Consider the following 57,671-nt stretch of genomic DNA (forward strand, 5'->3'; position numbering starts at 1 on the left):
GTTTCTGGCTTTCACCATCATCCTCGCGCTGGCCAAGGACTGGCAGACCGTGGTCGAGTACGCCCCCGTGGTAGGCCTGGCGGCCCTGTTGTTCAACGTGCTGAGCCTGGCCGTAGGCTACTGGGTGCCCCGGCTGTTGAAGATTCCCAAGCGCCAGGCCATCGCCATCGGCATGGAAATCGGCATCCACAACGGTACCTTGGCGATCGCGCTGGCCTTGAGCCCTTCGTTGCTGAACAACGCCACTATGGCGGTGCCGGCGGCGCTTTACAGCCTGATCATGTTCTTCACGGCGGCAGGGTTTGGCTGGTGGGTGAGCCGCGGGCACGTGGCAGAAACCGTTGAGGCTGAGGGCAACGCGGTCAACTGACCGCAGTGACGGTCAAGGCCGCTCGCGTCGGTCGCGCAACTGGCGCTTGAGCACTGCAAGGGGCGGAGCGTAGAAAAAGCCGAACGACACGCTGCCTTGCCGGCCTTTGACCGCATGGTGAAGGCGGTGGGCGCGATGCAGACGCTTGAGGTAGCGGCTGACTGGCCGCGGTTTTTTCGGCCAGTGGCGATGAAAGAAGCCATCGTGGGCCAGCACATACAACAGGCCGTACCCCGCCACGCCCCCACCCACCCACTGCAAGGGGGCGTACCCGGCTTTACCCAGCGCCACCAGGCCGGCGGCGATCAGCCCCAGCGCAAGCAGGTAAATGTCATTGGTCTCGAGCATGCCCAGGTGTGGCTCATGGTGCGAGCGGTGCAGCCACCAGCCCCAGCCATGCATGATGTACTTGTGCGCCAGTGTGCCGACACCCTCCATGGCCACCAGTGTGCCGAGCAGCACGGCGAGATTGAACAGCATGTAACGGATCCGGGTGATCGCAAGGGAAGGCGCAAGGTTACCGACTACCCGCCTATTTTTCCATGCAGGCGTGACGGGCTGTAGGCACTTTCCTGATGAAGCCCTTGTCATGTTTTTACCCTTGACCTCGCCTATCTCGGGGCGTAAGGTCCGCGACGCAATTTCGCATCCCCAAACAGGAGTCCTGCATTGGACAGTAGCCCCAGTCGCTTGCGACAGGCCCACTTGGCGAGCTAGTCCGGCAGTGCCCTGCCACTGTCTCGCCGTCATGGCTTGATGGTGGATTTCTTCAGCCCCCGTGGCTGCAGCCTTCCTCTTTTATTCCCTTCTGTGGTCCTGCGCATTTTCTGGTTATTCAACCACGCCAACACCAGGTGGCGTTCATGCGGGCGTGTGCCCGTGGAAGAGGTTTGCTATGGATTGGAAAGTCTTTCTGCTGCGCGTCAGCATCGCCCTGCTGCTGGGTGCCCTGATCGGCGCCGAGCGTCAACTGCGTCAACGCCTCACGGGCTTGCGTACCAATGCGCTGGTCAGTACCGGCGCTTGCCTGTTCGTACTGATGACCCAGGCCGTACCGGGCATGGCCCCTAACGATGCCTCGCGCGTGGCCGCTTATGTGGTGTCGGGGATCGGCTTTCTCGGGGGCGGCGTGATCATGCGCGACGGTTTCAACGTGCGCGGCCTGAACACTGCCGCCACGCTGTGGTGCACGGCCGCCGTTGGCGTATTGTGCAGCCTTGGGCTGCTGCTGGAAGCGACACTGGGCAGCCTGGCCGTGTTGTGCGCCAACATCCTGCTGCGCGACATCGCCCAGCGCCTGGACCGCCAGGACATTGTCCCGGCCACTGAAGTGGAGCAGCGTTTCGAAGTGCGGGTTGTGTGCCGTGCCGAGGATGAAATCCAGGTTCGCAGCCTGATGCTGCACAGCCTCGGCGACCCGGAGCTGCGCCTGCAATCGCTGCATAGCGAGGACTTGCCCAACCCGGCGCGCCTCGAAGTACGCGCCGAACTGCTGGGCAACCCGCAGGCACCGGCGCAGCTGGAACGGCTGGTCAGCCGGGTGAGCCTGGAAAAAGGTGTAAGCTCGGTGCGCTGGCAGTTGCAGCCGCAAGAGGTGGCGGCAGACTGACGCCCACCCATCCCACGGTTTGCAGGACCCGACTGTGCATATACGTCCTACCCTCACCCGCGATATCCCCTGGCTGGCCGAGGTCGAGCGTTCAGCCGCCCAGGCTTTCGCCCAACTGCCGGCGCTGGCGTGGCTGGCACAAGGCGAAGTACTGGACAGCACAGCGCATCAAGGATTCGTCGATGCAGGCGCAAGCTGGCTGGCGGAGGGTGACGCCGGGCAGATCCTAGGCTTTGTGTGCGCACGGCGGGAGCATCAGGCATTGCACATTCATGAAATTTCCGTGCGCCGGGAGGCTCAAGGGCAAGGGATCGGGCGCCTGCTGCTGAATCAACTGGTCGATGCGGCGCAAGCCGCCGGCGTTCGGGAACTGACCTTGACCACCTTTGTCGACGTGCCCTGGAATGCACCTTTTTATGCACGCTATGGGTTTGAAACTATTGATGAAGGCCTGCTGTGCTCGCGGCTGGGTAACATCCTGGCCAACGAGCGTGCCCACGGGTTTGTCGGGCGTTGTGCAATGCGCATGAGCATCGGCTGAACAGCACCTGCCTTGCTCGCCCTTGATAGGCGATCATGGGTCTACACCCGCCGCGGTACTGTTCGCCACGCAGTAACCGTCCCGCCCCTGCCGCTTGGCCTGGTACAACGCGCTATCTGCCGCCGCCATCAGTCGCTCGGGCGTCATGGTTTGCCGAGCTGGGTCGCCGATCGCGATTCCGGCACTGAACGACACCCGCCCCAATGGGCTGCCGCCATGCTCGATCACATGGCGACGCAGCATATGCTGTACTTCCTGCACGACAAGCTCGGCACCCGGCGCATCGGTGTCGGGCATTAATAGCGTGAACTCCTCGCCACCAAAGCGCACCGCCAGGTCAGCCGGGCGCTTCAGCGCCTGTTGCAGCAGCTCGGCGAAACGCCGCAGGCACTGGTCGCCGGCAAGGTGCCCGTAACGGTCGTTGTAAGCCTTGAAGTAGTCGAGGTCGAGCATCACCAGCGCTACTGGGTAACCTTGCCGTCGAGCCCGCCGCACCTCGGGCTCGAACACCGCATCCAGCCGGCGGCGGTTGCCAAGGCCGGTCAGGCTGTCGGTCAAGGCCAGGGATTTCAGCGTCTGGTGCGCCTGGTGCAGTGCGCGCTCTATCACAATGCGTTCGCGCAGTTGGCGCAACACTACCCCGCCGAACGCTGCCAACCCCACCAACAACAGCAACAATACGGCCACTGATTTGATCGCGTCGTGACGCCAGGGCGCGACAATGGATTCCCGCGACAGGCCAGCCTCTACCACCAACGGGTAACTCGACAGCGCCCGGTAGGCATATAGGCGAGGTGTGCCATCGACTACCGCCACTGCCTCGACCAGCCCTTCATCGGCATAGGGCAAGTGGTTGCGAAACACTTCGCTTTTCGCCAAGGTCCGCCCAACCACCCTCGAAACGAACGGGCGACGGACCAGAATCGTGCCGTCACGCTTGGCCAGTACCAGCGCGCCACGCTCGTCGATCTTGAAATCGCCGTAATAGCGCACGAACCAGTCCACTTTGATCGTGCCCAACAGCACCCCGGCAAAATGCCCGTCGGGGTATTCCAGGCGTCGCGAGATAGGAATGATCAAGTCGCCGGTCGAGCGGCTGCGCACCACCGAGCCGATGCGTACCTGCCGGTCGCGATGATTGCGGTGGTAAACGAAATAGTCGCGGTCAGCATTGTTGAGGTTGGGCGGTAGGGTCGCCTGGTCGGTAACCAGCCAGCGGCCATCCGCGCCGTACACGAACAGCCCGTGCAGCTGCGGCATGAGCGCTTTTTGTCGCGCGAGCAACGCCTGCAGGCGCGGGCGGTTCATATGCTCGAAACCATCACCCTCCAGGCGCTCGGCCAAGGACGCGCTGACGACATCCACTTGGCGAATGGCGTCCTCGGCGTGTTGCGCCGTCGCCCGAGCCAGGTTGGTCACCATGTTTTCGGCATTGCTGAACGCGTGACGGTAATCACGCCAGATACGCCAGCCTTCCACCATCACGAAGGCCAGCATCACCACCACCATGAATGCCAGGACCTGGCGGAACAATGCCACGGCGCGGCCCTCGCCCGCTACCGCGAGGTGCCCATCGTCATCCTGTTTCCTGGCTGCGCACATCCTATTCCCTTGTCGTCTCGCGTTCGCCGCTTATAACTATAGTTCAGCGCCGCTTACGCGAAGCCAGCTCGATCCACACCGGTGCATGGTCGCTGGCCTTGGGTTCGTTGCGTACCCAGGCATCCACGCCTGCGGTCTTGAGGTAAGGCGCAAGCTCAGGGTTGAGCAACACATGATCGATACGCAACCCGGCGTTACGCTGCCAGTGATTGCGAAAATAGTCCCAGAAGGTATAAACCCGCTCGTCAGGGTGCAGGTGGCGCAGCGCATCTGTCCAGCCCTGGGTGAGCAAACGCTGGTAGCAATCGCGGGTCTCAGGTTGCAGCAGCGCGTCCTTGAGCCAGGAGCGCGGGTTATAGATGTCGAAATCGGTGGGGACGACGTTGAAATCGCCGGCCAACACGGCCGGGTGCCCGCTCTTTTGCAAACTGGCCGCATGGTCGATCAGGCATTGGAACCAGCGCAGTTTGTAGTCGAACTTAGGCCCGGGTTGCGGGTTGCCGTTGGGCAGGTAGAGGCAGCCGATGATCAGCCCCTGCACGGCTGCCTCCAGGTAGCGGCTCTGGGCGTCATCCTCCATGCCGGGTAGGCCGCGGCGCACTTCGAGTGGCTCACTGTCACGCGCGAGAATGGCAACGCCGTTCCACGAAGGCTGCCCTTGGTACAAACATCCGTAGCCCACTGCTTCAAGCGCTTCACGCGGAAACTGCTGGTCGGGCGCTTTCAGCTCTTGCAGGCAGGCAATGTCAGGCTTCTCTCGCTCTAGCCAGGCGATCAATGCCGGCAATCGGCTGCGAATGCCGTTGATATTGAAGGTGGCGATCTTCAGCGCTTTCATGCGTCAGGGTCGTCGACATGCGCCTGTACTGCATCTTCGAGCGCGTTGATGTGCGCCTGGTCGGCCAAGGCCTTCAGCTGCAACCAGTCATCCCAGTCGATGGCGCCGTCATCACGCAGGGCTTCGGCCGTGCGCACCAGTCCATGGTGATAGGCATCTGGCGATTCGCGGCGGTAACTGATGTCGTCGTACTGCGCGTACCAGGCCTCAAGCTCGGGAATGCTGCGTTCGATGCTCATGTACGTGGCTCCTCGCTACCCGCTTTGAATGTGTGAGCGCAGGTCTTGGCCAACGTTCAACCACGCTGAGAAAGCAGAGGACAGAAAGGCGGTGCTGAGCAACTACCGTGGAGAAATAGCTGTGGAAAAGCGTCGATAATGTGACTACTACGGACTTCTGCGCTCAGCGCTACTATCGCTCCTCACGGGTGTGCCACAGTCGCAGCAGACACTTCAACACCATCAGCGCGGTACTGACAACGGTTTATCGGTGCTGAGGCTGTCAGCCCAGGCCTGAACAGCTTGGTGGTCAAATGCTCGACCCGCGTCAACATCAGCCAAGGCTTCTCGGGTTAGGCGACTACGCTCTTCTTCTTGGAATATCCAGGCGGACAGCGCCTGCTTGACGATCCAATTTTTGGAGCGATCAAGACGCTCTGCCATTAAATCGACTTTTTGGGCGAGTTGCTCAGGGACGTGAGCCGTGACAGTGCGGGTTTTAGCAGTGTTTGCCATGATAGGGCTGCTCCTGATCGTTACACGACTCACGTTGATAATAATGAGTTGTGCCCGACAAAGCACTGTCAGGTGCTCAACTGCGCTCGACAAGCGCTCAATGCCTCATCGCGCTCTAGCAGCTCATCCTCCAGACGCTGCACTTTGCGTACCTGTTCGGCATACAGCTCGCGCTTGTCTTCCAGGTTTTGCGTTTGCACATCCAACTGCCGCCGCATTTCCTCGGTCGCCCCTTGGGCTTGAGCCAAAATCGTTCGCAGGCCCTGAATCTGCGCGTCCCGCTGTTCAAGCAGTTCGTCACGTGCCTTGCGTTCGCTGGTGGCCTGGCGATGCTCGCCGAGCAAACGCTCGTTATCACGGTGCAGGCGGGTCAGTTCGTCCTGCTTGACCATCATGCCCTGCTGCAGTTGCCTTACTTCTACTTGCAGCTGTTGCAGTTGCGCCTCGTGGCGGCGCTGGTCCTGCTCGCGCTGTTCGCGGCTGGCGCTGCGGTAGTGTTCCAGGGCATCGCGGGCGTGGCGGTGTTTGTCTTCGAGTGACCTCACCTGCTCTTCCTTGTCGTTCAGGCGCAATTGCAGCTCGCCCAATGACTGGTTGAGGCTGGCACTGCGCAGTTGCTCAGCCTGCAAGGTGCTTTGCGTGGACAGCAGTTTCTCCGATTCGGCAACCAGTGCCGCGTCCTGGATCTTTTGCTGTTGATGCGCCGCAGCCAGCGCTTCTTGGGCCAGCTGCAATTGTGCTTCGAGCTGTTCGCGTTGCTGGGTGAAAACGCTTTCGGCCGCTTCGATGCGTATATCCGCCTCTTCCTGCAGCTGTGTTGCCAACTGCCCGACAAACCGCCCAAGCGTATCGCTCAACCCAGGGGCGCCCGCCGTGGCCACGGTTTGCTGGCCATTGAGCTCCTTCAAGTAGCGATGAATCGTGCTTTTCGAGCCGGTGTTGCCCAGCTCGATACGTACCGCATCGATGCTGGGGTTCTCCCCGCGGGCGATCAGCGCCTGACGCGCTTGCTGCACTACCACCTTGTTGATACCGCCCCGGGCCATGCGTGCTCCTACGATTTTGTACTGGAATACGTAATATGTAATTACGTACTAATTTTGACCGGTCAACACCTCTAATTCAAGTGCTATCTAACATGGAATAATCACGGCTTATCGCATGTGAATGGCTAAATAAGCGGTTTTTGACTGGGAAACGCGTACACGAAGCGCAGAAAGCAAAACGCCCCGCCTGGCAAAAGCCAGCGGGGCGTTGCGTTTGCAGCGTGCAGCGGTGTCAGGCCAGGCGTTCGACCTGCGCCGGCGTGCGCCGCATCAGCACCTTGCCGTTGCGCACCGACACCAGCGCATGCCCCTGGCTGCGCACCATCTCGTAGTCATCCGGCGCCGACAGCAGCAGCAGGTTCGCCGGCCGCCCCACCTCGATGCCATAACGCTCCCCCAGGTTGAGCGTGCGGGCGCTGTTGTCGGTGATCAGGTCCAGGCAGCGTTGCAAGTCTTCATAGCCGAGCATGTGGCAGATGTGCAGCCCGGCCTCAAGAATGCGCAAGATGTTGCCATTGCCCAACGGGTACCACGGGTCGACGATCGAGTCCTGGCCAAAGCACACGTTCATGCCCGCCCGGTCAATCTCCGCCACGCGGGTCACGCCGCGGCGCTTGGGGTAGCTGTCGAAGCGCCCTTGCAGGTGAATGCTCTCGGTCGGGCACGAGACGAAGTTGATGCCCGACAACTTGAGCAAACGGAACAGCTTGTAGCAGTAGGCGTTGTCGTAGGAGCCCATGGCCACGGTGTGGCTGGCCGTGACCCGGGCACCCATGTCGCGCACCCGCGCTTCTTCGGCCAGCACTTCGAGAAAGCGCGACTGCGGGTCGTCGGTTTCGTCGCAGTGCACGTCCACCAGGCAGCCGGTTCGCTCGGCCAGGTCCATCAGGAACTTGACCGACGACACGCCCTGGTCGCGGGTGTTTTCGAAATGCGGAATACCGCCGACCACGTCGGCGCCGATGGCCACGGCTTCGGTCATCAGCGCCCGCCCGTTGGCATACGACTCGATGCCCTCCTGCGGGAAGGCGACGATCTGCAGGTCGACCAAATGGCGCACCTCCTCACGCACTTCGACCATGGCCTTGAGGGCAGTGAGCTTGGGGTCGGTGACGTCGACATGGGTGCGCACATGCTGGATGCCGTGGTCCACCAGCATGTTGATGGTCTTCTTGGCGCGGCCCTTGATGTCTTCGTGGGTGGTGATTTCCTTGCGCTCGGCCCAGCGTTCGATGCCTTCGAACAACGTGCCGCTCATGTTCCACTTCGGCTCGCCGGCCGTCAGGGTGGCATCCAGGTGAATGTGCGGCTCGACAAAGGGAGCAACCACCAGGTTCTGTTTGGCATCCAGGTCATCAGCGCCGCCTGGTGCCACCGGGTCGGCCTGTGGCGTGATGCTGGCGATGCGGTCACCGTTCAGTTCGATGCGAAACAGGCCAGCCTTGCCTCGCAGTTTTGCGTTGATGATGTTCATGGCGTTACTCCTTGCCTTGGGCTTCGGTCATGCGCCACACCAGCATGGCGACCGAAGCATTCATACGGAAAAGCGGGTCGTCCAGCGACTGCCCACTCAGGTGTTCGATGCGTTGAATGCGTTGATTGATGGTATTGCGGTGCAGCCCCAGGCGTTGCGCGGCCTTCAGGCCGTTGCCGTTTTCCTTGAGCAGGGCATCGAGGGTATGCACCAGTGTATTCGGGTGCTTGCGGCCGGGCGCGATCAGCGGCCCTAGTGTCTGGGCGACGAAGTCGTCGATCAATGACCGATCGACGATCCCTTGCAACAGGCGCAGCACGCCCAGCTCGCTGAAATCGCAATAGCCATTGGCGGGACGCAGGTTTTGCGCCACTTCCAGGGCCTGGCGGGCCTCGTTGAGCGCGCGGCGGTAGTGCGCGCAATCTTCCGCGAGGCTCGACAGCCCCATATAGAGGCCCAGCTCTCCTGCCACGCCCGCCAATTGCCGGTGCAGCGCGGCCAGCGTAGCAGGCAAGCCCGGTGCATCGGGCAGCAACAGTACGAACAGGTCGCCCGGCAAGTGGGCCGTCACGCTGCCCGGCCGGCTGCGGCACCAGGCCTCGAGCTGGTCTTCAAGGGCTTGGCGAATGCCTTGCCACAAGCGCTCGCCTTGGGCCAGCCCATGGCGCTCGAATACGCCATCGACGCCCGACAAACGCAGCGCCAGCAGGCGTCGCGGCTCGTCCAGCGCCAGGGCCAGGTGCGTTGCCCGTTGCCGGGCGATGGCCAGGCTTGGGTAGTCGCCGGTCAACAGTTGCCCAAGGATGTCGTTGCGCGAGCGCCGCACCTGGGTCATCTGCACCAGGGCCGTGCCGATCAGGTGGGTGACCACGACCATTTTCAGCGCATAGGGCTGCTCGATCAACGGCAAGCCCAGTTGCTCGGCGCGGGCAACCACCGCTGGCGGGATAGCCTGGATGAAAGTGCCGCCAGTGAGGATCACCAAGCCGGCAATACCCACGGCCTCGCCGTCTTCCACCAGGCTCAGCAGGTTGGCCTCGCCACGCGGGTGGTTGATGCCGGTGACGAACACCAGTTCGCCGCCCATCACCCACTCGGCGATGCCCTCGTTCTCTGCGACGTAAGGCCAGCGCACCCGACGCTGCAGGTTGCGTGCGCCTGCGCGCACGGTCATGTCCTGCAAGCCAGGCAGGTGCAGAATGTCTTCCAGTGCCAGGCTCACGGCTCGACACCGGCCTCGCCCACCACCCGGCGTCGGCCGCTCAGTTCAAGCAAGAGGATGTAGCACAGCGCCGAGGCAGCAATACCCACCAACGGCGCAACCCAGGGCGAGGCATACGCCAGTACCGCGCCGACGGCATAGGCACAAAGCCCCCTCAGGTTGTAACGCGGCAGGGTGGCTGTGGCCAATGCGGGATACTGGCCACGGTGGCGATACCAGAAATCGGCCATGATCACCCCACCTACTGGCGGGATGACCGAACCCAACAGCACCAGGAACGGGATCAGCAATTCGTACATGCCGCCAATCGCCAGCACAATGCCCACCGCTGCCGCCACTAACGTTGCGGTCCGCCGGCGCTCGCTGCGCAGCAGGTGGCAGGCAGCTGCCGACACGTTGTAGATGGTCGGGCCCTGGATGGTCCAAAGGTTCAGGCAGAGCATCACCACCGCCGCGAACGACAGGCCCTGCAGCATCATCACCTCGACGATGTCGGCCTGCTGATACACCATCGCGCACCAGGCACCGGCAACCACCATCAGGCCGTTGCCCAGCAGAAACGCAACGATGCTGGCAACCACCGCCACCCGCCCGCTGCGTGCCAGGCGTGTCCAGTTGGTGGCCTGGGTGGCGCCACTGGCGAAGGTGCCGAAGACCATGGTCACGGCCGCCGAAAAAGTCATGGTCTCGTGTGGTACCACCGCGGCAAGGCCAGCAAAGCCACCGGCATCGTGAGTGGCGATGTACATCGACACCAGCAACAGCACGAACATCAAGGGCACTGATACCCGCGACAACAGGTCCAGCCCTTTGAAGCCGATAATGGCCGTAATACTGAAGCCCAGGCCGAACAGCACCATCAGCGGCACAGTGAAACCGCCCGCCAGACCCAACAATTTGACCAGCACGATCGCTACGGTCGCGGTGCCCCAGGCGTACCAGCCCAGTTCAGCGAACCCCAGCAAGAAGTCGGAAAGTCGGCTGCCCGCTTCACCGAAACAGAAGCGGCCCATCAACACGGTATTCAGCCCACTGCGTGACGCGATGAACGCGAGGGTTGCGGCGTATAACGCCAACAGCGTGTTGCCGACCGTGGCAACCCATAGCATGTCGACGAAGTTGAAGGCCATGCCCAATTTGCCACCGGCGAACATCGTGCCAGTGAAGAACGTGAAGCTGAACAGCACCATCGCTATCGGTAGCAGGCCCTTGCGGGACGACTGCGGGGCTTCGCAAAGCGGGAATTCGGTTGGTGAGCTCATTGCACGGGGCTCCGGGTGGAAGACGGGAGCAGTAAGAGCAATATGCGGGCCGGTTTGACAAGGGATGGAAACCGAAGCACATCGGGCGAACAGCACAGACAATACTGTGCACCTTGCACATTTAAGCATCGAATGAGGCGAGATGATGTGTGCCAGCTGCCTTGATTTGAGGCATTTACGCACCAAAGGTGAACAGCGCTGAGTAGTTTTCACCCATGCTTAAGCCAGGGCTTTTGCCCGCAAGGCCCCAGCGTCACGGGCAAGCACAGGCCTTAAATGCATTATTCAAATATCAGCGCTAATTTTTATTCGTAAAAATAATAATAAAAATAGATCAAAACAGTATTTCTTCCCGCCCCTACCCCCTTGCTACAGTCCCCTCAGACCCGACCCCTCGCATGGTGGAGGCCCCGATTCATCCACCTGCGAGCCCTGCCCTTGAAACGGCGGACATGGCAGAACGGATGATCGGCAAACGATCATTTCCTCCGTGAGGTACTGCCATGAGCCAACCTGCTGCGCGCCACAGTGTCGCCCGCCTGCCCAACCGTGAAAATCGCCTGCAAATCACCGCTCCGCCCACGTTAAGCGACCCGTTCGCCGAGCGCCTGCACCGCAAGCAGCGCCTTGCAGCGTCCTATCGGCTGTTCGCCGAATTGGGCTTTGAAGTAGGCTTGGCCGGCCATTTCACGGCACGCGACCCGATCGAGACCGACCACTACTGGATCAACCCCTTGGGTGTGCCGTTTTCGCACATCCGCACCCGTGACCTGCTGCGGGTCAACGGCGAAGGCCAGGTGGTCGAAGGTGACGGCCTGCTTAATACCAGCGCCCTTGAGCTGCATTACGCGTTGCAACGCGCCCGGCCTGACGTGGTGGGTATCGCGCACCTGCATGGCTTCCATGGGCGGGCCTGGTCAGCGCTGGGGCGCTTGTTCCAGCCAATCACTGCAGAGTCGTCTGCCTTCGCCGGTGAGCAGGTACTGTTCGACCGCCATGCCCTGCGCACGCCCGAAGGCGGCCTGCTGCAAGACCGCGACCAAGTGGCACAAGCCTTCGTCGAAACCTTCGCCGACAACAACCTGCTGGTCTGGCAGAACCACGGCCTGTGGACCACGGGCCACACTGTGGAAAGCGCCGCCTGGCGCTTCATCCTCGCCGACGACAGCGCCCGCGCCCACCTGCTGGCTTACGCTGCCGGCCAACCGCGTATCCCGGACCTGGACGAAGCCCCCGTCAACCCTGCCCAGCGCGAGCTGTTCGGTTGGCTGAACTTCCTGCCGCTGTGGGACCGCATCGTCCAGCAACAACCCGACCTGTTGGACTGAGGCGCACCCTATGGCAATCAGCATCAGCCGCCGCACCTTCCTACGCCACAGCGCCATTGCCGGGCTGGCCGTAGGCTTGGCCCCCGCCCTGGCACGCGCCAATGAAGCCTTGCGGGTTTGGCGCTACAAGGGCCAGGCCGCGAGTTTTCTCGCCGACGCGGGGCAAGCGCATACACCCTACCCGCTGCACTGGGTAGATGTGCCCGGGGGCGCCATGGTGCTGGAAGCCTTTGCCAGCAACAGCCTCGACTACGCCTTCATGAGCCCGGTGTTGCCGCTGTTCGCCAGCGTGGCCGGTAACCCGCTGGTGTTGATCGCCAGCTACCAGGGCGAGCAGAACCGCAGCAGTGTGATCGTCAAACGCGGCAGCGGCATCGCCTCCATCGCTGACCTCAAGGGCAAGCGCGTGAGCTTCGTCCGCGCCACCGACACCCACTACCTGATACTCAACCTGCTGCGCGACAACGGCCTGACCCTTGCCGATATCCAGGCCAGGCCCATGCCTGCCCGGGATGCGCTGGTGGCATTTCAAAACGGCCACCTGGACGCCATCGTCGCCGGCGGTATCGGTGCCCTGCAAGCGCAGACGGCCATGGATGGCGTGGCGCTGGCCGACGCCAGCCCCTATCACTGCGGCAACTACCTGATTGCAACCACCGCCCAGGCGTTGCAGCAGCCGGGCAAACAGGCCGCCATCCGCGACTTTTTGCAGCGCGAAAAAGCCACTTGGGACTGGGTCGAGCACAACCCCCATGAATGGGCTGCACGTAACCAAGCCCTTACCGGGATTTCCAGCGACCTCTATTTGCAACAGTTCGCGCAACGTCAGCAGCCCTGTCGGCTATTGCCCGTCAGCCAGGCAGACATCGTTGCCCAGCAACACATCGCCGACCTGTTCCACGACAGTGGGCTGATCCGCCAGGCACTGGATGTGCGGGGCTTCTGGGACGACCGCTTCACCCCCTTGCTCAGCGGCTAGAGACCCGCCGCGGCACACCGTACCGGCGCGCGCCGGACGATTCACAGGCACCTCAGCCACGGGAGCAACGGACCTCCTGCGGGCCAGGTTGCGCCTGCACTGCGTGAAACACCTTATGAGAGCCCGTTCGATCGCACATCCAGGGCCTGATCTGCCAATCGAACCCAAGGAACAGTCATGAAGTCTGTGTTTACCCCTTTAACGCTGGCACCCGCCGTATTCGCTGGCTACCTGCTCACCCCCCTGGCCATGGCAGCGGAGGATGATGCCGCCCTCGACACGGTGATCGTCACCGGCTCGCGGGGCAGCGAAGTGCGTACCGTCACCAGCAGCCCGGCACCGATCGACGTCATCGACAGCAAGCAACTGGAGCAAACCGGCGAGTCCAGCCTGCGCGGTGCCCTGCAGAAAACCCTGCCATCGTTTTCCCAGCGCCCTTCCGGCTCGTCCAATGACAGCATCGCCCGGCCCTATAGCTTGCGCGGGCTTAACGGCTCCAACGTACTGGTGCTGGTCAACGGCAAGCGCCGCCACAACAGCGCAGTGATCAACCTCGACTCCACCGCCGCCTACGGGACCAACCCGGTGGACCTGGACATGATCCCCATCAGTGCCATCGACCACGTCGAAGTACTGCGCGACGGCGCCTCGGCGCAGTACGGCTCCGACGCCATCGCCGGGGTGATCAACATCATCCTCAAGCAGCGCGACAACGGCGGATCGGCCAGCACCCAGTACGGCCAATACTATGAGGACGGCGACGGCGGTAACCTGCGCCAAACCCTCAACCAGGGCCTGGCCCTGGGCGACAACGGCGGCTTCATCAACTATGCGTTGGACGCCAAGTCGGTCCAGACCGCCACCCGCTCACGCGCCGCCACCGGCAACCTGTATTTCGCCGGCGACCCCCGCAACGACACCGCCGACCGCGAAGTGCAAAAAAACGGCCTGCCCAAGATCAAGGCCATCAACCTGTCGTATAACGCCGAACTGCCGGTGAGCGACGCGCTGACCCTGTATTCCTTCTCGACCTTCAGCAAGCGTGATGCCCGCGGCGGGCAAAACTACCGCCGGCCCAATTCCACCAACATCATCCCCGAGATCTACCCGGACGGCACCGCCCCCTTCTACACCCTGGAAGAAACCGACTACCAGGCAGCCGCCGGTGGCAAGGGTGAGTTCGCCGAATGGCACTGGGACCTGAGCTCCACCTTCGGCCGCGACAAAGGCCAAGCCGGTGCCGACGAAACCCTCAACGCCTCGCTCGGCCCGACCAGCCCGACCCGCTTCGACACCTATACCAATACCTTCGACCAGTGGACCAACAACCTCGACCTGACCCGCGCCTTCGAGGTTGGCCTGGCTAAGCCCTTGCAGGTTTCCTGGGGCCTGGAACACCGCCACGAACGGTACAAGACCGAGTCCGACGACCCGCTCTCGTACATCAACGGCGGCTACTTCTACCCCAGCGGCCCATTGGCAGGCCAACCGGCAGCGGTGGGCGCCCAAGGCGCCATTACCCTGACCCCGGAAGATGAAGGCCAACTCAGCCGCAACAGCTACGCCAGCTACCTCGACCTGGGCCTGAACCCGACGGAAAAACTCTGGCTCGGCGTGGCCGCGCGCTTCGAAAAATACGATGACAGCAGCGGCAATACCCGCAGCGGCAAGTTTTCCGCACGGTACGACTTCACCCCAACCTTTGCCCTGCGCGGCACCCTCAGCAACGGCTTTCGCGCCCCGTCGCTGTCGCAGTCGGTCTACGCCCAGACCGCCAACCAGTACACCACCGTCGACGGTGTGGCGCAGTTCGTCGAAGCCAAGACCGTGCGGGTGGATTCGCCGTTGGCCAAAGCCCTGGGCGCCGAAGACCTCAGCCCGGAAAAGTCACGCAACATCAGCCTCGGCCTGACCTGGCAACCCTTGCCGCAGGCCAGCGTGACCCTGGATGCCTACCAGATCGAAATCCGCGACCGCATTGCCTTGACGGGCTTCCTTTATGGCAATGGCGTCGACCAGCAACTGGTCGCCAACGGCTACAAGCCAGGCTACCGCGTCAAGTACTTCACCAACGCAGCTGACACCACCACCCGTGGCGTCGACCTGGTGGCCGACTACCGCGTCGACTACGGGCGCTTTGGCCGGGTCAAGTACGGCCTGGGGGTCAACTACAACAAAACCATCATCGACGACATCAAGCAGACCCCGGCATCGCTGCGCGCCGCAGGCAACAACCTCGAACTGTTCGACCGCGTCGCCCAGGGTTACCTGACCGTGGCCAACCCCAAGACCAAGCTGATGCTCAGCGCCAACTGGCAGATCGAACGCTTCACCATCAACGCCGGCCTGACCCGCTACGACAAAGTCATCGCCCGCGACGCCAACCCAGATTATGACGTGACCTACGGCGCCAAGTGGCTGACCGACCTGGAAGTCGCCTACGCGCTGACCGACCACTTCGATGTCGCCGTGGGTGCCAACAACCTGTTCGACGTACGTGCCGACAACAATGGCTACCCCGCCGGCGATACCAATGGCTTCCCCAAGTTCGGTGCCATTTCGCCGTTCGACCCTTACGGTGGCTTCTGGTACACGCGCATCGCCTACAACTTCTGACCCCACCCACACAGCGCCCGCCGTGTGTGGCGGGCGCCAGGAGAAGCACCATGAGCCACGGCCCGTTCATACTCGGCGCGTTCATCCCCGGCACCCTCAGCGGCAGCGCCTGGCGCCTGCCGGAGGCACCGCTCGATACCTTCAAGAGCCTGGAGCATTACCAATACATTGCCCGCAAGCTGGAAGCCGGGCGGTTTCACGCGCTTTTTTTCAACGACACCCTCGACGTCAAACTCGACCTGGCCCTGCAGCGTGGCCCCAACAGCGTGCGTTGGGACCCTTTGATCCTTGCCCCGGCGCTGGCCGCCAGCACCCGCCATATCGGCCTGATCGCCACGGCCAGCAGTACTTATAACGAGCCCTACAACATCGCCCGCAAATACGCTGCACTGGACCACCTGAGCGGAGGCCGGGCCGGCTGGAACCTGGTGACGTCGCTGGGCGGCGGCGAAAACTTCAACCGCCAGGAGCACGTCGAACACGATGACCGCTACGCCCGTGCCGAAGAGTTCTACGACGTGGTCAGTGGCCTATGGGACAGCTGGGCCGACGATGCCTTTGTCCAGGACAAGGCCAGTGGCACCTGGCTGGACATCGACAAACTGCATGTGCTCGAACATCAAGGCCAGCACTTCCAGGTGCGCGGGCCGCTCAACGTGGCGCGATCGCCGCAAGGTCATCCGGTGGTCGCCCAGGCCGGCGCTTCTGTAGCTGGCAAGCGGCTGGCGGCGCGGGTTGGCGAATTGATCTTCACCGCCCAGCACACCATCGCCCAAGGCCAGGCGTTCTACCAGGAGACCAAGCAGGCCGCCGCCGGTTTCGGGCGCCGTGCCGATGCACTGAAAGTGTTGCCCGGCGTCTCGCCGGTAGTGGGCAAGACACTGGCTGAAGCCCAGGCCAAGTACGACCGCCAGCAAGAGCTCTTGGAACCCAAGGCTTTCCTCAGTTCCATCTCGCGCTTCGCCAGCCTCGGCTACGACCTCTCGGAGTTGCCCTTCGACGAAGCAGTGCCCCTGCCCCCAGAGACCTTCACCACCAACACCCACCAGAGCCGGCAAAAGCTGGTGTTCGACCTGATCCGCCGTGAGCGGCCGACCGTGCGTCAATTGTTCAACCAACTCACCTCCGGCGGCCATCGCATCCTGATCGGCACCCCGCAGAGCATCGCCGATGACCTGCAGGCCTGGTACGAAGCCGGCGCCGCCGATGGCTTCAACATCATGTTCAGCGGCCTGCACTCAGCCATCGATGACTTCGTAGATGGCGTGGTCCCAGAGCTGCAACGCCGCGGCCTGTTCCAGCGCGAATACGCCGGCACCACCCTGCGGCAAAACCTAGGCCTGCCTTACCGCGCCAACCGCTTCTTTTAAGGAGAGCCCATGTTCCGACCCCTGGCGACACTGAGCCTGGCCATCGCCCTGAGCCTGGCCGGCTGCGATGGTAAAAGCGCGCAGCAGGCCAACCTGGGCGCCCCGGCGCAGCCGCAGCATGGCGGCGTGCTGCGGGTGGCGTTCGACGGCGACCCCAACTGCATCGACCCGCAACAGGCGGGCAACAACACCGCCCTCAACGTTGGCCGGCAATTGGTGGACTCGCTGACCGACCAAGACCCGCAGACCGCCGAGATCGTGCCCTGGCTGGCCGAGCGCTGGGAAGTCAGCGACGACTCGCGCCAGTTCACCTTTCACCTGCGTGAAGGGGTGACCTTCAGCGACGGCAGCGCGCTGGACGCCGCAGCGGTCAAGGCCAACTTCGAGGCCATCGTCGCCCTCGGTGCCCAGGCACAACTGGCCAGTACTTACCTGGCTGGCCTTGAAACCGTCGAAGTCATTGGGCCGCTGAGCGTGCGCATCCGCTTCAAACAGGCCAACGCGCAGTTCCTTCAGGCGACCTCGACCATGAGCCTGGGGCTGCTGGCACCCAGTACCCTGGCACGTAGCGCCGAACAACGCTGCCAGGGCGCCTTGGTGGGCTCCGGGCCATTCAACGTAAAAAGCTTCGAGCACAACCGCCTGGTGCGCATCGAAGCCCGCGCCGATTACGCCTGGCCGTCTTCGCTGGCCGAACACAAGGGCCGCGCCTGGCTGGAGGCTATCGAGTTTCACATCCTGCCCGAGTCCGGTGTGCGCCTGGGCAGCCTGCTGTCCGGGCAAATCGACGTGAACACCAGCGTGCCGGTACAGGACGAAGCGGTGCTGCAGGCCCAGGGCATTGCGTCCATCGCGCGGTCTAACCCAGGCATCGTCTTCAACCTGACGCCCAACGAGTCCCGTCCGCCGCTGGACGATGCCAAGGTGCGTCAGGCACTGAACAAGGCGATCGACCGCAGCCAGTTCAAGGGCGTGATCTCCCGCTACCAGAAACCAGCAAGTTCCGTGCTCGCCAGTAGCACGCCCTACTACCAGGACCTAAGCGCGGTGCTCGCCTACGACCCACAAGGTGCCGGCCAATTGCTGGACAGCGCCGGCTGGCACAAGGGCGCCGACGGTTGGCGGCAGCGTGATGGCAAGCGCTTGAGCTTTGCCCTCGACTACTGGCAGGCCAGCACACCGGTGCTGGAACTGGTACAGCAGCAACTGCGCCAGGCCGGCATCGAGCTGCGCCTGAACAAGTCCACCATCGGCCAAGTCAGCCTGCTGCAGACATCGCTGAACTACGAACTGTGGTTCTTCAACCTGACCCGCGCCGACCCGGACGTGCTGCGCACGGTGTTTCTCGCCAGCGGGCGCAACGTCAACGTGCGAGGCCCGCTGGCACTGGACCAGACCCTGATCGATTCGGCCGCCAGCCTCGATGTGCAAACGCGCGGAGCGTTGATCCACCAGGCCAGCCGCGAGCTACTCGAGCAGGGCCACGTGATCCCGCTGGTCGAGGCCGCTACGGTCACGGCGTTCCGCGATGCGGTGCGCGGCCTGCATTACGAGGCCTCGACCCGCTTGCAGTTCTACGACACCTGGCTGGCACAACCGGGGAGTCACTGACCGATGAACGCCCTGAACCATCACCCCGCGCACCTGTGGCGCCTGGCCCAGTCACTGCTGGTGCTGTGGGCAGCGTTTAGCCTGTCGTTTGCCATCCTTTATGGGTTGCCCGGTGACCCGATAGCGATCCTGCTGGCGCAAAGTGGCGAACCGGGCTCGGCAGACCCGGTCAAGGTCGCTGAACTGCGCGCTCGCTATCACCTCGACGGCAGCCTCTGGCAGCAGTACACCGGTGCCCTGTGGCGGTTGCTGCAGCTAGACCTGGGTACTTCGCTGCAGACCGGCAAGCCCGTCACCGCAGCACTTGCAGCGGCATTGCCGGCCACCCTGGCGTTGGCCTTCACGGCGCTTGGCCTGGCGCTGCCACTGGGCATCTGCCTAGCGCTCGCGGCCCATCGCGTACGCCAGCGACCGTTGCAGAGCGTGCTGCACAATGCCCCTGCCGTGGTGGTGTCGTTGCCGACCTTCTGGGTCGGGCTGGTGCTGCTGCAACTGTTTTCCTTTCAACTGCACTGGTTGCCGGCCATGGGTGGGCAAGGCCTGGCCAGCCTGGTTCTGCCGGCCGTGACTTTGGCCCTGCCGTGCGCGGCGATGATCGCCCAGGTGCTTGGCCGCTCGATCGCCACGGTCAGCCAACAGCCCTTTGTGCAGGCCCTGCGTAGCAAGGGTGTCGGGCCATGGCGGCTGCTAGGCGTGCATATTCTGCACAACGCAGCGATCCCCTTGTTGAGCCTGGCCGGCACCCTGCTGGGCAACCTGCTGGCCGGCGCGGTGGTGACCGAAACCGTGTTCTCCCGTGATGGCATCGGGCGCTTGGCCCAAGGTGCTGTCGCCAGCCAGGATATCGCCGTGGTCCAAGGCGTAGTACTGCTGGCTGCCGCCTTGTACGTGCTGACCAACCTGCTGACCGACCTGGCCTACCCGTTGCTCGACCCCCGTATCCGCCAAGGAAGCCGCCCATGATCCTGCAACCTGCCTACCGCCTGGCACGCCCCGTGCGCTGGCCAAGCCTGCCACTGACGCTGAGCGTGGCCCTGTTTATCGTGGTGCTGGGCTGGGCCTTCTGGCCGAACCTGTTCAGCAGCGCCGACCCGCTGCTGGCTGACCCGAACCAGGCCCTGCAAGCCCCCTCCGCCGACCACTGGTTCGGTACGGACCACCTGGGCCGCGACCTGTATGCGCGTTGTGTGCATGGCGCGGCACTGTCGCTGCAGGCCACCAGCATCGCGGTACTGATCGCCCTGGTCGCCGGCAGCCTGCTGGGGGGCATTGCCGGCTGGTTCGGTGGCGTCGCCGACCGGCTGCTGGCGATGGGGGTGGAAGTCCTGATGGCGATTCCTGCCTTGTTGTTGGCGATGGCCATCGTCACTGCCCTGGGGTTCGGCACGCTGGAGATCGCCCTGGCCGTGGGGCTTTCCTCGGTGGCGATGTTCGCCCGCCTGGCACGTGGCGAAGTCTTGCGCTGGCGCCGCCGCAGCTTTGTCGAAGCGGCGCAGGTGGTCGGGGTTGGCAGTTGGACCAACCTTTGCCACCACGTGCTGCCACATGCCGCGGGGCCGTTGCTGGCCCTGGCCGCACTGGAATTCGCCAGCGCTGTGCTGGCCGTCTCGGCGCTTAGCTTTCTGGGCTTCGGCGCGCCGCCGCCCCAGCCGGAATGGGGCTTGCTGATCGCCGAGGGGCGCAACTACATGGTCGTCGCCTGGTGGTACACCACCTTGCCGGGCCTGGTGGTGGCTGCGGTGGTCCTGGCTACTCAACAACTGGCGCGTAGCCTGCAACAACTTCAAGGAGCAGCGTGATGAGTTCGCCACTGGTTCGTATCCGCCAGTTCCGCGTCGACTACCCCGGCAGCCAACAACCCGCCGTGCAGGCGCTGGACCTGGAGATTGGCGCGGGCGAAATCGTCTGCCTGGTCGGCGAGTCCGGCTCAGGCAAGTCCACCACCGCGGCCGCCCTGGCGGGTCTGCTGCCGGCTACAGCACGGCAAAACGGCCAACTATGGCTGCAGGGCCAGGCACTCGACACCTTCAATGAGCGCGACTGGCAAACCCGTCGTGGCCGGCTGGTCGGTTTCGTGCCACAAGACCCAGGCACGTCGCTGGACCCTGTCAAGACCATCGGCTCGCAGGTGATCGAAGCCATGACCGTGCATGGCGTAGCGCACAGTGAAGCCCATGCCAGGGCGCTGGCCTTGCTACAGCAGGTTGGCCTCAAGGCGCCCGAGCAACTGCTGCGGTGCTACCCCCATCAGTTGTCGGGCGGCATGTGCCAGCGGGTATTGATCGCCATCGCCCTGGCCAATGACCCGCCGCTGCTGATCGCTGACGAGCCCACCAGTGCCCTCGACGTGAGTGTCCAGCGGCAGATCCTCGACCGTTTGCAGCATTTGGTGCGCGCGCGCGGCAGCAGCCTGTTGCTGATCACCCATGACTTGGCGGTGGCGCTGGACCGGGCCGACCGTATTCTGGTCATGCGCCACGGCCAACTGCTCGAAAGCGGCACGCCCGAACACCTGTGGCATACCCCCAGCCACCCCTACACCCGCCAGTTGCTCAATGCCTCACCCTTGGCACGGTTGCAGCAGCGTCGTACCCGCCCGGCCGATCACCCTGCGGCGCCCTTGCTGCAGGTCACTGGGCTGCAGCGGCGCTTCAACCGCCAGGGGCCGGCGGCGGTGGCGGATGTCAGTTTCAGCCTGCCTCGTGGCAGCACTACCAGCCTGGTTGGCGAGTCGGGCTCTGGCAAGTCGACCACGGCGCGCATCATCCTGGCCTTGGAGCAGGCAGATGCAGGCAGCGTGTTGTTTGATGGCGAGCAGGTGCTTGGCGCAGGGCGCAAGCAGTTGCAGGCCTATCGGCGCCGGGTGCAGTTGGTCTACCAGAACCCTTGGGCTGCACTCGACCCGCGGCACAACCTGCTGGACATCATCAGTGAGCCGCTGCGCGCCTTCGCCATCGGCAACCGGCGCGATGATCGCCAGCGGGTGGTCGAGCTGCTGGGGCGTGTCGGGCTACCTGCCGACTTGCTGCAGCGGCGCCCTGGCCAGTTGTCCGGTGGGCAACGGCAACGGGTCGCCATCGCCCGTGCGCTGGCCGCCGAGCCGGAACTGTTGGTACTGGATGAGCCGCTGTCGGCGCTGGACGCACCGGTGCAGGCGCAAGTGCTGGAGCTGTTGCAGACCTTGCAACGCGACCTGGGCCTGACCTACCTGTTCGTGTCCCACGACCTTGCCACGGTACGCGGCATCAGCGACCAGGTGCTGGTGATGAGCCAGGGCAGGCTGGTGGACCAAGGGCCTACCGAGCAGGTATTCGAGCAACCAGCGAGTGAATACACACGCCGCTTGCTGGCGGATATACCAGGGTGGCGAGGCCTGCAGCCGGCCCCACTAGCCCTGCCTTCCCGTCAAGCGCGATCCGGGTAGGAGCAGCCTTGTGCTGCGAAGAGGCCAGTGGCAGCAGCGAAGATTAATGGTGTTTTCACCGGCCTCTTCGCAGCACAAGGCTGCTCCTACCTGGAATTGAGCTGCGCCCCAAACCGCATTCAAGCAGTCCGCCGTCCAGGCATTCCTCCAGCGCGGACGTGGCTTTAGCCACATCGCAGCCAACCCACTAGCCCTGCCTTCCCGTCAAGCGCGATCCGGGTAGGAGCAGCCTTGTGCTGCGAAGAGGCCAGTGGCAGCAGCGAAGATTAACGGTGTCTTCACCGGCCTCTTCGCAGCGCAAGGCTGCTCCTACCTGGGATTGAGCGCCCCCCCAAACCGCATTCAAGCAGTCCGCCGTCCAGGCATTCCTGCAGCGCGGGAGGCTTTTGCTACATCGCAGCCAACCCACTAACCCTGCCTTCCCGCCATGCGCGATCCGGGTAGGAGCAGCCTTGTGCTGCGAAGAGGCCAGTGGTAGCAGCGAAGATTAATGGTGTTTGCACCGGCCTCTTCGCAGCACAAGGCTGCTCCTACCTGGAATTGAGCGGCCCCCCAAATCGCATTCAAGCAGTCCGCCGTCCAGGCATTCCTGCAGCGCGGGAGGCTTTTGCTACATCGCAGCCAACCCACTAGCCCTGCCTTCCCGTCAAGCGCGATCCGGGTAGGAGCAGCCTTGTGCTGCGAAGAGGCCAGTGGCAGCAGCGAAGATTAATGGTGTTTTCGCCGGCCTCTTCGCAGCGCAAGGCTGCTCCTACCTGGAATTGAGCTGCCTCCGAAACCGCATTCAAGCAGTCCGCCGTCCAGGCATTCCTCCAGCGCGGACGTGGCTTTAGCCACATCGCAGCCAACCCACTAGCCCTGCCATCCCGTCAAGCGCGATCCGGGTAGGAGCAGCCTTGTGCTGCGAAGAGGCCAGTGGCAGCAGCGAAGACTAATGGTGTCTTCACCGGCCTCTTCGCAGCGCAAGGCTGCTCCTACCTGGAATTTCCAATGATCAACGAGGACCATTGATCCCTACTTCGCGCCATCCAGCCCCATCTGCCAGAAATCGGCCTCCAGGCTCGACGCCTGGCCAAAGATCCCTGCCAGCTCCACGAACCGTTGCTCGGTCATGCTCCGCGCGGCCAGTTCATCCAGGTGCTTGCGGGCATTGGCCGCCACCTGCTGATACCCTTCCCCGGCATACTCAGCGATCCACTCACGGTAAGGGTGATCGCTCAGGTCACCAATCCGTTCAGCCAACGTCCGGCCAATTTCTGCATAGCCGATCACACAGGGCGCCAACGCCACATGCAGTTCCAGCAAATCGCCGGCGGCGCCGCAGTCGAGCACATAGCGGGTATACGCCACCGTGGCCTGGTGCTCGGGTGCGGCCTGGATATCAGCCTGGGTCAGCCCCCAGCGCGCGCACAGGCGCAGGTGCAGCTCGGTTTCGTCGAGAATCGCCGCCAGGCCCGCCTGGGCGGCGCGGATGTCGGCCGGCAGGCGGCTCTTGTAAGCGGCCAGGGCCCAGGCGCGGGCGAACTGGATCAGGAACAGGTAGTCCTGCACCAAGTACGTCCGGAACGCCGCCTCGCTCAGCGTGCCTTCGCCCATCTGCTGCACGAAATCATGCTCGACATAGCGGTGCCACTCGCCCGTGGTGGCGGCCTTGAGGCGATTGAAAATATCCATGCTCACACCTCCCCCTCGTAAACCGCATCGAAGAAGGCCAGCTCCAAGGCCACGGTACGCAGGTAGAAATCGGTGCTCAGCTCGGCTTCCTGCGGCCCGACGCGGTCCAGTTCGGCCTGCAGGAAGGCGACGAACGCCTGGAACGCCGGGTTGTCGTGCAAGGTGATCCACTCGGCATGCACGAAGTGTTCAGGCAAGGGTTTCGGCGCCTTGAGCGCCCAGTCCAGGTACAACCCTTCGGCGACATTCAATACTGCCAACGCGGCAGCATATGAGCGGGTGGCGGCCGCTTCACGCATGATCGCCTTGAAGCCTGCGGTCGGCGCAGTGTCCGCGGCCTCTACGCGTTGCGCCGGGCTGACGTCCAGCGCCTCGAAGGCGCGCAGGAAATAGGTGTTCTCATCGCTGGAGATCATCCCGGCGAACTGGCCGAAGCGCAGGCGTGCCTCGAAGGTGTCCGCGGTGGCGATCGCAGCGCCAAGCAGGGTCAGGAAGCTGTCGAGAAAGCGGTGGTCCTGCACCAGGTAGCGGACCATGATCGGGTCCGGCAGGCTGCCGTCGCACAGTTGGCTAACGAAGCGGTGCCCGACGGCCGCCGACCAGGTCGGCTCGCTCTGACGGCGCAGGGTTTGCGTGAAGCGTTCGGTCATGATGCTGTCCTCTGCAGGGGGTGACAGCGAGACCGTTGAAGCTGGCATGGACTGGCCTCGCAGTGAGGCCGGCAAAAAGGCAGGTTTCAAGTCCCATCCCTTCGCCGGCATGATCCGGATCAGGTTCGAAGGGTCACCGCGCTGCAACGCTCAGCGGTTTCTCAGCCCTTTGCCGGGCTCCCCTTGGTGGCCCACAGGTATACAGCAGGTAGGAAGGTGCTGTCACGCCCCAAACACTGGGCCTTGGGTGACCCGCTTGTGGGTGCCTGTCCCCAGCCCTGGCACGCCATTATTTAGCGCGACTCAGGTTTTTAAAGGATTTGTTTAACAAAGCATTACCGAAACATCTGTTGGCACAGCCGTTGCTCAGGCCCCTTAACCAGGCAAAACGCCATTGATGGCCCCAAGCCATACAGCCGCGAGCGAGGCACAAGGCAATGAAAACACCTGCCGTGATTCACCCAACCAGGCACACATTCAAACTGTCTGCCGTCACCGTGCTGATGCTCAGCCTTGGGCTGAACCCGGCAATCGCGTCTTCCCTCGATGACGTCGGCCAGCCGCCGCTGACCGACCCCTCGGCCTATACCGACCAGCCGGACGACCCAAACCCGGCGCTGCTCAACCTGTACACCTTGCCGGAAGCCAACGAAGGCTCGTTGGAGCTGACCGATGGCGTCCATGGCGACCGCTCTACCGTGCGCCAGGACAACGTACTGCCGCCCGCGTTGCAAACCTCTGAAAAGTACCCCACCAACGGCAAGCCCAGCCCGTTGTTCGGTGCGCAGCCGTTCACCCAGCAACTGCTGTTGTTCGAAGAATTCGGCCCGGAAAAGCTCGACCCCAGCATCCCGGCACCTGACCTGACCTTCCCCGTACCAACCCTAGGCGCGGCCCCCGCGCAAGACCCCAATGTGGTCGCCCGCAGCGGCCCCAGTGGCTCCGCCCTGGAAGCCTTCCTCAAGCAACCGGGCCTGTACCCCTTCCCTACCCAGTTCTCCAACGTGCTCGACCGCAACCCGTGGAAAGCGCAGATAGAGATGTTCCTCAACCGCCACCCGGTCGGCTCGCCGGCTGAAGGCCGCCCACCAGGAAAGGGCTGGTCCCATCAGCGCTGGAACGAGTTCTACCCTCAGGCTGCGTTCAAGACCGCCCAAGCTGGCGCACGCATCAACCTCGGGCTGCGTGACCGCAAGCAAATGCACAACTATGCGGTCGGTGAGTTCGCGCCAGGCGGGCTGTACTACCAGACCTCGGACATCCCCACCACGTTGGGCACCACCAAGGGCATCGACACCCGCTTCCACCCAAGCTTCCCTCTGCAAAACCACAAATCGCTGTGGACCTTCGACGGCACCTTCCCGCCCAAGCTGCTGATGGTCCGCTATGGCCAGCCGATCTTGATGCGCCATTACAACGCCTTGCCGATCGACCCGTCGGCCAACGGCGGCTTTGGCTTGCACACCATCTCCACCCACGAGCACAACGGCCACTCCCCGGCCGAGAGCGATGGCTTTGCCAACGCCTACTTCTTCCCCGGCCAGTACTACGACTACCGGTGGCCGGTGCAATTGGCCGGTTACGACACCATCAACACCCGGGCCCAAGACCCGCGCGCCGCGTTCCCCTGCGCACCGGGCGAAACGCTGTACGTCAACGACGCCTCACCGGGCCTTAAAACCTGCGAAAACGGCAGCATCAAGATTCGTGGCGACTGGCGCGAAACCATGAGTACCCACTGGTTCCACGACCACATGATGGATTTCACGGCGCAGAACGTCTACAAAGGCAACGCCGTGATGATGAACTACTACAGCGCCCTGGACCGCGGCAACGAGGCCCTGCAGGATGGCGTCAACCTGCGCTTCCCCAGTGGTTCGGCCATGCCGTGGGGCAACCGCGACTACGACGTCAACCTGGTGATTGCCGACAAAGCCTGGGATGCCAATGGCCAATTGTGGTTCAACCCGTTCAATACCGACGGCTTTCTCGGCGACCAGATCCTGGTCAACTGGCAGTACCAGCCCAAGCTGAAAGTACGGGCGCGTAGCTACCGTTTCCGCATCCTCAATGGGTCGGTGTCGCGCTACTTCAAATTTGCCGTGGTGCGTGAAATCGCCGGCAGCAGCGGCGAATTCAAAGGCCCGTCCGGCTCCAACGTGTCGTATGCCCGCGTGCCGTTCCACATGATCGCCAACGACGGCAACATCATGGAACATGCCGTGCCATTCGACGGCACCCTGGACCTCAACGGCGACGGTGACCTCAAGGACAACAACGGCATTCTGCCGCTGCAAGGCATCGCCGAGCGTTACGACATCATCATCAATTTCGCCAAGAACGGCATCAAGGCAGGCGACAAGCTGTACTTCGTCAACCTGATGGAGCACCAGACCGGCAAGGGCCCGAACCAGGCCATTTCCCTGGCCGATGTGCTGTCGGAGAAATACAAGGCGGTCATCAAGCAGACCAGCAAGGGCCCGCAGTGGGACAAAGGCGACCCGGTGGTGGGCAAGTTCATGCAACTGCTGGTGCAGCCTTACAGCGGCCAGGACCTGAGCATGGACCCAGTCGCTTATGAACCGGCCAAGCCGGGCAAGGCCGCAGGCCTGAAGATGATCCCGCTGACCCTCGACCGCAACGCCGTGGCCGACCAGGCCAAGCTCAAGGATGCCCGCCACCGCGAGTTCATCTTTGGCCGCTCCGACGGCACCGACACCACCCCCTGGACCATCAAGACCGATGGCGGCTTCGGCTACAGCATGGACCCACGGCGCATCAACGCAGCGCCGCAACTGGCCAACGAAGCCACCCAAGGCGGCTTTAGCGGCGACGGCACCCTGGAAGTGTGGAAGATCAAGAATGGCGGCAATGGCTGGAGCCACCCGGTGCATGTGCACTTCGAGGAAGGCATCGTGCTCAGCCGCGACGGCAAGGCACCGCCAGAGTGGGAAAAGTGGGCGCGTAAGGACGTCTACCGCATTGGGCCGGATGCCGACTCGTCGGAAGAAGTGGAAATGGCCATCCGCTTCCGCGAGTTTGCCGGTACCTACATGGAGCACTGCCACAACACCCAGCACGAAGACTCGTCGATGCTGCTGCGCTGGGACCTGGAACACCCTGGCCAGTTCCAGGTGATGCCTACCCCGTTGCCGGGTTGGGACGGTGTGGAATACGTCGCTTCTGTAGGCCTGCCGACCTTCCGCACGTCTGGCCACAATGATAACGACGATACCAACAAGCCACCGGTTGCGGTCAACGACAGTGCTGCCACCACGGCCGGCAAGGCGATCACGCTCAATGTGCTGGCCAATGACACCGACCCCGAGCGCAACCTGCCCTTGACCGTCACTGGCCTCAGCCAGCCGGATTCGGGCATGGGTACCACCAGCACCGACGGCACCACGGTGACCTACACCCCACCGGCCACCGTCGCCACACCGTTCACCGCCAGCTTCAACTACTCGGCGCGCGACGCCAAGGGTGCCGAGTCGGTCGCCCCGGCGGCGGTCAGCATCGCGGTGAGCCCGGCATTACCGGTCGACAACATCCAGGTCAGCAGTGCCTCGGTGCAAGTGCGCAGCGGCAACCGCTACACCTGGGAGCTGGCGGGCACCACCTCGGTGGCTACCGGCAATGCCATCAACGTGACGGTGGCCACCACCAGCGGGCCGTTGAACCTGGGTGCTGCCACGCTGACCGCGGCCACCACGGGTGCCCGTTGGCGGTTGTCGGCTACTACCACCGGCAACGGCCCGGCAACACCGGCGACAGCGACCGTGACGTCGACGCTGGGGCAAAGCGTGACAGCGCCAATCAGCATCAAGTAGGCAAAGCAGGTGTAGGAGCAGCCTTGCGCTGCGAAGAGGCCAGTGACAACACAATGCCATTTTCGGTGCTTTCACTGGCCTTTTCGCAGCACAAGGCTGCTCCTACAACGGTTTGTGTAGGATCTTTTACGGAGGAGTACTTCATGACTGGCTCATGGCGTGTTCTGCTCGTGCTGTCGCTGTTCGCTGCCAGCATCCCGTTCTGGCCCGTGCAGCCCCGGCAAGCCCCACCCCAAGAAACCACCACCCCCTGGGGCGCCGACTACTTCCCCAATACCCCCCTGCTGACCCAGGACGGTGAAAAAGTGCACTTCTTCGATGACCTGATCAAAGACAAGGTCGTCGCCATCAACTTCATCTTCACCGGCTGCTCCGACTCCTGCCCGGTGGAAACCGCGCGCCTGCGCCAGGTGCAAAAAATCCTCGGCGACCGGGTCGGCAAGGACATATTCCTCTACTCCATCAGCATCGACCCCTACAACGACACGCCGGCCACCCTCAAACGTTACGCCGAAAAATTCGCCATCGGCCCTGGCTGGACCTTGCTCACCGGCGAGCCTGCCGACATCGAGCAATTGCGCAGAAGCCTGGGCCTGTACATAGAAGGCCTGGAAAACGGCCGCTCCAAAGACCACAACCTGAGCCTGATCATCGGCAACCAGGCCACCGGCCGCTGGATGAAAGCCTCGCCCTTCGAGAGCCCCTACATCCTCGCCGACCGCCTGGGCAACAGCTTGCACAACTGGAAGCAAGCCAGCGCCATGGCCAACGACTATGCCCATGCGCCGGAAGTCCGCTCGCCCAGCAGCGGCGAGCAGATCTTCCGCACCCGCTGCTCTTCCTGCCATACCCTGGGCGACGCCGAGCCAGGCGTGCAACGGGGCATCGGCCCCGACCTGTTAGGCGTGACCCGGCAACGCGATGCCCGCTGGCTGAGCCGCTGGCTGAAAGAGCCAGATCAGATGCTTGCGCAAAAAGACCCGCTGGCGATGCTGCTGTACGAGCAATACAACCGCCTGGCGATGCCCAACATGCGCCTGGGCGATGCCGAGGTCGCTGCGCTGATGACCTACATCGAAGAAGAAACCACACGCTTGCAGACGCCTTTGGCGGACACGGCAAAACCTTAGAGGCACTTAGCCATCAGTCATCGGCCTGTCATCATACTGTCGTATGTTTTCAGCATCACCCAGGGTCGGGATTATCAGTCGTGATTCGCCGTTCGCTCTCTTCCGCCAGCCTTCTGCGCCTGTTGATCCTGATGCTGTGTGCCGCCACCCTGGCATTTCTCTGGGGGCTGCACTTCTCCCAGAAAGCCGCTGCGCGCCAGGATGCAGTGTCGGCCAAGGCGGCCGAGCACCTGAACCTGGCCAGCATCGTCGCGCAAAGCCTGCGCCAATTGGTCGACCGTGCCCAGGCCGTGGGCCGCGTCACCCAAGGCGACCTGAAGGCCCCGCGCCAGGGCAACGCCAACCTGGCCCGGTTGCTGGCCGAAGACCCGTTGTTCAAACGCATGAGCCTGTACGACCGACACGGCCGGCTCGTGTCGGCCAGCCACGCCGACGACGCCGCAACGCTGCCTGAAGACTGGCTGCGGCAGTTGCAATTGCACGTTGCCCGCTACGGCTTCAAACCCTTCATGCCCAGTATCGAGGTGCAAAGCCCGCTTAGCGCCCTGCCCAACTGGCGTCTGCCGTTCATATTGCCGCTGACCGACCTACCCGGCCGCGAAATCGACAACATCCTGGTGGTGCAGCTGGACATCGGTTACCTGGCGGTGCTGTTCCAGCGCATCGACCTGGGCAGCACCGGCCTGATGCGCCTGCTGCAGGACGATGGCCACGAACGCCTGCGCATCGACTCCAGCGGGGTGATCGTGGCCGCCGACAGCCTGGAGCCTGATTTACCGCAGGCCGGGCCTGACGCGGGCGCGTTCACGCAGTATTCACCCGGCGGCCCCTACCAGAGCCTGTACCGGCGCGAGGCCGAGCGAGGCTTTAGCGTGGTGGTCAGCCAACGCTACGAAGAAATCCTGGCGCCGACGGCCTTGGCCTACTCACGGCAGTTCTGGCTGAACCTGAGCATGACCCTGATGATTCTGGCCAGCCTGGTGTGGACGTTGCGCCTGCTGCGCAAACGCCAGGAAGCGTTCAGCGCCCTGGAGCACGCACAGCAGGTCAACCAGCAACTGATAGAGCGGCTTGAGGACGAACACCGGCGCAGCAGCCACGCCGCGGCCACTGACCACCTCAGTGGCCTGCACAACCGCCGCCAGTTCGTCGAAGTCGCTGGGCTTGCGCTGACCCGGCAACGGGGCAAACGCCGGTTGATGGCCATCCTGTTCATCGACATGGACCGTTTCAAGTCGATCAACGACTCACTCGGCCACAAGATCGGCGACCTGCTGCTGCAAGCCGTGGCCGGGCGAATCCAACGGTTGTTGGAGCCGGGCGACGAAGCCTCGCGTTTTGGTGGTGACGAGTTCGTGGTACTGCTGGCCGGTCAGCGCAGCGAAGAACAGATCAACGCCTGGGTACGCGAGTTGGTGCAGAAACTCTCGACCACCTATGCGCTGGATGGCCAGGAGGTCAACACCAGCCCCAGCGTCGGCGTCAGCATCTGCCCTCGCGATGGCCAAGACATCGACAGCCTGATCCGCTGCGCCGATGCCGCGATGTACTCGGCCAAGCAGGCCGGGCGTGCCCAGTACCGCTTCTTCGACCCGTCGCTGAACCTTTCCGATATCCATGCCTTCACCCTCGAGCAAGCCTTCGGCGCGGCGTTGGCCGAGCGCCAGTTCATCCTGCATTACCAACCGCAGATCCGCCTCGATACCCACCAGGTGCTGGGCTACGAGGCACTGGTGCGCTGGGACCACCCGGAATTCGGCCTGCTTTACCCGGACCGCTTCATCGGCCTGGCCGAGCGCAGTGGCTTTATCATCGAGCTTGGCTGGGAAGTGCTGCGCCTGGCTTGTGAGGCGCTCGCCCGTTGGCACGCGCAGGGCCGCGAAGCGCGCCTGGCGGTCAATGTTTCGGCGCTGCAGTTGCGCCAGGCAGGGTTCAGCACGCGGCTACTGAACAAATTGCAAAGGTACGGCATCGCCCCACACCGGTTGGAGCTGGAAATCACTGAAACCACCATCCTTGACCCCGAGGGCACGGCGGTCGAGCACCTGCAGCGCTTGCGCGAAGCGGGCCTGGGCATCAGCCTGGACGATTTCGGGCGCGGCTATGCAGGGTTCGCGCACCTGCACTCGCTGCCGTTGAGCAAGCTGAAAATCGACCGTTCGTTGATTGCGCCGTTGTCCAACAGCCATGACGACAGCCCGATCGTCTCCTCCACCATCATCCTGGCCAAGCGCCTCGGCCTGGAGGTGGTGGCCGAAGGTGTGGAGACCCGTGAGCAAGTGGTGTGCCTGAAGCTCGCCGGTTGCGACATTGCCCAGGGGTATCACTTCAGCCGCCCACTGTCGGCGGCACAACTGCTCGACTACCCACCCTTCAACGGCATCGATGAAAAGGTAGGTGTCTACTAAAGAGGGACGAGTGCCAGGACAGGCAAGCCGATTCGGTTTATCGTGTCACCACTGAATACCGGCTACTGCACCATGACCGACATCGAGCGCTACGTCCGCGCCGCCACCCGTGACAACACGCGGCGCAGCTACCAGGCTGCCATCGACCATTTCGAGACCCAGTGGGGTGGTTTCCTGCCGGCCACCGCCGAGGGCGTGGCCCGTTACCTGGCCGACCACGCCGAGCAGCACGCGGTGAGCACCCTACGTCAACGCCTCGCGGCCCTCAGCCAATGGCACATCAGCCAGGGCTTCCCCGACCCGACCAAGGCGCCGCTGGTGCGCCAGGTACTGCGCGGTATTCGCACCCTGCACCCGACACCGCCAAAACAGGCTGCACCGCTGTTGCTGCAACACCTGCAAACCGCCGTGCAATGCTTCGAGGACGAAGCCCGCCAGGCACGCGAATGCCACGACTTGACCACCCTGCGCCGAGCGCGTCGCGACACGGCGCTGCTGTTGCTGGGGTTTTGGCGAGGGTTTCGGGGGGACGAGCTGGCGCGCCTGCGCGTCGAGCACATCCAGGCTGAAGCCGGTGTCGGCATCACCTTGTTCCTGCCTCGCAGCAAGGGTGACCGCGAAGCGCTTGGCGTGCAGCACCGCACGCCAGCACTCAAGGCGTTGTGCCCGGTCAGCGCGTACCTGCAGTGGATCGAAGTGGCCGGCATCGCCCATGGCCCGGTGTTTCGCAAGCTCGACCGCTGGGGCAACCTCAGCGACGCGGCGCTCAACAGCAACAGCCTGGTTGGGCTGCTCCGGCGCATGCTGGAGCGTGCCGGGGTACCGGCGGCGTTGTACACCGGCCACTCGCTGCGCCGTGGTTTCGCCACGTGGGCCACGGCCAATGGTTGGGAACTGAAGTCGTTGATGAGCTACGTGGGCTGGAAGGACGCCAAGTCAGCACTGCGCTACATCGACTCGGCGCAACGCTTTGGTGAGCTGGCCGTGTTACCGGCCAGCCAGGTGCACAACCTCATTCCTTGAAGGCGTGGCGAGCAATGCCGCCGATTTCCGGGCGAATTGCATAGAGGTCGCCGGCATCCGGGTAGTGCCGCAGCTCTACAGCGTTCATGCCGAACCGCGCGGTGGTGATATACAAGGTGGTCATCCCTTCACCGCCAAAGCAGCAACTGGTCGGGCGCGTCACCGGCATCACCACCTGGTCGGTCAGGTGGCCGTGACGGTCGTAACGCAGCAGGCAACTGCCATTGAACTGGCACACCCACAGCCCGCCTTCGCGGTCTAGCGCAATGCCGTCCGGGCGCCCCAGCTCAGCAGGTGTTTCGGCAAACAGCGTAACCTCGGTCAAGCGGCCTTCGGGCAGGTACTCTGCGCGGTAGATGGCGCGGGCGACCGAGTCGACGAAGAAAACGCTTTTCCCGTCTTCAGACCAGGCCAGCCCGTTAGGCAGCGCCATGCCATCGTGGATCACCTGGTCGCTCAGTTCCGCGTCGAAACGGAACAAGGCGCCGGTCTTGCCACTTGGGGCTTCGTCCATCAGGCCGCTGACGAAACGGCCCTGGGGGTCGCAGGCACCATCGTTGAAACGGTAGGTGGAACGCGGGTGAACCGGCACGGAGTATTGCCGCACCTTGCGCGCGTTCACGTCCAGAATGGCGACACTGGAATCCTCGGTGAAGATCAAGTTGCCCTGGTCGGTCAGGGCCAGGGCGCCAATGCGTGCGGCCGACTCATACAGGCTTTCGACCTCGCCGTCCGGGTTCAGCCGATTGATGCGCCCATCGGTGATATCGACGAAGTACAGCGCGCCGCTGCGCGCGTCCCAAACCGGGCTCTCGCCCAGGTCGGCGCGGGTGTTGGCGACCTTGACCGGTACGTAGTGGCATTCCTTGATGCGGCTCCAGCGTTCGGCCACTTCCTTGAAGTTGCCCGCCTGTACCCGCGCCAGGTCGCGTGGGTAGCTGACGCCGCTGTTCTCGGTGAAACGGGTGGCGGTGAACTGCCCGTTGCTGGCACGCAGGATGTAGCCCGTGTCGCGGCACAGCGAGCTGGCCAGGTACAACAACCCTGGGGTGACCCATTCGGGCTTGAGCTCTTCCGGTGCCTGGGTCACGCCCCACATGCGGGTCTTGGCCACGGGCGAGATGGCATTGACCAGGATGCCGTGCTCCATCCCTTCCATGCTCAAGGCGTTCATGATGCCGACCTGGGCCATCTTGCCGGCTGAGTAGGCGACCAGCCCCGGCTGCGAATAGCGCTGGTACATGGCGCGGTCCGAGGTGGTCAGCACCACACGCGGGGCTGCGGAATGCTTGAGGTACTTCCAGGCATGCTTGGCCAGCCACACCGGGGCGTGCACGCTGATGCCCAGCGCGCGCTGAAGAAAGGCTTCTTCCTGCGCTTCAATGCCCTGGTAATCGACCCAGCCTGCATTGTGAATGAGGATATCCAGTGCGCCAAACTGCTCGATGGCCAGCTCGATCAATTGTTGGCAGGCGCGTTCGTCTTCCAATTGCCCGGCATGGGCGATCGCGTTGTAGCCCTTGGCCTGCAGGGCCGCGAGTGCCTGGGCCAGGGCCGACGGGTCCTCGCCCTGGCCTGCCCGGTCAGTCCCCAGGTCGCTGATGACCACGCGGGCGCCTCGCTCGGCCAGTGCCATGGCGTAAGCCAGGCCCAGCCCTTGGGCAGCACCGGTGATGATCGCGACTTTGTTCTTGAATGGGTCTGTGATTGGCATTGCAGGGCACCTTCGATTCTCCTTTTTTACGATAACAATAAAAAAATCAATGACTTAATATTAAAAGCATGCAACTTTGATATCTCAGGGATATCACCGAGGCTTTGTCACTCGGTGGCCACGCACTATGATGGCCGCCTTGCAGGGGTGGCGCCTGCCAGGCACCCCGGCAAGTCGATGAAGGAACATAGAATGATCGAGACACGTTTGCTCAGGCAGTTCATCGCCGTAGCCGAAGAACTGCACTTCCACAAGGCCGCCATCCGCCTGCACATGGCGCAGCCGCCCCTGAGCCAAGCGATCAACCGCCTTGAAGAAAAGCTCGGCTTCAGCCTGTTTCTGCGCAACAAGCGCGGGGTCAAGCTGACTGCCGCTGGCATGGCCTTTCTGGAAACCGCCTACCGCACGCTCAAAGAGCTGGAGCAAGGCATTGAATACGCGCGCAATGTCTCGGAAGGCATCTGCGGCAAACTGACCATCACGGCCATCTCCATTGCGTATTACGAGTCGCTGCTCACGACCTTGCGCAGGTTCCGCGAGGTCTACCCAAATGTACGCCTGACCATCCGCGAGATGCCCTCAGCCTCGCAGGCCAAGGCCTTGATGGCCGGCGAAGCCGACATCGGTTTCATGCGCAAGCTGCCGATGCCGCCCGATACCATCGAGTCGCGGCTGTTGCTCAACGAGCAGATCATCATGGCCCTGCCCGCCAACCACGCCAGGGCCCATCAGCCGCTGGTCGACCTGCGCGATTTTGCCGAAGAGGACTTCGTCTTCACCCCGCAAGCCCTGGGCAGTGGCTACCACAGCCAGTTGATCGCCCTGTGCGAGTCGGCCGGTTTCTACCCCAAGGTGGTGCAGGAGGCGGCGCAGATCCACACCCTGATCGGCCTGGTCGCCTGTGGCTTCGGCGTGGCCCTGGTGCCGGAGTCGATCGCTTACTCGACGCTGCGTGAGCGCGTGCAATTCCGCCCGATCCGCCCGATCAAGGACCAGCCCACCCCAACCATGGGCCTGTACATGAACTGGAACATCCAGAACGCTTCGCCGGCCCTGGGCAGTTTCATCGCCATGCTCGACCAGGGCGCGCCGAAGCGCTTCAGCGACACCCTGCAGAACCCTCTGATCCTGTAGCCCTACACCGTCAACCGGTACTCACGTAGCCAGGTGTCCAGCGCCAGGGCCGTCTCCAGGTTGTTACGCCGCAGTTGCGAGTTGAAATAGCCCTCGGGCTGGCGCAACTCGGCGGCCAGCCGGCCGTGGTCGATGACCTGGAACACGGGCCGGACTGGCGCCTTCAGCAACTGCCGAATGCGCTCGCGCAGAAAGCGCTCATAGGCCAGGTTCGCCGAGGTCGGGTACGGGGTTTTGCGCCGTTGCAACACCGCAGGCGGTACCCGGTCGGCGCCGGCCTGCTTGAGCAGCCATTTTTCCTCGCCATCCTTGCCCTTGATCGACCACGGCACGTTGTACACGTACTCCACCAGTGAATGATCAGTGAACGGCACCCGCACCTCGAGGCTCGCGGCCATGCTCAGGCGGTCCTTGCGATCGAGCAGAATCGGCAGCCAGCGCTGCAGGTGCATGTGGCAGATTTCGCGCATGCGCCGTTCCTGCGGGCTGTCCCCTGGCAGATGCTCGACGCTGTCCAGGGCCTGGTGATAACAGCTGTCCTGATACTGGGCAAAATCGCAGGCTCGGTTGAACTCAGGGTTGATCAGCTCGGGCTGCAGCAGTTGCATGCGCGACAGCCAAGGGAAGCGCGCTGCGGCCACGGCCTGCGGGTCGCGGAACCAGGCGTAGCCGCCAAACACTTCATCTGCCGCCTCACCGGAGATGGCCACCGTGGAATGCGCGCGGATCGCCTTGAACAACAGGTACAGCGAGGTATCCACGTCACCGAAGGTGGCCGCGCTGTCGTTGGCGCGGTACACCGCCAGGCGGGCCGGGTCCGACACCAACTCCCGGTTGTCGATGAGGATGGTCTGGTGCCGGCTGCCGATGTACTGGGCCGCCGCCAGGGCATAAGGCTGGTCACGTTCGGGGCGAAACGCATCACCCTGAAACTGCTCGGCCTGGCCGACGAAATCCACCGAGAACGAATTCACCGCCCCGCCCTGCTCGGCCGCTAACCGCTGTTGCGCCATGGCGGTCAGCAGGGTCGAGTCCAGGCCACCGGACAGCAGCGAGCAAACCGGCACATCGGCATGCAACTGCTCCCCCATGGCATTGTCGAGCAGCTCGCGGGTGCGTTCGACCGTGGTCGCCACGTCGTCCTGATGCTCGCGGCGTTGCAACTGCCAGTAGCGGCTGATCTTAACCTGCCCCTGGGGCCGCCAGGACAACCGATGCCCCGGCGGCAGTTCGCTGACCCCGCGAAAGGCAGTGCGGGTGGTCCCACGGGACAGGCTCAAGGCATCCACCAGGCCTACCGCGTCCAGGGTGCTGGCAACCTCGGGGTGGGCAAGAATCGCCTTGATCTCGGAGCCGAACAGCAGCCCCTGCTGGTGCCGGGTGTAGTACAGCGGTTTGACCCCCAGGCGATCGCGCACCAACAGGAAGTGACCGTCGCGCCCATCGAACACGGCGAAGGCGAACATGCCATTGAGGTGGTCGCAGCACTGCTCGCCCCACTCCAGGTAGGCGTGCAGCACCACCTCGGTGTCGCTGCGCGTATGAAACACATGCCCGGCCTGGCGCAAGCGTTCGCGCAGGGCATGGTGGTTATAGACCTCGCCGGTGTACACCAGCGCGACGTCTTCACCCGTGGCGAAGCGGTAGGTCATGGGCTGCACGCCACCGCTCAGGTCGATGATGGCCAGGCGCCGATGCCCCAGCAAGGCGTTGCGGTGCTGCCAGCTGCCGCTGGCATCCGGCCCGCGCAAGGCCAGGGTATCGGTCATGGCGCCGAGCACCTGGCGCTGTTGCGCGAGGTCGCGGGTGTAGTCCACCCAGCCTGTAATTCCGCACATGGTTCGCCCCTTACACCTGAAGACGACGGGTAGGCAGCAGGCCGATCAGCGCCTGCACACGTTTGGCGATGTCCAGCAACTGCAGCTCGCTGTCGCGTCGGCCCATGATCTGTATCGCCAGGGGCGCCTTGCCGTCAGCGCTGAGGGCGATCGGCACGGTAATGGCCGGCAGGCCGCTGAAGCTAGCCAGAGGGGTGAAACCGATTTTCTGGGCGTAGTCGTGATCGTCCGGTGACGGAATGGTCGAATCACCTGGTTGTGGGCTGCGCCGGTCGAAGGGCCGGTTCGGGTCCATCGGGAAAATAACGACATCCACCTGGGCGGCCTCGAACCAGGCATCGATACCCGCCCGCACGGCGTCCATGCGGGCATGAATGCGCGAGTAGTCGCTGTCGCTTACCCCTTCACCCACCTTGAGCGCGCTAAGCGTTGACCAATGCAGTTCGCAGTCGAAGCGCCGCGCCCAGGCCGCAGATGCCAGCCAAGCGTCGCGCGCGCACAGCTGCCAGGCATCGCCACGGCAGGCCCACAGGTCGGGCATGGCCACTTCACGCGGGGCCATGCCCAGGTCGGCCAGTGCAATACGGGCCTGGCTCAACATGTCGAGCATTGGTGCGCTGGTCAGTGCGGGGTCGAGCGCGTGTTCAAGCACGCCGACACGGTACTGCTGCTTGAGCGGCTGCTGATCGCCCAGCAACGGCCCCAAGCCCAGCATCGGCAGCAGCAGGGCAAGGTCGTCGGCGCTGCGAGTCACCCAACCCAAGGCGTCCATGCGGGGCGACAGCGGGAATACACCGGCCAGGCTGGCGGCCTTGTGGGTCATGCGCAGGCCGACCATGCCACAGTGGGACGCCGGCCAACGCACCGAGCCCAGCACATCGGTACCCAACGAGATGTCGCACAGGCCTGCAGCCACGGCAACCGCAGACCCGGTGCTGGAACCCGACGGGTCGATGGTCGGGAAATGCGGGTTGCGGCAGCCTGCGCCGAACGCGATGTTCAGCTCGGTGGTCGCCACCTTGCTGGTCAGCGCGATACGCGGGTCGAGGTGGCTCAGCGCCTCGGCGCTGCGTTGCGGGTAGTGACGGTAGCTGCGCAGCCCCAGGCGGGTCGGCAGGCCGGCGACGTCCACGGTGTCCTTCACCCCCAGCCGGATCCACGGCGCTTCGACTGGGCGGGTGCTGGTCAGACAGCGATAGTGGCTGTCGGCGTGATCGCGCCAGGCCTCATACTGTGCAGCCCAATCAGCCGCCAGCGCAGGGCTGCGCTCTAGCAGTTCGAGGCGCTTGCGCAGGCTTAGGCCGAGGTATTCGGGCTGTTCGCGGCCACTGGTCAGCGGCGCACCGCAGTGGTTCAGGTAATGGGCGATGGTGCCCTGGGTATCAGCGTGGCTCATGGGTGTATTCCTTGACAGTTAATGAGGCGGCCCACGGTTGGGGCTTGCCGGTGGTAGACAGCGGCAGGTGTGCGACCCGGCGCACGGCGACCGGTCGCGGGTGGTGCGCAGGCCAGTGCGTGAGCGCTTCGCGCACGGCCTGCTCGGTCAACGTTGGCGAACTGAACAGCACTTCGAACGCTTCGGCGCGCAACCCATCGCGCACCGGCACGCAGGTCAGGTTCGGGCACTGCAGGCGTTGGCCGAGCTCGCAGGCCAGGCGCGCCAGGTCGAGCCGAACCCCGTTGACCTTGATCAGGCTGCTGGCCCGGCCCAGCCATTGAAAGCGTCGCGCGTCCAATGGCAGCACCAGGTCATCGCAACGGTGATGGTGTGCCGGGGTTGCAGCGCCCTGCTCCCGCGCGATACGTGGGCTGCTGACGTCTAGCGGGCCGGCAGCGCCGATCGGGCTCAGCAACTCGACATCGCTCAGCAGCGTCCACGGTTGCTCTGCGGTACTTTGCGCATCCAGCGCGCGATAGGCCATGGCGCCGGTTTCGGTGGCACCCAGCAGCTCGATGAAGCGCACCTGCGGCCCTGCAAAGCGGTGCACGGTGGCCAACGCGTCCGGTGGCAACAGCGATGCGCTGTGCACCACCAGTACCGAACGCCGTGCTGACAGGCGCGCCAGCAGTGCAGGCAAGAGCCGCCAGGTACTGGCAATGGCGAGGATCACACAGGGCCCGTCGCCATCGAGTTGCGGTAACTGCTGCTGTTCCAACGAGCAGGCCTGCAACCGCGCGCTCAGCCATTGCGCACCGACCTCGCCCAGGATCATCCCGTAGCTGTGGCAGCTCGGCGCGAACGACAGGACCTCGGTCGCGTCAGCCGCCCAGCGGCCGAGAATCAGCGCGGCCTCGTCGACCATTTGCGCGTGGCTGCGTAGCCAGTGGCGTGGCGCGCCGGTGGAGCCCGACGTGGTGAACAGATGATCGCCGCTCACGGGGTGGCCTGCAGGGTCAATTGGTCTTCGCGTTTCTGGGCGACGAACTGCTCCATCTTTTCCAGTGTTTCAAACCAGTAGCGAACGTCGTCACTCAGGTAATCCACTTCGATGGCGAAACAGCCTTCAATGGCGGTGATGACTTCGACGGCCATCAGGCTGTCGAAGCGTTCGCCTAGAAAATCGCGGAAGCTGTCGCGCTTATCGATGGCGTTGACCTCGTCGCCGAGTAGTTGCGCCAGTGCCTGACGAATCTGCTGCTCAATAGAAAGGTTGCTCACGCGCCTGGTTTTCCTTGTTGATGGTGGGCATTGATCAATGCCGTTCCCGCGCTGTAGAACACGTGTTCTGGCAGGATCGGATCAAACTGCAGGTAGATGAAAGCGTTCGGGTAGTGACTCACCAGACAACGGTGCAGGCCTTCGGCCAAGACCGCATGGGCTAGCCCGTCGCGCGCCGCCGACAGGGTGATGCGCAGGTAGAACTGCAACGCCACACCGTTGCCATCCGCGGTCGGCAATGGCATGCCGGCGCTGAACACACACCCAGGTTCCAGCACTTTGAAAAACACCATGCAGTGCGCGGTATCGGCGCCCTGCGCTTTCAGCAGGCGGGTGAGCGCCAGGGCCAGGCGCTTGCGCTCGATGGGCTGCAGTGGTGCGCAGGTAACAGTAATGGTTGGCATGCCTGCTCCTCACGACAGCTGCAGGTTGGGCAGGTGCTGACGCCTGCCTTCGGCAAACGCCTGCAACAGGCGCCCCAGGCAATCGGACAGTGCGTCGTGGCCCTCCAGGTACAGCGGCGACCAGGCATGGCCTTGGCCGCTGCGCACTTTGTCGAGAAAGAACTGCAGGTGCGCGCGGTCGACCGGCAACCCCTGCGCGGCGCCGAACGCCACGGCCTGGTAGGTGCTGAGCAAATCAGGGATGCGCTGCCCCAGATTGGCGAAGCCGCCCTGGCGCACCTTGTGCGCAACCAGCAGTTCGTTTGCCTGCTCGCGCACATCCCAGCCCACATGGTGCAGGCAGATCAAGGCTTGCAGGCTGGCACGCAAGGACGCCTGCCCTCGTGGGTAGGCGGCGTGCCCACCTTGCTGAGCGCAACTGGCCACAAAGGCCTCCAGCGCCACAAGGTTGACCCCAGCGTTGTTGCCCAGTTGCTGGAGGATCGCCACCGCAGACGCCGTGGACACCAGGTCCGACCCGCGCCCCTCCCAGAACCCGAAGCCACCATCGGGGTTCTGCAACGAGGCCAGCCAGTGCCCGACCGCCTTGCGCGCCGCTGGCTGGCCGGCGAAGGCGCCCGCCGCCAGGCCCCAATTGGTGCAGCGGACTTCGGCGCCCCGCCCTGGCATGTACATGAGCCCAGGCTCGTTAGGCATCTGGCAGCCTTCGATCCAGTGCAGCGCTGCCGCCCGCTGCGCAGCGCTCAGCTGATCGCCAAGCACGGCAGCCGCCGTGGTCAGCACATCCGCCGCGCTGTCGACCTGCCGATAGGTGTAGCCACCCTGAGGCAGCGCCAAGGTCGCGATGAACCGTGCAATGTCATCTGCCAGGTGGGCCACCGGCTCTCCCAACGCCTTGAGCGAGCCCACCGCGCAAAAAGCGGCCCAGACGTCCTCGCCGTCATAGCCCTGCCAACGCACGAAAGCGCCACTGGGCCGACGCAGTGCGTCGATCCAGGCGACACAACCGTGGCGCGCCAACGGCTGCGCATGCAATGCCGCAAGGCTCGCCGTGGCGCGGTAGGTCGCCCACAGGCACGGCTGCTCGGCAGCCTCGCTGAAGCGAAAGCCGCCGCTTTCCACCTGCTGCGCCTGCAACCAGGCAATCAACCGCGGCAGGTCCCACCGCGGCGCGGGCAGCCCTTGCTGGGCCAGGGCTCGTGCGGCCATTACGCCGTAGAAGCAGGCACGGGTGTCGGCCAAGTTGCGCCGGGCAAAGTCCGCGGACCAACTGAGGCCGCCATTGCTGCACTGCAGCCCTTCCAGCCAGGCGTACAACGCCGGGGCATCGGCCACCTGCCCCTGGCACACCTCGATTAACGTGCGCACGGCATAGTGGGTGGCCCAGACGTCCGCCGTCTGCCCGCTACACATGGCGTAGGCATCACCGTCGAACAGGGTCTGAAGCCAATCGGCAGTTTGGGCGCCATGGTCAATGGCGATACCCAGGTCCTTGAGGGTTTCGGTGCAATAAAAAGTCGCCCAGGCGTCGGATGGCATGCCCTTGCTCCAGGCGAACCCCCCGTCGCGGTTACGCCGGGACTGGATATAGCTGTGCAGGGCCGGCGTATCGACGCTGTCGAGGCGCTCGATCCAGGCCAGGCTGCGGATCGCGGCGTACGTGCACCACAAGTCAGGCTGGCCATTGCCCAGGCCGTGCCCTTGGGTAAGGGGTGACGTGGTCATTGCTTGCCCCCCACGAAGCGCAGGTTGGTCTTTTTCCAGCTTTTTTGCGAGCCACCGCTCTTGTTGATGGCTGACAAGTTGTTGACGAACAGCACACGGCTCCAGCGCAGCCCCATCAGTTGCTCGGAACGTGCCAGCAGCTGCGCTTGCAATGGGCCTTCCTGGGTGTTGTCCCAGTGCACGTCACGTTCAAGGATCAACGCGGCGCTGTCGTTCTGGCGGTCGATTTCGATCACATAGCCGGTGGCGTCGCAGGCGCCGTAGACCACCTCTTCGACGGCGCGAATCTCAAGGTCCACCCCGGCCACCGCGATGCTGTCGCTGTCGCGGCCATTGACCAACAGGCTGGGGCTACTCCGCCCGGCTTGCCACGGCGCGGTAAGGGTGACGCTGTCGCCGGTGTCCAGCCGCAGTAACGGGCGCGCGTACAGGTTCAGCGGGGTGACGACGAGGCGGCCTGTCAGGCCTTCGGCGGGCGTTACCAGCCTGCCGTCCGGCAACAGCAGCTCGAAATAATTCGTGGCCGTGGCCAGGCGCATCTGCTGGCCCGCGCCTACGGCTGCCAGCGTGCCGGTCTCGGTACTGCCATAACTGGCGTCGTGTACCTCGCAGTGCCACCCGCGGGCCAAACGGTCACGAAACGGCTGGGTGTTGACCTCGCCCAGCAGCATGATCGTGCGCACCGACTGGGCAAACGTGTCGAGCAGCTCCCGCTGCTTGAGGTAGCGGGTCAGTTGCACCAGTACGCCGGGGGCGATGAACAGCACCGTGGGCCGGTAGGTGCCGAAGGTCGTGCACACCCGTTCCCAGTCGGTGATGCCGGTGGTAAAGGGATAGAGCCGTACATGCGACACGTCGAGGTATTCGCAGACGTTGGCGATCAGGTCGCCGACCGGCACGATGTCCGATGGCATCAGGTTGGCCACCCGCGCCCCGGGCTGCAGCACCGCTCGCCAGTGACTGGCGACGCTGACGGCATTCCAAATGATGTCGTGTTTCAGGCGCGGGGTTGGGGTTGGCTCGCCGGTGGTGCCCGTGGTGGCGTAGTACTTGGCCGCATCGCCAAGGGCTACGGTGCAAAACGCCAAGGGTTGGCTTTTCAGCGCGGCCTTGGCGGTCAGCGGCAATTGCTGGAACGCTGTGAAGCTGTAGGGGCCAATCCCTGCGTAATGGCTACTGTGTTGCGCACGCGTCCAGACTGCTTGCAACTTGCGTTCATAAAATGCGGCATCGGGCACGCGCCCGACCTGCTGTTGAAGTTCGCCCTCGGCATCCTTCAACACGCCGAAATCCTTATCGCCATGAACTAACATCGACTCGCCCTCTCGAATAAACAGTGCAGAGAATTGGCGAGCGACGGGGGTTAAGTAAAATACTTAATAGTAAGTAGCGGTGAGAGTCGGACGGTATTACTGGGCCGAAATAGAGCCTTTTGCGTGTGTTGCATGTAGCGCTTTTCTGATCAAAATCAGCGATTCGGCCTTTGTTTATGGCGAGATATCAAACAAAGATAATTTCCATATTTGCCAAGTCTCATAACTTCGGCATGGACGTGTAGGCGCGGCCTTAGGGCGCGAAAGGGCTGCAAAGCAGCCCCCACACTAGTTGCACTTACACGGAAATCTCTAACCGCGCTTACACCGCGCAGCGCCACAGCCGGGCGATATCACCGGCGCGCGCCTGCAGCAGCTCGCGGGCGTTGGCGCACGCCTGCTCCAGGCTCATCGGCCCGCTGGCCAACGCAAAGGCCGCGTCGATGCCGTGGCCATACAACTGTTGATACCCCTCCCCCAGCGTGCCCGCCAGCACCACCACCGGTACACCATGGCGCTTGGCGACCCGTGCCACGCCCATTGGCGTCTTGCCACGTAGGGTCTGGGCATCGAAACGCCCCTCGCCGGTCAGCACCAGGTCGGCGCCTTGTACCAGCGCGTCCAGGCCAGCGAGCTCTGCTACCACCTCGACGCCAGGGCGGAACTGCGCGCCCATGAACGCCTTGGCGGCAAAGCCCATGCCGCCTGCAGCGCCGCAGCCCGGGAAGTCACGCACGTCCTCGCCCAGCAATTGCGCGCAGTGATCCGCAAAGTGCCCCAGTGCCTGGTCCAGTGCTTGTACTTGCTGCGGGTTTGCCCCTTTCTGCGGGCCGAAGATCGCCGAAGCGCCATTGGCACCGCAGAGTGGGTTGTCGACGTCGGCAGCAACCTCGACCTGGACCTCGGCCAGCCGAGGGTCGAGGTCGCTGGCATCGATACGTGCCAGCTTTGCCAGGGCCAGCCCCCCTTCTTCCAGTGCTTGCCCCTCGGCATCCAGCAGCCGCAGCCCCAGGGCGCGCAGCATGCCACTGCCGCCGTCATTGGTCGCGCTGCCGCCAATGGCCAAGACAATGCGGCGGGCACCCGCAGCCAAGGCGGCGGCGATCAGTTCGCCCGTACCCCAGGTGCTGCTGCGGCAGGCATCACGCTGCTGGGTGGGCACCAATTGCAGGCCACTGGCCTGGGCCATTTCGATGATCGCCGTGCGGCTCTGCGGCAGCCAACCCCAGCCGGCCTCGACGCTGTGCCCCAACGGCCCACGTACAGCCAGGCGGCGTAATTCGCCCTGGCTGGCGGCCAAGATGGCGTCCATGGTGCCTTCACCGCCGTCGGCCATGGGGCATTCGACCAGCTCGGCATCCGGCCACACCTCGGCCAGGCCAGTGGCAATGGCGCGGGCGACACCGGCAGCATCGAGGCTGTCCTTGAACGAGTCGGGGGCGATGACGATCTTCATGGGGATTCTCCTGTCCAGATGAGCGGCATGCTGACAGTTGCCTGGCAAGGTGGCCTCGGTCAAATGCACAAGACGGCGGAGGCGTTGTTTGGGCAAATGCCTTCGGCCAGCGCTTCACTCAGCTCGCAACAACTGCAACCCCAGGTACAGGCTGAGCATCCCCTCCATCCTCAAGGGGTCGACCTCGCCCAGCTCGGCGATCCGCTCCAGCCGGTAGCGCAGGCTGTTGCGGTGAATGCCCAAGGCGTCGGCACAAGCCTGGCTCTGGCCATCATGGGCACACCAGGCGCGCAAGGTCGCAATCAGCTGACCACTGGCGTCCTTGGCGCGGATGCGTTGCAGCGGTTGCAACAGCTCATCCAGCGCATCGTCATTGCGATGCCGCCACAGCAAGGCCGGTAGCCGGTACCGCTCAAGGCTGAGCAGGCGCTCGGCCGGCAGCACCTCTTGCCCATAAGCCAGCAGGTCGCGCACCCGGCGATAACCACGGCGCAGTTGGTCCAGGCTTTGCGCCACGCACCCCAGGGCCAAGCGCTCAACCTCCCAGCCGTGACGCTCGAGGCGCTCCAGCAACCGCGCTTCGTCCAGCACCAGACCCGCCGGGCGACACCACAGTAGCGATTGCCGTGCGGGGCTGACGCACCAGCTGTCCGGGTAACGGCTCATCAGCCAGGACGACAGGGCTTCTGCAGGCGGCCCTGATTCCAGCTCGAACAGGCAAGGTACCCTTGGCAGTTGCGGCTTCAGGCCGAGCTGACGGGCTTCATCGAGCAGCCGAGGCGAATCGCCGCTGCCGCCTAACAGCAAGGCCAGCAGGTCGTCGCAGCGTTGCCGTCGCCATTGCTGTTCAACCTGCAGGTGGCGCTGGGCCAGGAGCATTTCAGCAGTCATGCGCACCAGTTCGCCATAGGTACGCAGCTGCTGCGGGTCGCCGGTCAAGCCCAACACCCCCATCAGCCGGCCATCGAGCATCAATGGCAGGTTCACCCCGGGCTGCACGCCTTTGAGGCACTTGGCCGCGTCCACGTCGAGCTCGACAATCCGGCCGTTGGCCAGTACCAGTTGCGCGCCTTCGTGGCGGGTGTTGATGCGCTCCGGCTCGCCACTGCCCAGGATCAACCCCTGGCTGTCCATGACATTGACGTTGCACGGCAAAATGGCCATCGCCCGATCAACGATATCCTGCGCCAGGTCATGGTCGAGTTCGAACATTCAAGGGTCCTTAGGGTGGTAGGCTTTGGTCCCGGGCACAGCGCCCCTGGTCAATCGCTGTGCAAAAGCACAAAGACAGGCACGCCGCTGTCCCCGAGACTCGTCAGGGCGAGCGCCGGAACAGGCGACGCGGTGACAACCATAACAACAGAGAACCCGATCATGGCACACAGCCCCGCCCCTGACCAAGGCACGGACACCACCCGCAATGCGCTGTACCGGCGCATCACCTTGCGGCTGATTCCGTTCATTTTCATCTGCTACCTGTTCAACTACCTGGACCGCGTCAACGTCGGCTTTGCCAAGCTGCAGATGCTCGACGCGCTTAAATTCAGCGAAACGGTATACGGCCTTGGCGCCGGTATCTTCTTCATCGGCTACGTCCTCTGCGGCCTGCCGAGCAACCTGGCGCTCAACCGCTTCGGCCCACGGCGCTGGATCGCGCTGATGATGATCGCCTGGGGCAGCCTCTCGACCTGCCTGCTGTTCGTCACCACCCCCACCGAGTTCTACGCCCTGCGCCTGCTCACCGGCGCGGCTGAAGCCGGCTTCTTCCCTGGCGTGGTGCTGTACCTCTCGCGCTGGTTCCCGGCTGCCCGTCGCGGCGGCATCATGGCCTTGTTCATGTCGGCGATCCCGGTGTCGGGGCTGTTGGGCGGGCCGTTTTCCGGCTGGATCCTCGAACATTTCGCCGCCGGCCAGCATGGCCTTGCCGGCTGGCAATGGCTGTTCCTGATCCAGGGCCTGCCCACCGTCGTGCTGGGTTGCCTGGCAATCCGCCTGCTCAGCGACGGCTACCAGAAAGCCGCCTGGCTGAGCCCGGCCGAACGCCAACTGATCGAAGCCGACCTGAAGGCCGATGCCGCGAGTAAACCCGCCACCACCGGTGACGGCGTGCTCGCGGTGTTGACCAACCCGTTGATCTGGACGTTCGGCTTCGTCTACTTCTGCATCCAGAGCGGTGTGTACGCGATCAACTTCTGGCTGCCGTCGATCATCAAGAACATGGGCTTCGACAACCCCTTGTTGATTGGCTGGCTGAGCGCCATTCCGTACCTGCTGGCGGGTGTGTTCATGATCGTCTGCGGGCGTTCGGCAGACCGGCGCAACGAACGTCGCTGGCACTTGGTGGTGCCGATGTTGATGGGCGCCATTGGCCTGTTGATTGCGGTCAACTTCGCCGGCAACCCGACCATCGCCATCCTTGGCCTGTCGATCGCCACCATGGGCGCCCTCACCGGCCTGCCGATGTTCTGGCCAATGCCTACCGCCCTGCTCAGCGCAGGTGCGGCCGTGGCCGGCCTTGCGCTGATCAACTCGGTGGGCCAGATGGCCGGCTTCCTCAGCCCGTACCTGGTGGGTTTCATCAAGGACCAGACCGGCTCGACCGATGCTGCGCTGTATTCGCTGGCGGCATTGATCGTGGTCGGTAGCCTGGTGGCGCTGCGGGTAACGCGCGCAGGGGCGTTGGCCACAGCCAAGGCCAACTAGAACGCCTGTGTAGGAGCAGCCTTGTGCTGCGAAGAGGCCGGTGATAGCAGCGAACACTTGCTGTGTGATCACCGGCCTCTTCGCAGCACAAGGCTGCTCCTACAGGGCAATGCCCCCGATCGTCGGCTCGGGTCAGCAACTCATCACCACAGGCGTCAAATGGTTCCAAAGGCCCCTTTGGAGAACCCCCATGACCCAGCACGCCGTGGCCCGCCTCGATCAGCTCGACCCCAACCGCCCCCTGCGTGTGCAGGCCGGCAGTGAAGAACTCATCCTGATCCGCCAGGGCGACCTGGTGCATGCCTACCAGGCCAACTGCCCGCACGCTGGCGCCCCGCTCGAAGAAGGCGTGATCTGCTCGGGGCTGCTGGTCTGCCCATGGCACAAGGCGGCGTTTGCCGTGGACGAAGGTGCGGTGTGCGAACCGCCGGCACTGGCCGACCTGCGCCGCTACCGTGCGTGGGTCAAAGGTGATGAGGTGTGGGTGGATGACCAACCCCTGGCCAAGGCCGAGCCCCCGCGGCACAGCGATGCCCGTTGTTTCGTGGTAGTCGGTGCCGGCGCCGCCGGCAGTGCCGCCGTCGCTACCTTGCTGCGGCACGGTTTCGCCGGCCGCCTGGTCTGGCTCGACCAGCAACACCAGCCGGCCTACGACCGGACCGCGCTCAGTAAATTCGTCATTGCTGGGCAAATGCCACCTGATGAGGTCCCTGCCTTGCTCGAAGCGGATGACTTGCGCAAAGGCCACCTGATCCGTCAGCACGGCAAGGTCCGCGCACTCAACAGCGAGAAACGCCAGATCATCCTTGCCGACGGGCAGCACATCGACTATGACGCTTGCCTACTGGCAACGGGCGGTAAAGCGCAACGTCCAGCGCTCCCCGGGGCAGACCTGCCGGGTGTATTCACCCTGCGCTCACGTGAGGACGCCGCGCTGTTGCTCGACGCCGCAGAACCCGGGCAGCCGGTGGTGATCGTCGGCGACGGTTTCATCGGCCTGGAGGCCGCCGCTGCACTGCGCAAGTACGGCCTGCAGGTGCACCTGGTCACCCGCCATGAGGTGCCGTTGGCCAAACAATTGGGTGAACGTATCGGGCGCAGCATTCGCGAACTGCACGAACGCAAAGGCGTGGTCTTTCACGGCCCCACCGAAGTCGAACGTTTCGAAGGCCAGGCTAAGGTGGAGGCCGTGTTGCTGGCCAACGGTGAACGGCTGCAGACGCCATTGGTTTTGCTGGGCACCGGGGTCAAACCTGCCACGGCCTATGTGCAAGGGGTGGTGCTGGCCGACGATAAATCGCTGCCGGTCAATGCCGAAATGCGTGCGGCACCCGGGCTGTGGGCCGCCGGAGATATCGCCACCTTCCCCCTGGCTGGCCGGCCCGTGCGCATCGAACACTGGCGCCTGGCCCAGCAACACGGCGTGATCGCTGCGGCCAACATGCTCGGCGAGCAGCGCCGCTACGAAGATGTGCCGTTCTTCTGGACCTACCAGCATGGGCGCACCTACGAAGTCCTGGGGCATGCACGGGACTGGAACCGCATCGAGTACGTCGGCCAGCCAGAGCAAGGCGACTTCGTCGCGCTGCAATGCGTGGATGAGCAAGTCGAGGCCGTCATCGCCAAGGGCTACTCGGATGCCATGGCGCAACTGTCGCAGCGGATGAAGCGGCCGTTGCGGCTGGACGAGGCGCTGAAGCTGATTGGCTGACTTTTCAGGGAAAAAATCAGCTATGGTTTCCCCACCTCTAATAACAAGCATTTCGTGGAGCGCCCATGGCCGCGCACACCCCTTCACCCCGCGCCAGTGAACTGGCCGCCTTCGTCGACTGCCACTTCGCCGAGCGCGGCCTGACGCCAGAACCGGTGATTGCCGAATCCTGGTACCGCAGCATCACCCAGCACCGCCTGGACCCTGAACTGCGCCACGTCGACAACATCCTCAGCGCTGCCGAAATCCGCCAGCACCAGGCCCAACACGAGGCCTACCTGAGCATCGCCAGCCAAGGCGTAAGTGGCCTGGCAAGGCGTGTGGTGGATGCCGGTTTCGTCGTGCTGCTCAGCGACGCCGACGGCATCACCCTTGATGCCCGCCTGCCAGCCGACCACCAGCGTTACACCCGCTCCGGGTTGATCGTCGGCGCGCGCTGGGACGAGTCGATCGCCGGTACCAACGGCATCGGCACTGCACTGGCCTCGCAGCAAGCGCTGACCATCCACCGTCAGGAACACTTCCTGGCAACCAACGCCCGGCTCAGTTGCTCGGTCGCGCCGATCTTCGATGCCCACAACCAACTGCTCGGCTGCCTCAACGCGACCTGCCTCTTTAACGACGGCCCCAAGCAGGCCCAGCACCTGACCTTGCAGTTGGTGACCCTGTACGCCCGGCTGATCGAGAACAGCCATTTCCGCCAGCGCTACCGCGACTGCCTGACCTTGGCCATCAAGCCGCGTGACGATTTCTCCGACCTTGCCGCCGAGCAACTGCTGGCCCTGGATGAAGGCGGCCGGGTGATCGGCGCCAATCGGGCGGCCTTCCTGGCGCATGCCGGCACGCTGTTGGGCGTGGCGATCGAGCAACTGCTGCCCGCCAACATTGACCAATTGCTCGACCTTACGCGCGGCGGTGCCCGTGGCACTCAGTTGCACGGGCATGTGCAAGCGCATCTGCTGGACGTCGGCCTGCGCATACCGGCCGGTTACCGCCAATCCACGCCGTCGCGGCCCCTGCCGGCGCGTGCGGCGTACCCCACGCTTGAGCAATTGGCAGGCGAGGATGCACAGTTGCAACAGGGGGTGAAACGCCTGCGCAAGGTGCTCGACAAGGACATCGCCATTTTGCTGAACGGCGAAACCGGTACCGGCAAGGAGGCCTTCGCCCGTGCCTTGCACCAGGCTAGCCAGCGCCACGCCAAACCCTTCGTCGCGCTCAACTGTGCGGCGATACCCGAGTCGCTGATCGAAAGCGAACTGTTCGGCTACCGCGCTGGCAGCTTTACAGGTGCCAATCGCAAGGGCATGAAAGGCAAGCTGGAGCAGGCCAATGGCGGCACGTTGTTCCTGGATGAGATCGGCGACATGCCAACGCACCTGCAAACGCGCCTGCTGCGGGTGCTTGCCGAACGCGAACTGGTACCACTGGGCGCAGAGGCGCCGGTGACGCTGGATATTCAGGTGATTTCGGCAACGCACCAGGACCTGCAAGCCATGATCGGCGATAAAGGCTTTCGCGAAGACCTTTACTATCGGCTATGCGGCATGCGCATGACGTTGCCAGCATTGCGTGAGCGCAGTGACCGACGTGAATTGATCGAGCGGTTGTTGGCGGGGTTGCCGGGAGGGGCTGGTTTGCGTTTGAGCGATGAGGCCCGGCGTTGCTTGCTGGGGTATGCCTGGCCGGGGAACGTGCGGCAGTTGCTCAATACGTTGCGCCAGGCGGTAGCGCTGGCGGAAGGTGGGGTCATTGAGCTGGCAGATTTGCCGGAGGAGCTACTGGACCGTGCAGTGCCTGCCAGGCCAAAAGTGCTTGAACAGCAGGTTGAAGATGCCGAGGCGCGGCACTTGCTGGAGGTTTTGAAGCGAGAGCGCTGGAACATGAGCCTGGCGGCAGAGGCTGCGGGGATTTCGCGGTCGACGTTGTATCGGAAAATGAAGCGGTACGGGATCGTTCAGCCGAACCAGTTGGGGTGACTGTACCGGCCTCTTCGCGGGCAAGCCCGCTCCCACAGGAAAGTCCACAGGCTTGAAAACTGTGGTGTACCTGTGGGAGCGGGCTTGCCCGCGAAGAGGCCAGAAAAGCCAACCCTTATCCCTGGATGTACACCACCTGCGTACGCGTGTACTCATACAACCCGTGCTTGCCATCCGCCCCGCCGATCCCGGACTTGCGTGCCCCGGCATGGAAGCCCTGCATGGCCTCGAAGTTCTCGCGGTTGATGTAGGTCTCGCCAAAATCGATCTCGCGGCTAGCCTTCAACGCCGCGTTGAGGTCGCGGGTGTACAGCGAAGACGTCAGCCCGTACTCGCTGTCATTGGCCAAGGCAATCGCCTCGTCCAGGTCATCGACCACCTGAATCGGCAGCACCGGCCCAAAAATTTCCTTGCGCATGATCTCCATGTCGGCGGCGCAGCCCGCGAGCACGGTCGGCTGGTAATGGAACCCGGCCCCCAGGTCCGCTACCTGCCCGCCGGTCACCAACTGGGCGCCCTGCCCGACCGCCGTGCGCACCATCTGCGCTACCTTGTCGAGCCCGGCCTGGTTGATCAGTGGCCCCATGTCCAGGTCGGCCTGGCGCGACGGGTCACCGTAACGGGTCGCGGCCATGGCCTGGGCCACCTTGTCGACGAAGGCGTCGGCTACCTTGCGCGCCACATACACCCGCTCGGCGCAGTTGCACACTTGGCCAGTATTGATCACCCGCGAGGCAACAATGGCTTTCGTCGCCAAGTCCAGGTCAGCGTCCGCCAGCACGATCGCCGGGGCCTTGCCGCCCAGTTCAAGGTTGAGCTTGGTGATGTTCGGCGCTGCCGCCGCCATGATCCGGGCCCCCGTGGCGACGCTGCCGGTAAAGCTGACCAGGTCGATACCGGCATGGCTCGACAGCCCATGGCCGACGCTGGCCCCCTTGCCACCGACCACGTTGAACACCCCCGTTGGCAGGTCGGTCTCGGCCACCAGCTTGGCGAATTCATAGCAGTTGATGGGCGTTTCTTCACTGGGTTTGATCACGATGGTATTGCCCGTGAGCAGCGCCGGCGCCATCTTGCGGGCGATGAGGAAGAACGGGAAGTTCCAGGGCAGTATCCCAGCCACCACACCCAGCGGCTTGCGTATCAGGAAAATGTGCTCGTTGGCACGGTCGCTGGTCAGCACCTCGCCTTCAAGGCGCCGCGCCCATTCCGCCATGTAGTCGAGGTAGTCGGCGGTGAAGTTCACCTCGACCTGCGCCAGCCCCGGCACCTTGCCGCCTTCCTGGGTGATGATGCGCGCTAGTCGGTCGGCATTGGCACGCACCTTGCCGGCGATCTGACGCAGGTAGCCGGCGCGTTCGATGGCAGGTTTCGCTGCCCAGCCTTTTTGCGCGTTGCGTGCCGCAGCAATGGCCCGCTCCACCTGATCGACCGGCGACTCCGGCACACGCCCCAGTAACTGCGCGTTGGCCGGGTTGTACACCTCGATCAGCCCCTCGCTGGGTACGAAGGCGTTGTCGATGTAGTTCTGGTAGATCGCTTCAGTCATGGTCATCTCACTCCTGTGACGGGTTGTCGGCCAGTGACGGCTGGGCAGCCGGCTTGGCGCTGAATTGCTGCCAGGCGTTGCCTTCGCTTTTCAGGTCATGGGCACGCTTGATGAGGTACTGGTGCACCTGCTCGACCTGCTCGGGCTTGAGGTTGTCGGCAAACGACGGCATGCCATCCGGCACGCGGCCGCCATAGAGGATGCCGAGGAACATCTGGTGTTTATCAGCACTGAGTTTGCGCAAATCTGGCAGTACACCGCCGCTGACGGCATGGATGCCGTGGCACTGTGAGCAGTTGCCGTCGTACAGGGCCGCACCGGCGGCGACAGTCTTGGCGTCGGCGGTCAAGGGTGGGGGTTCGGGCGCATTGGCGGGCGGCGCAGGCTCACGCAATTTGGCGGTACCGCCAATCTTGTAGGTCAGCACTTGCGAGAACGGCTGTACCCCGGCACGTAACGACAACGCCCCGGCAAACGTCGAGAAGGCCCCGCCCCAGCCGGCCATGAAGGTGACGTACTGCTCGCCATCGACCGAATAGGTGATCGGCGCTGCCATGACGCCACTGGCGGCGGGTGATTCCCACAGCTTCTTGCCGGTGTCGGCGGCATAGGCGATCACACGGCCATCGGCGCTGCCCTCGAACACCAGGTTGCCGGCGGTGCTCAGGGTGCCGCCGTTGAAGATGGTGATGTAGGGCACCTCCCAGGCCGGCGCCTGTTTCACCGGGTCCCAGGCGATCAGCTTGCCGGACCAGGTCTTGGCCATTTCCAGCAGGCCATCGGCACCCTCGGGCATCATGCCGGTGCGTAACCCCAGCTGGTACACGCTTTTGAACGGGTTGCGCTTGGGCGCCTCGGGGATGTGCTCGTAATAGGCCGACATGATATGCGCCGGGATGTACACCAGGCCGGTGTTGGGGTTGTACGACATTGGGTGCCAGTCATGCGCGCCCCAGAATGCCGGCGTCACCAGCTTGCGCTTGCCGTCCTTCCAGTAGGCCGCTGCCTCGTCGTCGAGAATCGGCCGCCCGGTTTTTATGTCGATGCCCTTGGCCCAGTTCACCGGCACGATATTCTTCGCGGACAGCAACTCGCCGGTGGCCCGATCGAGCACATAGAAGAAGCCATTCTTGGGCGCCTGCATCAGCACTTTGCGTTGTTTGCCGTTGATCGGCAGCTCGGCGAGGATCATGTGCTGGGTGGCGGTGAAGTCCCAGGCATCACCGGGGGTGGTCTGGTAGTGCCAGGCGTATTCGCCGGTATCGGCATTGACGGCGACAATCGACGACAGGAACAGGTTGTCGCCTTTGGCCTGGCTACGCCATTTAGGGTCCCACATCGAGCCGTTGCCAACGCCGATGTACAACAGGTTCAGCTCAGGGTCGTAGGCGAATGAATCCCAGGCCGTGCCGCCGCCGCCCCACTCGACGAAGGCATCGCCGTGCCAGGTCTTGCTGGCAATCTCCATGGCCTTGTCTTCAGGCGGCAGCTTGGGGTCACCCGGCACGGTGAAGAAGCGCCAGGCCTGCTTGCCGGTTTCGGCGTCATAGGCGGTCACATAGCCGCGCACACCAAATTCCGCCCCACCATTGCCAATGATGACCTTGCCGTTGACCACCCGCGGCGCACCGGTGATGGTGTAGCTGCGCTTATGGTCGTCGCGGGTGTCCACCGACCACACGCGCTGGCCGGTCTTGGCATCGATCGCCTCCAGGCGACCGTCCAGCACGCCGACGTAGACCTTGCCCTGCCACACGGCCACGCCGCGGTTTACCGCATCACAGCACGCCTCACCGGCGCGATTGCGGTCTGACTGCGGGTCGTATTTCCACAGCAGCTTGCCGTTGCGGGCATCCAAGGCATACACCACGGAAAACGGCCCCGTGGTGTACATCACCCCATCGACCACGATAGGCGTGGCTTCTACACCCCGGTCCAGGTCGAGCTTATAGCTCCAAGCCAGGCCCAATTGATTGACGTTGTCCTGGTTGATGGCCTTGAGCGGGCTGAAGCGTTGTTCATCGTAGGTACGGCCGTGGCTCATCCAGTTGCCAGGTTCCTGGTCGGCCTGGATGATCCGCTTACCATCCACTTCTGCAGCAAAAGCGGTTGCGCAGCACGCCAAGGCAAGGGCCAGGCAGCCCAAGGCGTGCGGAAGGGGCCGGCGGTGCGGGCCTGTTCGGTTCATGGTCGGTTCTCCGTTCTTGTTATGGCGACACCGCATCAGGCGTCGATAACAGACAGAGCAACGGCTGTGCCAGCATCAGCCAGCACCCTCGAAACAGGCATTACAGAGCGGTTGCTAGCCAAACGGTCGGGCAATGGCTGAGGCCTGCACATGCAGCAGCCATGGCACAGCTGATGCAGGCATGGCACAGGTGTGTCAGCCACTGTGGCGGGCTTTCAATGGCGTGCGGTTGTGTGTAAAACAGGCAGACAAGCCCACTGCAAAGGACTCAACCGCATGATCTACCGTCCCCTTGGCCAGAGTGGCCTGCAGGTTTCCGCCCTTACCCTGGGCAGCATGATGTTCGGCGAGCAGACCAGCACCGAGGACTCACTGCGGATCATCGAAAAAGCCTGGGACCAGGGCATCAACTTCATCGACACCGCCGATGTCTACAACAGCGGGCGTTCGGAAGAAATCGTCGGTGAAGCCGTGGCGCGCCATCGCCAGGACTGGATAGTGGCGTCCAAGGTCGGCTTTGGCCCGGCCGACGGCCTGCCCAACCGCAGCGGGCTGTCGCGCAAGCACATCTTCAATGCCATCGACGCGACGCTCACGCGCATGGACCTGGACTACCTCGACGTTTACTACCTGCACCGCGAAGACCACAAGGTACCGCTGGAAGAAACCGTGCAAGCCATCGGCGACCTGCTGCGCCAAGGCAAGATCCGCTATTGGGGCGTGTCCAACTTCCGCGGCTGGCGCATTGCCGAGCTGTGCCACCTGGCCGAGCGACTGGGCGTGGCCAAACCGGTGGTGAGCCAGCCTCTGTACAACATCGTCAACCGCCAGGCAGAGTCCGAACAGCTGACCGCTGCGGCTTACCATGGCCTGGGCGTGGTGCCGTTCAGCCCCTTGGCCCGCGGTGTGCTCAGCGGCAAGTACGCACCCGGCTCGGTGCCAGATGCCAGCAGCCGTGCCGGGCGCCAGGACAAGCGGATCATGGAAGTGGAATGGCGCCAGGAATCATTGGCCATCGCCCGCCAGATCCAGGCGTATGTCGAAGCCAAGGGCGTGGGCATCGTCGAGTTCGCGATTGCCTGGGTACTTAATAACCAATTGGTGAGTTCGGCCATTGTCGGGCCGCGCACCGAAGCACAATGGGACACCTATGCCGGCGCACTGGACGTGAAGATCACGGCGGAGGATGAAGCGTTCATCGATTCGCTGGTAACGCCGGGCCATGCCTCGACGCCAGGGTTCAATGACGTGGCGCACTACGTGAGTGGGCGACTGGCGCGCAGTTGATGGCAGCCGTTTGATTGAAGCCAAGGGGCCGCAAAGCCGCTTGGCGGCTCTACCGCGCTGCGGCAGATACAAAAAAAGCTCCCTATCTTTCGATACGGAGCTTTTCTTTACACGCCACACAATTGCCAGGCTTCACGCCGTTCGATCAAGCACCCAGGTCAACCCGCAAGGTTGCAAGCACCTGTTCGAACGCCGAGCCGGCGGGTGCGTGTCTTACTCAGGTCGCACTTGGGCGGCCTGCATGCCTTTTTGCCCTTTTTCGGCAACAAAGCTAACAGTCTGGCCTTCTTTCAGCGACTTGAAGCCGTCCGATTCAATGGCTTTGAAATGAACGAAGAGGTCGTCGCCACCACCCGCTGGGGTAATGAAGCCGAACCCTTTTTCATCGTTGAACCATTTAACTGTACCGGTTTGTCTGTTGGACATGCTCTGAGCCCTCGATGGCTTATTTGATGCGTTTTACGTGAAATTACAACGAGGGCCTTATCAAACAACCAGCCCCTGCAGTGGCATATTGAGCGCTTTGGCGACGATAAGCTACTAAGAATTCCACCAAGCCGCAAAATAGCTGTGCCCTGTACCCGATTTCCCCCGCAAAATGGGGGCTGCGGCGGTAAACAGAATCTTCGTTTAATCGCCCCTGGGCGGTACTGCAGCCGGCCCCAGGTAGCGCGAAGTCCACTCAGCCAGTGGCAATGGGGGTTGCTGATCGACGATACGCCGCCAGATCAAGCCCAGGTCATGCCCGTTGAACATCGATGCCACCCCTGCCCCTCGCCACGCCGTGGGCGTGTCGGCAATCCAGTGCCCCTGGCTGTCACGGTGGGCCATGTTGAAGCGGAAGGTGTAGTTGCCGGGGATGCCCATGCGCAGGTCGGTCACCACCAGCGCCCCGTCGATTTCGTCATAGCGCAACCAGTCATCGGTGAACCAGCGCAGGCGCTGATGCAGTGGCGCACCGGCAAGCGCAGCGGCCAGCTCAAGGTTGCGTGGCAGGCGTTGCATTTCTGGCGGTTGCTGGTCGAACCCGCTGCTGACGCCTTCGTAGTAGTCGCCGTCCGGCGTCTTGGCCAGCACGCGCCAGATCAGGCTGTTGAAGGCAATCGGCACGGCACGTACGTCGCTGACCGTGATGCCCTGCTGGTCCAACGCGGCCTGAAAGCGTTGCTCCGCCTGCATGCGCCCAGCCAGGCCAAAGCCGAGGTAGGCCGTACTGAAAACCAGTGCCAGGGTCAGCAGCCGCACGGCAGTGCCCGTCACGCCCTTGGTG

46 protein-coding genes, 1 pseudogene and 1 riboswitch (2 of these 48 running past the window's edge) are annotated in these 57,671 nt (G+C 63.6%); of the genes and pseudogenes, 20 read left to right on the forward strand and 27 right to left on the reverse strand.

Going from position 1 to position 57,671, the window contains the following annotated elements:
* A protein-coding gene (locus tag GIB19_RS09960; RefSeq protein ID WP_027593198.1) for a bile acid:sodium symporter family protein crosses the window boundary here: on the forward strand, positions 1-370 show its end. Its footprint begins 530 nt before the window's first position; the window shows 370 of its 900 coding nt (coding positions 531-900); the start codon falls outside the window, past its left edge; the stop codon is at positions 368-370.
* Positions 371-382: 12 nt separating this feature from the next.
* Here GIB19_RS09960 and GIB19_RS09965 read toward each other — a convergent pair whose 3' ends face one another.
* Positions 383-850, reverse strand: coding sequence for a sterol desaturase family protein (locus GIB19_RS09965; RefSeq protein ID WP_027593197.1), 468 nt, complete (start codon positions 848-850; stop codon positions 383-385).
* 415 nt (positions 851-1,265) lie between these two features.
* On the opposite strand from GIB19_RS09965, the gene GIB19_RS09970 reads away from it, so the two are divergent.
* Positions 1,266-1,979, forward strand: a complete 714-nt coding sequence (locus GIB19_RS09970; protein WP_099429372.1) for an MgtC/SapB family protein — start codon at positions 1,266-1,268, stop codon at positions 1,977-1,979.
* A gap of 34 nt (positions 1,980-2,013) precedes the next feature.
* Positions 2,014-2,520 carry a GNAT family N-acetyltransferase gene (locus GIB19_RS09975; protein WP_274885362.1) on the forward strand — a complete coding sequence of 169 codons (507 nt, stop codon included), beginning with the start codon at positions 2,014-2,016 and terminating at the stop codon, positions 2,518-2,520.
* A gap of 33 nt (positions 2,521-2,553) precedes the next feature.
* Here the strand turns inward: GIB19_RS09975 and GIB19_RS09980 are convergent, their stop codons facing one another.
* The 8 genes from GIB19_RS09980 to codB form a co-directional block, all read right to left on the reverse strand.
* Positions 2,554-4,122, reverse strand: coding sequence for a sensor domain-containing diguanylate cyclase (locus GIB19_RS09980; protein WP_274885363.1), 1,569 nt, complete (start codon positions 4,120-4,122; stop codon positions 2,554-2,556).
* Positions 4,123-4,165: 43 nt separating this feature from the next.
* Positions 4,166-4,960: an exodeoxyribonuclease III gene (gene xth / locus GIB19_RS09985; RefSeq protein WP_274885364.1), complete on the reverse strand. Its 795-nt coding sequence runs from the start codon at positions 4,958-4,960 to the stop codon at positions 4,166-4,168.
* Positions 4,957-5,199 (reverse strand): hypothetical protein, encoded by a 243-nt coding sequence (locus tag GIB19_RS09990; protein ID WP_085272823.1) that lies wholly within the window; start codon positions 5,197-5,199, stop codon positions 4,957-4,959. Before GIB19_RS09990 ends, xth begins: the two co-directional genes overlap by 4 nt.
* Positions 5,200-5,421: 222 nt before the next feature.
* Entirely contained in the window at positions 5,422-5,694 is a 273-nt protein-coding gene (locus tag GIB19_RS09995; RefSeq protein ID WP_099429377.1) for a CopG family ribbon-helix-helix protein, read from the reverse strand.
* Between the two features lie 68 nt (positions 5,695-5,762).
* The gene (locus tag GIB19_RS10000) at positions 5,763-6,740 is read right to left on the reverse strand and encodes a DNA-binding protein (protein WP_274885365.1); all 978 of its coding nucleotides are present in this window, start codon (positions 6,738-6,740) and stop codon (positions 5,763-5,765) included.
* A gap of 232 nt (positions 6,741-6,972) precedes the next feature.
* Positions 6,973-8,214: a cytosine deaminase gene (gene codA, locus GIB19_RS10005; RefSeq protein ID WP_027593188.1), complete on the reverse strand. Its 1,242-nt coding sequence runs from the start codon at positions 8,212-8,214 to the stop codon at positions 6,973-6,975.
* A 4-nt stretch (positions 8,215-8,218) separates the two neighbouring features.
* Entirely contained in the window at positions 8,219-9,436 is a 1,218-nt protein-coding gene (locus GIB19_RS10010; protein WP_274885366.1) for a PucR family transcriptional regulator, read from the reverse strand.
* Positions 9,433-10,698, reverse strand: a complete 1,266-nt coding sequence (codB, locus tag GIB19_RS10015) for a cytosine permease (protein WP_274885367.1) — start codon at positions 10,696-10,698, stop codon at positions 9,433-9,435. Before codB ends, GIB19_RS10010 begins: the two co-directional genes overlap by 4 nt.
* Positions 10,699-11,201: 503 nt before the next feature.
* Here codB and GIB19_RS10020 point away from each other — a divergent pair.
* The 8 genes from GIB19_RS10020 (at position 11,202) to GIB19_RS10055 (ending at position 22,026) form a co-directional block, all read left to right on the forward strand.
* Positions 11,202-12,026 (forward strand): class II aldolase/adducin family protein, encoded by an 825-nt coding sequence (locus GIB19_RS10020; RefSeq protein WP_274885368.1) that lies wholly within the window; start codon positions 11,202-11,204, stop codon positions 12,024-12,026.
* A gap of 10 nt (positions 12,027-12,036) precedes the next feature.
* Complete coding sequence (locus GIB19_RS10025) at positions 12,037-13,005, forward strand: ABC transporter substrate-binding protein (protein WP_274885369.1); 969 nt, start codon at positions 12,037-12,039, stop codon at positions 13,003-13,005.
* Positions 13,006-13,182: 177 nt separating this feature from the next.
* On the forward strand, positions 13,183-15,621 hold the full coding sequence (locus tag GIB19_RS10030) for a TonB-dependent receptor plug domain-containing protein (RefSeq protein ID WP_274885370.1): 2,439 nt from the start codon (positions 13,183-13,185) through the stop codon (positions 15,619-15,621).
* A 50-nt stretch (positions 15,622-15,671) separates the two neighbouring features.
* Positions 15,672-16,991 (forward strand): LLM class flavin-dependent oxidoreductase, encoded by a 1,320-nt coding sequence (locus tag GIB19_RS10035; protein ID WP_274885371.1) that lies wholly within the window; start codon positions 15,672-15,674, stop codon positions 16,989-16,991.
* A gap of 9 nt (positions 16,992-17,000) precedes the next feature.
* Entirely contained in the window at positions 17,001-18,602 is a 1,602-nt protein-coding gene (locus GIB19_RS10040; RefSeq protein WP_274885372.1) for an ABC transporter substrate-binding protein, read from the forward strand.
* A gap of 3 nt (positions 18,603-18,605) precedes the next feature.
* Positions 18,606-19,565 carry an ABC transporter permease gene (locus tag GIB19_RS10045; RefSeq protein ID WP_274885373.1) on the forward strand — a complete coding sequence of 320 codons (960 nt, stop codon included), beginning with the start codon at positions 18,606-18,608 and terminating at the stop codon, positions 19,563-19,565.
* Positions 19,562-20,401 (forward strand): ABC transporter permease, encoded by an 840-nt coding sequence (locus GIB19_RS10050; RefSeq protein ID WP_274885374.1) that lies wholly within the window; start codon positions 19,562-19,564, stop codon positions 20,399-20,401. The genes GIB19_RS10045 and GIB19_RS10050 overlap by 4 nt, the downstream gene beginning before the upstream one ends.
* Positions 20,401-22,026 carry a dipeptide ABC transporter ATP-binding protein gene (locus GIB19_RS10055; protein WP_274885375.1) on the forward strand — a complete coding sequence of 542 codons (1,626 nt, stop codon included), beginning with the start codon at positions 20,401-20,403 and terminating at the stop codon, positions 22,024-22,026. Before GIB19_RS10050 ends, GIB19_RS10055 begins: the two co-directional genes overlap by 1 nt.
* Positions 22,027-23,040: 1,014 nt before the next feature.
* Here the strand turns inward: GIB19_RS10055 and tenA are convergent.
* Together tenA and GIB19_RS10065 are read right to left on the reverse strand one after the other, a co-directional pair.
* A complete protein-coding gene (tenA, locus tag GIB19_RS10060) occupies positions 23,041-23,700 on the reverse strand; it encodes a thiaminase II (protein ID WP_099429389.1) in 660 nt (219 codons plus the stop codon).
* 2 nt (positions 23,701-23,702) lie between these two features.
* A complete protein-coding gene (locus GIB19_RS10065; protein ID WP_099429390.1) occupies positions 23,703-24,350 on the reverse strand; it encodes a TenA family protein in 648 nt (215 codons plus the stop codon).
* A 79-nt stretch (positions 24,351-24,429) separates the two neighbouring features.
* Positions 24,430-24,544: riboswitch (TPP riboswitch) on the reverse strand.
* 243 nt (positions 24,545-24,787) lie between these two features.
* Between GIB19_RS10065 and GIB19_RS10070 the strand changes: the two genes are divergently transcribed.
* Positions 24,788-28,180, forward strand: a complete 3,393-nt coding sequence (locus tag GIB19_RS10070; protein ID WP_274885376.1) for an Ig-like domain-containing protein — start codon at positions 24,788-24,790, stop codon at positions 28,178-28,180.
* Here the strand turns inward: GIB19_RS10070 and GIB19_RS10075 are convergent.
* Positions 28,173-28,325, reverse strand: a complete 153-nt coding sequence (locus tag GIB19_RS10075; RefSeq protein WP_157765553.1) for a hypothetical protein — start codon at positions 28,323-28,325, stop codon at positions 28,173-28,175. The genes GIB19_RS10070 and GIB19_RS10075 overlap by 8 nt on opposite strands.
* Between GIB19_RS10075 and GIB19_RS10080 the strand changes: the two genes are divergently transcribed.
* The 3 genes from GIB19_RS10080 (at position 28,324) to GIB19_RS10090 (ending at position 32,741) form a co-directional block, all read left to right on the forward strand.
* Positions 28,324-29,310 carry an SCO family protein gene (locus GIB19_RS10080; protein ID WP_274885377.1) on the forward strand — a complete coding sequence of 329 codons (987 nt, stop codon included), beginning with the start codon at positions 28,324-28,326 and terminating at the stop codon, positions 29,308-29,310. The genes GIB19_RS10075 and GIB19_RS10080 overlap by 2 nt on opposite strands.
* A gap of 80 nt (positions 29,311-29,390) precedes the next feature.
* Positions 29,391-31,718 carry a putative bifunctional diguanylate cyclase/phosphodiesterase gene (locus GIB19_RS10085; protein WP_274885378.1) on the forward strand — a complete coding sequence of 776 codons (2,328 nt, stop codon included), beginning with the start codon at positions 29,391-29,393 and terminating at the stop codon, positions 31,716-31,718.
* A 42-nt stretch (positions 31,719-31,760) separates the two neighbouring features.
* Positions 31,761-32,741, forward strand: coding sequence for a site-specific integrase (locus GIB19_RS10090; protein WP_218186931.1), 981 nt, complete (start codon positions 31,761-31,763; stop codon positions 32,739-32,741).
* Here the strand turns inward: GIB19_RS10090 and GIB19_RS28255 are convergent.
* Together GIB19_RS28255 and GIB19_RS28260 are read right to left on the reverse strand one after the other, a co-directional pair.
* Positions 32,731-33,783 (reverse strand): SMP-30/gluconolactonase/LRE family protein, encoded by a 1,053-nt coding sequence (locus tag GIB19_RS28255; RefSeq protein ID WP_371098215.1) that lies wholly within the window; start codon positions 33,781-33,783, stop codon positions 32,731-32,733. The two genes, GIB19_RS10090 and GIB19_RS28255, sit on opposite strands and share 11 nt — an antisense overlap.
* Before the next feature lie 27 nt (positions 33,784-33,810).
* Positions 33,811-34,455, reverse strand: a pseudogene (locus GIB19_RS28260) (SDR family NAD(P)-dependent oxidoreductase); the annotation flags it as partial.
* Between the two features lie 192 nt (positions 34,456-34,647).
* On the opposite strand from GIB19_RS28260, the gene GIB19_RS10100 reads away from it, so the two are divergent.
* On the forward strand, positions 34,648-35,589 hold the full coding sequence (locus tag GIB19_RS10100; RefSeq protein ID WP_027595404.1) for a LysR family transcriptional regulator: 942 nt from the start codon (positions 34,648-34,650) through the stop codon (positions 35,587-35,589).
* Between the two features lie 2 nt (positions 35,590-35,591).
* On the opposite strand, the gene asnB is transcribed toward GIB19_RS10100, so the two are convergent.
* From asnB to GIB19_RS10145, 9 genes are all read right to left on the reverse strand, one after another.
* Entirely contained in the window at positions 35,592-37,427 is a 1,836-nt protein-coding gene (gene asnB, locus GIB19_RS10105) for an asparagine synthase (glutamine-hydrolyzing) (RefSeq protein ID WP_274885380.1), read from the reverse strand.
* A 10-nt stretch (positions 37,428-37,437) separates the two neighbouring features.
* Positions 37,438-38,823: an amidase gene (locus tag GIB19_RS10110; RefSeq protein ID WP_099429395.1), complete on the reverse strand. Its 1,386-nt coding sequence runs from the start codon at positions 38,821-38,823 to the stop codon at positions 37,438-37,440.
* The gene (locus GIB19_RS10115) at positions 38,810-39,805 is read right to left on the reverse strand and encodes an AMP-binding protein (protein WP_099429396.1); all 996 of its coding nucleotides are present in this window, start codon (positions 39,803-39,805) and stop codon (positions 38,810-38,812) included. The genes GIB19_RS10110 and GIB19_RS10115 overlap by 14 nt, the downstream gene beginning before the upstream one ends.
* Entirely contained in the window at positions 39,802-40,086 is a 285-nt protein-coding gene (locus tag GIB19_RS10120) for an acyl carrier protein (RefSeq protein WP_099429397.1), read from the reverse strand. The genes GIB19_RS10115 and GIB19_RS10120 overlap by 4 nt, the downstream gene beginning before the upstream one ends.
* A complete protein-coding gene (locus GIB19_RS10125; RefSeq protein WP_099429398.1) occupies positions 40,083-40,490 on the reverse strand; it encodes a hypothetical protein in 408 nt (135 codons plus the stop codon). The genes GIB19_RS10120 and GIB19_RS10125 overlap by 4 nt, the downstream gene beginning before the upstream one ends.
* A 9-nt stretch (positions 40,491-40,499) precedes the next feature.
* Positions 40,500-42,215 (reverse strand): prenyltransferase/squalene oxidase repeat-containing protein, encoded by a 1,716-nt coding sequence (locus GIB19_RS10130; RefSeq protein WP_274885381.1) that lies wholly within the window; start codon positions 42,213-42,215, stop codon positions 40,500-40,502.
* Positions 42,212-43,498, reverse strand: coding sequence for a phenylacetate--CoA ligase family protein (locus GIB19_RS10135; RefSeq protein WP_274885382.1), 1,287 nt, complete (start codon positions 43,496-43,498; stop codon positions 42,212-42,214). The genes GIB19_RS10130 and GIB19_RS10135 overlap by 4 nt, the downstream gene beginning before the upstream one ends.
* A gap of 352 nt (positions 43,499-43,850) precedes the next feature.
* Positions 43,851-44,984, reverse strand: coding sequence for a glycerate kinase (locus GIB19_RS10140; RefSeq protein ID WP_274885383.1), 1,134 nt, complete (start codon positions 44,982-44,984; stop codon positions 43,851-43,853).
* A gap of 114 nt (positions 44,985-45,098) precedes the next feature.
* Positions 45,099-46,196 (reverse strand): sugar diacid recognition domain-containing protein, encoded by a 1,098-nt coding sequence (locus tag GIB19_RS10145; RefSeq protein ID WP_274885384.1) that lies wholly within the window; start codon positions 46,194-46,196, stop codon positions 45,099-45,101.
* Between the two features lie 162 nt (positions 46,197-46,358).
* Between GIB19_RS10145 and GIB19_RS10150 the strand changes: the two genes are divergently transcribed.
* The 3 genes from GIB19_RS10150 (at position 46,359) to GIB19_RS10160 (ending at position 51,377) form a co-directional block, all read left to right on the forward strand.
* On the forward strand, positions 46,359-47,687 hold the full coding sequence (locus tag GIB19_RS10150) for an MFS transporter (protein WP_274885385.1): 1,329 nt from the start codon (positions 46,359-46,361) through the stop codon (positions 47,685-47,687).
* 190 nt (positions 47,688-47,877) lie between these two features.
* Entirely contained in the window at positions 47,878-49,398 is a 1,521-nt protein-coding gene (locus GIB19_RS10155; protein ID WP_274885386.1) for an FAD-dependent oxidoreductase, read from the forward strand.
* 65 nt (positions 49,399-49,463) lie between these two features.
* Positions 49,464-51,377 (forward strand): sigma-54-dependent Fis family transcriptional regulator, encoded by a 1,914-nt coding sequence (locus GIB19_RS10160; RefSeq protein WP_274885387.1) that lies wholly within the window; start codon positions 49,464-49,466, stop codon positions 51,375-51,377.
* Between the two features lie 115 nt (positions 51,378-51,492).
* Here the strand turns inward: GIB19_RS10160 and aldA are convergent, their stop codons facing one another.
* Entirely contained in the window at positions 51,493-52,926 is a 1,434-nt protein-coding gene (gene aldA, locus GIB19_RS10165) for an aldehyde dehydrogenase (RefSeq protein WP_274885388.1), read from the reverse strand.
* 7 nt (positions 52,927-52,933) lie between these two features.
* Entirely contained in the window at positions 52,934-55,114 is a 2,181-nt protein-coding gene (locus GIB19_RS10170) for a PQQ-dependent dehydrogenase, methanol/ethanol family (RefSeq protein ID WP_274885389.1), read from the reverse strand.
* Positions 55,115-55,390: 276 nt separating this feature from the next.
* Between GIB19_RS10170 and GIB19_RS10175 the strand changes: the two genes are divergently transcribed.
* Entirely contained in the window at positions 55,391-56,401 is a 1,011-nt protein-coding gene (locus GIB19_RS10175; protein WP_274885390.1) for an aldo/keto reductase, read from the forward strand.
* Between the two features lie 213 nt (positions 56,402-56,614).
* Here GIB19_RS10175 and GIB19_RS10180 read toward each other — a convergent pair whose 3' ends face one another.
* Positions 56,615-56,827, reverse strand: a complete 213-nt coding sequence (locus tag GIB19_RS10180; RefSeq protein WP_027595420.1) for a cold-shock protein — start codon at positions 56,825-56,827, stop codon at positions 56,615-56,617.
* A gap of 204 nt (positions 56,828-57,031) precedes the next feature.
* Positions 57,032-57,671: the 3' portion of a metal-dependent hydrolase gene (locus GIB19_RS10185; protein WP_274885391.1), read on the reverse strand. The gene runs 440 nt beyond the window's last position; 640 of the gene's 1,080 nt are visible here — the last part of the coding sequence; its start codon lies off the right edge, out of view; its stop codon occupies positions 57,032-57,034.

Source organism: Pseudomonas sp. ITEM 17296, from assembly GCF_028895205.1.
In the GTDB taxonomy this organism is placed as follows: Bacteria; Pseudomonadota; Gammaproteobacteria; order Pseudomonadales; family Pseudomonadaceae; genus Aquipseudomonas; species Aquipseudomonas kermanshahensis.

Bases quoted from the DNA above. Each gene is read 5' to 3' on its own strand.
- GIB19_RS10140 (WP_274885383.1), bottom strand. From the start codon at position 44,984: ATGAAGATCGTCATCGCCCCCGACTCGTTCAAGGACAGCCTCGATGCT.
- GIB19_RS10025 (WP_274885369.1), top strand. From the start codon at position 12,037: ATGGCAATCAGCATCAGCCGCCGCACCTTCCTACGCCACAGCGCCATT.
- GIB19_RS10110 (WP_099429395.1), bottom strand. From the start codon at position 38,823: ATGAGCCACGCTGATACCCAGGGCACCATCGCCCATTACCTGAACCAC.
- asnB (WP_274885380.1), bottom strand. From the start codon at position 37,427: ATGTGCGGAATTACAGGCTGGGTGGACTACACCCGCGACCTCGCGCAA.
- GIB19_RS10030 (WP_274885370.1), top strand. From the start codon at position 13,183: ATGAAGTCTGTGTTTACCCCTTTAACGCTGGCACCCGCCGTATTCGCT.
- GIB19_RS10075 (WP_157765553.1), bottom strand. From the start codon at position 28,325: ATGAAGTACTCCTCCGTAAAAGATCCTACACAAACCGTTGTAGGAGCA.
- GIB19_RS10000 (WP_274885365.1), bottom strand. From the start codon at position 6,740: ATGGCCCGGGGCGGTATCAACAAGGTGGTAGTGCAGCAAGCGCGTCAG.
- GIB19_RS10050 (WP_274885374.1), top strand. From the start codon at position 19,562: ATGATCCTGCAACCTGCCTACCGCCTGGCACGCCCCGTGCGCTGGCCA.
- GIB19_RS10070 (WP_274885376.1), top strand. From the start codon at position 24,788: ATGAAAACACCTGCCGTGATTCACCCAACCAGGCACACATTCAAACTG.
- GIB19_RS10065 (WP_099429390.1), bottom strand. From the start codon at position 24,350: ATGACCGAACGCTTCACGCAAACCCTGCGCCGTCAGAGCGAGCCGACC.
- GIB19_RS09995 (WP_099429377.1), bottom strand. From the start codon at position 5,694: ATGGCAAACACTGCTAAAACCCGCACTGTCACGGCTCACGTCCCTGAG.
- tenA (WP_099429389.1), bottom strand. From the start codon at position 23,700: ATGGATATTTTCAATCGCCTCAAGGCCGCCACCACGGGCGAGTGGCAC.
- GIB19_RS10175 (WP_274885390.1), top strand. From the start codon at position 55,391: ATGATCTACCGTCCCCTTGGCCAGAGTGGCCTGCAGGTTTCCGCCCTT.
- GIB19_RS10160 (WP_274885387.1), top strand. From the start codon at position 49,464: ATGGCCGCGCACACCCCTTCACCCCGCGCCAGTGAACTGGCCGCCTTC.
- GIB19_RS10150 (WP_274885385.1), top strand. From the start codon at position 46,359: ATGGCACACAGCCCCGCCCCTGACCAAGGCACGGACACCACCCGCAAT.
- GIB19_RS09990 (WP_085272823.1), bottom strand. From the start codon at position 5,199: ATGAGCATCGAACGCAGCATTCCCGAGCTTGAGGCCTGGTACGCGCAG.
- GIB19_RS10020 (WP_274885368.1), top strand. From the start codon at position 11,202: ATGAGCCAACCTGCTGCGCGCCACAGTGTCGCCCGCCTGCCCAACCGT.
- GIB19_RS10055 (WP_274885375.1), top strand. From the start codon at position 20,401: ATGAGTTCGCCACTGGTTCGTATCCGCCAGTTCCGCGTCGACTACCCC.
- GIB19_RS10100 (WP_027595404.1), top strand. From the start codon at position 34,648: ATGATCGAGACACGTTTGCTCAGGCAGTTCATCGCCGTAGCCGAAGAA.
- GIB19_RS10155 (WP_274885386.1), top strand. From the start codon at position 47,878: ATGACCCAGCACGCCGTGGCCCGCCTCGATCAGCTCGACCCCAACCGC.
- GIB19_RS10130 (WP_274885381.1), bottom strand. From the start codon at position 42,215: ATGACCACGTCACCCCTTACCCAAGGGCACGGCCTGGGCAATGGCCAG.
- GIB19_RS09980 (WP_274885363.1), bottom strand. From the start codon at position 4,122: ATGTGCGCAGCCAGGAAACAGGATGACGATGGGCACCTCGCGGTAGCG.
- GIB19_RS10170 (WP_274885389.1), bottom strand. From the start codon at position 55,114: ATGAACCGAACAGGCCCGCACCGCCGGCCCCTTCCGCACGCCTTGGGC.
- GIB19_RS10145 (WP_274885384.1), bottom strand. From the start codon at position 46,196: ATGTTCGAACTCGACCATGACCTGGCGCAGGATATCGTTGATCGGGCG.
- GIB19_RS10180 (WP_027595420.1), bottom strand. From the start codon at position 56,827: ATGTCCAACAGACAAACCGGTACAGTTAAATGGTTCAACGATGAAAAA.
- GIB19_RS09970 (WP_099429372.1), top strand. From the start codon at position 1,266: ATGGATTGGAAAGTCTTTCTGCTGCGCGTCAGCATCGCCCTGCTGCTG.
- codB (WP_274885367.1), bottom strand. From the start codon at position 10,698: ATGAGCTCACCAACCGAATTCCCGCTTTGCGAAGCCCCGCAGTCGTCC.
- GIB19_RS10040 (WP_274885372.1), top strand. From the start codon at position 17,001: ATGTTCCGACCCCTGGCGACACTGAGCCTGGCCATCGCCCTGAGCCTG.
- xth (WP_274885364.1), bottom strand. From the start codon at position 4,960: ATGAAAGCGCTGAAGATCGCCACCTTCAATATCAACGGCATTCGCAGC.
- aldA (WP_274885388.1), bottom strand. From the start codon at position 52,926: ATGACTGAAGCGATCTACCAGAACTACATCGACAACGCCTTCGTACCC.
- codA (WP_027593188.1), bottom strand. From the start codon at position 8,214: ATGAACATCATCAACGCAAAACTGCGAGGCAAGGCTGGCCTGTTTCGC.
- GIB19_RS10080 (WP_274885377.1), top strand. From the start codon at position 28,324: ATGACTGGCTCATGGCGTGTTCTGCTCGTGCTGTCGCTGTTCGCTGCC.
- GIB19_RS10035 (WP_274885371.1), top strand. From the start codon at position 15,672: ATGAGCCACGGCCCGTTCATACTCGGCGCGTTCATCCCCGGCACCCTC.
- GIB19_RS10125 (WP_099429398.1), bottom strand. From the start codon at position 40,490: ATGCCAACCATTACTGTTACCTGCGCACCACTGCAGCCCATCGAGCGC.
- GIB19_RS10045 (WP_274885373.1), top strand. From the start codon at position 18,606: ATGAACGCCCTGAACCATCACCCCGCGCACCTGTGGCGCCTGGCCCAG.
- GIB19_RS09965 (WP_027593197.1), bottom strand. From the start codon at position 850: ATGCTGTTCAATCTCGCCGTGCTGCTCGGCACACTGGTGGCCATGGAG.